Below are 57,671 nucleotides of genomic sequence, written 5' to 3' on the forward strand. Positions count from 1 at the left end.
TTGAGTACCATTAGCGCGAAGCTGATCAATTAAATCTTGACCTTGTTTACCAACAGTATTGCCATTTAAGTCTACTTCATAGAAGTATTGACCTTTTGTTTTCACATTTTCTCCTAATGGAGATAAAGCAGGATTTTTAGCTACACCATTATCAGACCATGGAGCCTTATCAGAAGCTTTTAGTAATAGACGAGTCAACATACCATCACCAGCGAATAGTTCATAAGGAATTACTTGGTTGACACCGGCTGTGAATGGACCTTCACCCTTGGCTTGTTCTAGGTAGGCTGCTGGAACATCAATACTGTCTTTAACGTTGTTCTCAACTGCAGATTTGACATCGCTTTTTGTTACAAGACCGTTCAAAGTAATATTGACATTACGTGTCTTGACAACCTTAGTCAAATCAGGTTTATCTCCGTCTGCTTCATAGACAGTCAGGGTAGCTTCATAGGTATTTGTACCATTCGTACGAAGTGTATCTAATAGATCTTGATCCTTCTTACCTTCAGTGTTACCATTCAAAGATACTTGATAGTAATACTTACCATCAGGTAAATTTTTCACTGGTGGAATTTTCTCGTGTTGAGCGACACCGTTATCTGACCATGGTGCCTTGTCAGATGCCTTGAGCAAGAGACGAGTCAACATACCATCGCCTGCGAAAAGTTCGTATTTAAGCGGTTTATTTACACCAGCCAAGAACGGACCGGAAGCTTTGGCTTGTTCTAGGTAGGCTGCTGGAACATCGATAGTGTCATTAACATCCTCATCGACAGCTTTTTTAATATCTTCTGGACTTGCTTGTGTCCCATCCACATCAGCCGTATCTACAGCTTTTTTTAAGACATCTGTTAGCTCTGGATTTTCTTGAGTTTCTTCACCTTTTTCAAAAAGTGTATCCAGACGGGAAGGGCTTGTTTCCTCGCTCACTTCAGTTCCTTCTGTAGATGTAGAAAGTGAGTTCGTATTTCCAGCCACGACCTCAGGTTTCACTTCAGTCAGAACGGTATCTCCTTGAGTTTCTGGTAAGTCACCCTCTTTCGCTACCGATGTTCCTTCAGGTAAGACTTGACCTGGGGTCGGATTGACCACATCGGCACGTACAGAACTTGGTTGCCCAACTAGGATAAAGAAGCCACTGGCTACAACAACTGAGGCAACACCGACACTAAGACGGCGAATAGACCAACGAGTATATCTTTGATTTGGATTGAATTTCATAGGATTCTCCTTAGAGTTTTTCTTTATTTGATGACTCTAGTATAATCTCCTAAAATTAAAAAGGACTAAGAAAAAGTTAAAATTTTTCTTAAATCCCTCTTATAAAATACTTATATTAATTAAATCCATAAACAGATTTGGTGATTTGATAGACAACATTAGAAAGTTTGCGGGCTGGCAAGACTGAATGTTTGGTCAAACGACTGAGCATGGTCTTGCGAATGGCCTGAAAGACCTCTGGATTTTCCTGCTGAATATAGGTCCACAGCTCCCGTTTTTTGGCAAGATGCTCTGCTGTGCCTGCTCGATTGAGCAAGGCACTGGAAATAACCGTCGTGATTTCAATGTGATTCAGCAGATATTCTCGCATTTTAGGGTGGCTTACTTTAGATAAATCAAGCTGGTCTACTAAAAGACGATTAACCTTGAGTTGCTGGTCAATGCGCTTAATCATCACTTGCTCATTGACAGACTGGTCCTCACGCCCAATCAAATAACGATAGAAATCGACAGGCAAATAGTACATGGTCTTAACCTGCTGAAGGGGGGTAAAAACAAAGAGATTATCGACATAAAAAGTATGCTCAGGCAATTGGAACTGGCTCGCTCGCAACAAATCTGTCCGGTAAATCAGCGAGTGCATCATGATATACTGGCCTTTGGAGAAATTTCCGACCTGGTCCCAGCCAAAAATCTGCTGAACAGGCAAGACTGACTCATAACTCATACTCTTCTTACGAGACTGACCTTCCTTTTCATAGACAAAATTGGTCACAAAGGCATCAACCTCTTGACCCTTGCTCTCAAGTTCCTGCAAGGTTTCAAGAATTTTTAGGTAGGCACGAGGATCCACCCAGTCATCACTGTCAACTACTTTAAAATAGCGCCCAGAAGCCTCTGCCAAGCCACGATTGACCGCACCGCCATGGCCTTTATTTTCCTGATAGATGGCTCTAACGATGTTAGGATACTTGCTAGCTAAACGCTCAGCGATTTCCTGAGTCTGGTCCTGAGACCCGTCATTGATAATCAAAATCTCAACTTGCTCACCACCAATCACTAGCGACTCCACACAGTAATGAAGATAGGCTGCAGCATTATAGCTAGGAATGGCGATAGACAATAACTTCATAATCTGCTCCTTTAGGGGACTGATTTTTTCTTATACTCTTCGAAAATCTCTTCAAACCGCGTCAACGTCGCCTTGCCGTATATATGTTACTGACTTCGTCAGTTCTATCTGCAACCTCAAAACAGTGTTTTGAGCTGACTGCGTCAGTCTTATCTACAACCTCAAAACAGTGTTTTGAGCTGACTGCGGCTAGTTTCCTAGTTTGATCTTTGATTTTCATTGAGTATTACTCTCTCTTGTCACTTCTTTCTATTTTACCATAAAGTCCAGCCTTTGAAGAATTTTTACTAGAATACAAGGCTTCTGTCTCTCTTTGCCATCTTGGGCATCAAAAAAGAGGGAAGTTCCCTCTTTTACGAATTCAATGCTGCTAGGGTATCCAAATACTGGTTGTTGATGACTGCCAAAATATAGGTGTCTGCCTTCAAGAGATCATCTGGTCCAAATTCAACATCCAATGGGGAATTTTCCTGCTCTCGGAAACCCAAAATATTCAGATTGTATTTGCCACGGAGGTCTAATTTACTCAGACTTTGACCTGCCCAAGACTGAGGAATTTTCATCTCCACAATAGAGACATTTTTATCCAACTGAAAGACATCAACATTGTTATGAAAGAGAATGGTCTGCGCTAGAGACTGCCCCATTTCATACTCTGGTGAAATCACCGAGTCAGCTCCAATCTTTTCCAGCACTTTCTTAGCAGTCTGACTTTTGACCTTGGCAATAACAGTCGGTACCCCCAAACTCTTACAGTGCATAACCGCAAGCACACTCGACTCCAGATTTTCACCTGTCGCGACTACAACGGTATCGCAGGTATCAATCCCTGCTGATCTCAATAATTCTTCATCTGTGATGTCACCAATCACTCCACGCGCCAAAACTGGCTCAAACTGATTGATGCGCTCTGCGTGGTCATCAATAGCGATAATATTCATATCCTGCTTGGCTAGGGCAGCTAGGACACTACTCCCAAAAATTCCCAAGCCTAAAATTCCAATCGTACGATCTGACATGCTCTTTCCTTTCTTAACCAATACTAATATCTGCTTTCATATAGTGAATCATATCTTTCTTTTCTGGATGGTAATCTGCTAGACTGACCAGCAGGGTCAAGGGACCAATTCGTCCGATAAACATGAGAACCATAATCACACTTAGAGCTAATTTCCCTAAATCTGGAGTTAAATTTGCCGTCACTCCGACTGTCCCAAGAGCAGAAATGGTTTCAAATATGAGGTGGATAAAGGGAGGATTTCCCTTGGCTGTGATCCCTAGTAAAATCAAGCCCAGCAAGAAGGTCATCAAAAAGATAATAAAGACACTAAAGGATTTTTGAACCGTTCGTGGCGCAATCGTCCGTCGAGCGACATTGGCATGAGGTAAGCCTAGAAGCTCACTTCGCGCAAAGACCAAGAGGACAAAAAATGTGGTAATCTTGAGCCCTCCAGCTGTTCCTCCTGGAGCCCCACCTAGAAACATCTGCAAGATATAAATCAATAAGGTAACAGGACGAGCCATGCTATAATCAATTGTCCCAAAACCAGCCGTTCTCATGCTGACAGTTTGGAAAAAGCTGACCAAGACCTTATCTGCAACAGGGAGATTGCCAATCGTACCTGCATTGTTCCATTCAAGAACGAGACTGCTCACCGTCCCAAAAGCTAGTAGCCCCAACGTCAGTAATAAAACCAGTTTGGTGTGAAAATGTAGGCGCCCTTTTTTCTTTTTCCCTATATGCGTAGCAAGGTCAAACCAGACCATAAATCCAAGACCACCTGTGATAATCAAGCCTGCGATGACCAGATTGACCAAGGGATCAGTCTGAAAAGCAATCAAGCTCGTACTTCCAAAATTATCAAAACCTGCATTACAGAAGGCGGATATAGCTAGAAAAATAGCACTAAAGAGACCGCGCTCCCAGCCAAGTTGAGGAACAAAACGAAAACTGAGGAATAGAGCTCCCAAACCCTCAACCAAAAAAGTCGTGAGAAAAATAGAATAGACAAACTTTCTCAAAGATCGAGTCTCTCCATAACTAAAACTATCCTGAATAGTTGCACGGCTACGAAGACTAAGCTTTTGCTTACTCTGGATATAGAAAACCCCAATAAAGGTCATGAGCCCCAGACCACCAATCTGAATCAAGAACATACAAATGAGCTGACCCCAAATATTGTAGGTGGCAGCGACAGGCTGGGTAAAAAGACCTGTCACACAGACCATGGATACAGTTGTAAAAAGATGGTCAAAATAAGTCGCTCGTGAGCTTTCAACTTGGACAAAAGGCAAGCTCAAAAGAAGAGAGCCTAGTAAAATGACCAAGGCAAAACTCAAAAAAATACGACGGGCTGGCGATAAACGAGATAAGCCTAGCTCTATTTTTTCCTTAGATAATTTAAATAACATACATCCATTGTACCATAAAAAGCTCGAAATGACTTAGATAGGATAAGGCAAAATCCACTAACACCAAGCCTAAAAAATGCCACCTTTTTGTTGATAGCCTAGGCAAGAACAAGCCTCGTTCAAGAGTTCATGATAATATGACTGTAAGTCAAAAAACAAGACAGGAGCTGTTAACGCTAGCTACTCTATATGCTTTTCAGGAGAAAATGAAACACACCATTTTGAATCTGAAATAGTAGGCTACAACTTCTCAAACATTACTAGAAATTGATGTAACTTACCTAATCAATTTGTTGAGATTTTATTTCATATTACCACAATAAAAACGCATAGTATCAAAGTTTTCATCACCTGATATGATGCGTTTTTCTGATTTTAAAGATTTTTCCCAATCTCAACATGCGTCCAAAAAGAGGAAGATGACCTCGTTTAACACTATTTTCGCAAAGTATGAGCTAGACATTTTATGATAAAGCAGACCTTTTGTCAGCACAACTAAAGGAGGTGAACACTTGCTAAACTCAGTTCTAGCGCCTTATCAAAAGCTTCCGAGCCCCAGTCACGACTATCGTACTGGTCCAAGTCAGCTAGGGAATCTGCTGTGAACAACAATTCACCCCAGAGAACCCCACGCAATTGAGCTACTGCCGCAAGCGCAGCACACTCCATCTCCACAACAGCACAGCCTTCTTCCTTACGATAAGCCACCTTTTCAGTCGTTTCTCGGTAAAAACCATCTGTCGTCCAGGTCATGACTTCTTCATAGGGGATCCCTCTGACTTCCAAAACTCGCTCAATAGCAGCAATAGCCTCTGGCTGCATTTCCATATAACGAGAAGGTACCACATAGTGGTAACTGGCTCCTTCATCTCGCAGAGCGCGAACAGGGACTAGAAAGGCATTTTCCTCTATATCGGCTAGCACACCACAGGTACCTGTGGAAATAATCTGCTCCACACCATAGCCAATCAACCAATCCATAAACTGGGCTGCTGGAGCTGAACCAACAGGAGCCTGAGCCAGACAAATCTCCTCGCCTTTGTAGTTCACGACATAGACTGGATAGGTCTTGGTGGCAGAAATGAATTCGCCGACACAGTCCGCCCCTACTTCCCTCGCATAGCGGTCAATCTCTTCACCTAAAAATGCATAGACACATTTCTTGGGCAAGTGCAAGTCCAGCCCTTCGTGATCAGGCATGATGACTGCCTGAGGATTGTCATCAAACTCTAAAATAGGAATCGCATGTTTCTGAATCATAGCCTGCCTCCTCTAATTTTGTACTATTGTATCAAAAATCGACGGAGTGTCAAGGAGGGGCTGATAAACTGAGGAGAGAAACAATACAATAACAATATTTTTGACAGAGACTCTTTTTAATGGTACAATGGACTTGCTTAAAAGTTCGATGAAATAAGCACATAAGAAAACACCACCGGTTGCCGCCAGTGGTGTTTTTTTGCGCTTGCTCAAGGCGCTCAGGCTATTTCTTTTTCTTGTCGCATTTGCTTGCTACAAATCGGATAAGCCACTCCGATAAGACATTCGCTAGTGTACCAGCAAGAATAGGTAGCAAGACAAGTTCGATGAAAACGCACATAAGATCACCTCCTGCCTGCGCAGTCTAGTGTTTGCGACCTTACTATTGTATCATCTTTGACTGAAAATAAATAGAAAAAATCATTGACATCATCTAGTCATCCACAAAAACTCTCTCCTACACTAGTACTTCTTGCATCAAAAAGCATCCCAGTTACAAGATGATTTAAAATTGATCAATGAAGCAGACTTGCTAAGATATAGAGTAGGTAAATGTGGGTTGGGTAAAAAATATAGAAGAAGTTTTTATCTCCACTCCCTTTTTCTCCATTATAGAAGAACAAGGGAATGACAGAAAAGAAACAACACCCGCTGTTCCTTTTTTACTTCTATTCCACAGGTATTTCCTTAATCACGCGCGCAGGGTTGCCAGCTAATACAACATTGTCCCCAAAGGACTTGGTAATCACTGCCCCTGCTCCTGCGACGACATTATTTCCAAGTGTGACTCCAGGCAGGACAATGACGCCACCACCAGCCCAGAAATTGTCTCCGATTGTGATAGGCTTACCGTACTCAATACCTGAATTACGCTCATGTGGATCCAGCGGATGAAGTGGAGTCAAGAACTGACAGTTGGGACCAATCATGGCATTGTCTCCAATACGAATCGGACAAACATCCAGCATGGTCAAGTTCCAATTAGAATAAAAATTTTCCCCTAGATGAATATTGACCCCATAATCGACCACTAGGCGTGGATTGACATATAGATTTTGTCCAGTCGAACCAAACCAAGCCTTAATGATTTCAGCTCCCTTTAAGGGGTCTTCTTCCTTGTTAAAGGCAGCCTGTTTTTGGCGAGAAGCCTGAGCCAAGGCACGCAGTTCTGGATCCGATGGACGGTAAACCTCTCCTGCTATCATTTTCTGGTATTCACTAGTCATTGTATTCTTCTCCTTATTTCCTACTATCATATCAAATTTTCTACATATCTGACTAGGATAAGGAGCACTTTCTACAGTTTATGCTCTGATTTTCATCACATCCTATCTAGCTAAGCGGATACGCGTCACGATTCCATCTGGGTCTGTCACTTCTAACCGAGTTGATGTCAGCCACTTGATAGGCGCCTCAACTTCTTGTCCTCTTCCAGCAATCGTTAACAGTTCTTTTTTGCTTGCGACTTCAATGACATAGTAGGCTAAGCCGGGTAATCCTTGTTCACGTCTGGCTAGCCTTTTTCCTCCCCACTCGTTGACTGCTAAATGATGATGATAATCTCCAGACGCAATCCAACTAGCACTAGGTAGACTAAATTTATCCTCTAGTCCTAAAACCTTTTGATAAAACTGGCTTGCTACTTGACTATCCTTGACAGAAAGATGGATATGCCCCATGCGCGTAGTAGAGGCTATCTCAAAAGGTTCTACTTTACATCCCATCTCATATATTTCTTGAGCAGATAAGGCTTCAGTCACTCCGACAATGCGCCCATCCTCACGAATATCCCAGTCCTCTACAGGCTTATCCCGATAAATTTCAATCCCGTTCCCTTCTAAATCTTCCAGATAGATTGCTTCACTGTAGCCATGATCCGCCCCACCGACTAGCTGAATTTGCAGCTCTGCTATATGCTTAAACAGATTTGCCAAATCCTCACGACTTGGTAAAAGGATAGCTAGGTGATAGAGACCATAGTGATCTTGCACCTCCGCTAGCCTGTCTGTTTTCAGTAAATGAACCAAAGCCTTTCCACCAGCTCCTAAAATACTTTCAGATTCTGTCTGAGAAAGGATTTCCAAGCCTAGAATCTGATGATAGAAGGCAGTCTGACTTGCCAAATCCTTAACATTTAAAACTGCCTCTGCCAAATAAATCTTACTATTGTATGCGTAGGTCATCTATTTCTCCTTTGTTCTTCTTATTGTAACTTTATTTATTACAACATTATGCTCCTTTTTTACTTGGAGTCAAGTAGAACAACTCAAATAGCAGGACAAAACGATGTTGGGCAAAAAGTCGACTTCAGGAGAAAATGAAGTAAATCTCCCCACAATAAAACACATAGTACCAAGGTTTCTCAAGACCTGATACTATGCGTTTTTCTGATTTCAAAGACTTCTTGCCCAGCCTCGTTTTTGTTTATCCTCGTTCGCCAGGGGCTGGACCGCCGCCTTGAGGACCTCTATTCGGACCTCCGCCTCCAGGCATAGAATTGACAATATCTGTTTGTTTTTCGCCGTTGATGTAGATATCCCCACCTGTATAGGTCGCGGTTCCATCAAAGTCAAAACCTGTTTGACCAGTCATTTTAATGGTTCCACCGGTAACCGTGATATTCCCGTTTGAGTCAATTGGGTCTGTATCTCCTTGACCGACTTCTACAGTTAGATTTCCACCTGTCATAGTAAAGTAAATGTCACTTTGCTGGGCATTTTTATTGGCTGCATTGACCCCATCATCTGTCGAGTAGACATTGATATCTCCACCATTGATCGTAATGGCTTTCCCTTCAATTCCTTCTGTGGAATTCTTGACGGTGTAAGTACCACTATCAATCACTAGGTTGCCAGAAGCGTGAATGCCGTCATCGCCTGCTGTGACTGTTATGGTATTGTTCGCCAAATACATATTTCCGACAGTCATATCGTCATCATTGTCAACTTTGACACCATCTTCCTTGGCATCGATCGTCATGGTCGCACCAGTGACATTAAGTTCATCATTGACATTAAAGGCATCGCCAACTGATGTGATGTTAAAGGTTCCACCTGTGATGTGGAGGGTGTCGTTAGCCTTGATAGCATTGCTTTTCTTGCCATCCACATTGAGAGTTCCTGAGCCATTGATGGTCAAATCAACCTTAGAAAAGAGAGCTGCATTTGCCTTTTCATCACTGTTAGAGCTTGAATCAGAGAGACTGTTGGTGGTTCCCTCTGCCAGAGTCAAATAGACATGACCGGCGCTTGTAGCAGAAATAGCCGCATCTGTATTGGTCATGGTCGCGCCTTTGAGGACAAGCTTCACATCATCAGACTTATCAGCTGCAATTTTAATTTGCACTCCGTCAGACTGACCAGAAATGACATAGGTACCTGCTTTTGAGATGGTCACTGTTGAGCCAGAAACTGTCACACCGTCTCCAGAGACACTTGCAGATGAGCCTGACAATTCAATCTTAGAGGCTGTATTTTCATCATAAGATGTATCGTAGTCCTTTTCTGTAAAATAAGAAGATTGACTGTTTTTAGCTGAAGTTGTGATGGCAGTGGTATCTGCCGCCGCAGTTGTACTTGACTTGGTCGTTGACTGCCCACAAGCTGTCATCAAAGTCAAAGCTGTTAAACTGGTTAAGATTAGAGTCCATTTTTTTGATTTCATACTTTTTTCCTCGCCTTCATTTAGCTTGAGCTTAGTTTACAGGGGAAGTCTGAAAAAAATCTAAACTTTTTCTGAAAGTTTTCTTAAGTTCAGTTTCAGTTAAGTTATCTTTAACAAAAGTTTTAGGAAAATTCCATAGACTAATTACAAGCAAGTTCAACTTGCCCAGACACACCTACCTGCTAATAAGATAGAGTGTTGAAATAGTTTGATAAAGGAGACAGGATTTATGAAACCAATTGAAACAAGCTTTAAACGAATTGAAACCAAATATGTCGTTGCCAAAGCTGACTTGGCTAATTTAATAGAGGACTTAAAAATATACCTCGTCGAGGATGATTATCCAACTTCGACCATTTCCAACATCTACTTTGATACAGAGCAATTTGATATGATTCAGGAGGATGGTCAAGGTACTAAGCGTAAAGAAAAGATTCGGATGCGAACCTATCTCAGTCAAGTCCAGCCTGATAGTCAGGTATTTTTAGAAATCAAATCTAAGGACAGAGCTGGTGTCGGACGAAAATATCGTCTCTTATCGACTCCCCAGTCTATCACCCAGTTTATGACCAAGGGACAGCTGGATAGCAGTATCAAGGACCGAATGATGATTGAAAAAATTCAGCAACTCCAAGAGGAATATCAGCAAGCCATTATCCCTCGTATGTATATTTACTACGACCGTTTTTCTCTCAAGGAAAAGAAAGAAATTAGCGGATTTCCCTACAATAAAATTCGTATCACCATTGACCAAAATCTAACCTATCGTGATGATAATGTCAGTTTATTTTCAGGAAAGGACGGTTTCCCTCTACTAAACGAGGACATTGTCATCATGGAAATTAAAGCACCTGGTAGAAAACCCCAATGGCTACAAGATATTCTCGACCAATATAGACTGGTAGAGCAGAAATTTTCAAAATACAGCTGCGCCTACCACAAGTCTCAAGGGCTGGACTATAGCCCACGACCAAGCACAGAAAGTGTAGGTACTACTTATGTCTAATCTTTTCAATTCTATTTTCAACGACACAACTGCTACTGCCAATCCTATCCAGCTCTTTCTGGCTCTCTTGGTCAGCCTGATTTTAGGTTTGGCGCTGACCTGGGCTTACAAACACCGTACCCTCTATACACGGGAATTTGCTGTTAGTTTGACCCTACTCCCCTGCTTGATGACTTTGGTCATCTTTCTAGTAAATGGCAGCCTAGGAACCTCCATCGCCGTTGCAGGAACCTTTAGCCTTATTCGTTTCCGTTCAGCCACCAGTGGCTCACGGGAACTAATTGCTATCTTTCTTGCCATGATTATCGGGCTGGCGGCAGGGACAGGCTACCTAACCTTAGCTGTTCTCTTCACTATCTTTATCTTAACGGTATGGCTTCTTTTAGAGAAACAACAAAGCAAGAGCAACCACCAACGTCGCAGACTATTAACCATCACAATTGCGAACCAAGAAGAGAAACTTCAAACTATCCAATCTGGACTGGCACAATTCTGTACTGAGTTAGACCTCATCTCGATTGATACCAGCAATGATGGAGAACAAGTCACCACTGTCTACGAAGTGGATTTCAAGGCTCAAACCGATGATTTTCAAGTCATCAATTACCTCACTAAAGAACAGAATACTTACCAGGTTTCCCTGACCAAAAATGCCAAGAAGAGAAAGAATTTGTAATTTTCAAATCAAATAGCAAACTAAGAGTCTCTTGAGTGCCGCCATTCTTTACCAATCAAAAAACTCCGTAGTCTCTAGCGCCATAAATCCGGCTAGAGATTACAGAGTTATTTTTTAATCTAAACTTCCTACAAGAGTATATTATCTACTGAAAGGATATGGTATTTGTAGGGAATACTTTAAAGGATACTCATAGGAAGTCAGTATTAACTAGTTATATTAGGTTTAGTTTACCCATTCACCATTGGCATTTACACGGTAACCATCTGGTGTTGTTGTGCTAACAGCCAAAGCACCTGAGCCATTGACATAGTACCATTTATCTGATACTTTGAACCATTGGCTTGCTTTCATAGCACCTGATGCTTCAAGATAGTACCAAGTACCTCCATCTTTAAGCCAACCTGTTGCCATTGAACCGTTAGCATTTAGGTAGTACCATGAACCATTGACTTTAGCCCAACCTGTTGCCATAGCGCCGCTAGCGTTTAGGTAGTACCATGAACCATTGTATTGGAGCCATCCTGTAGCCATAGCGCCATTGCTGTTGAGGTAGTACCATGAGCCATTGTTTTGTAGCCAACCTGTTACCATAGCACCATTAGCGTTTAGGTAGTACCATGAACCGTTGTCTTGGAGCCATCCTGTAGCCATTGAACCATCAGTATTGTAGAAGTACCACATACCATTTTCTTGTTTCCAACCTGTTTTTGGAGTGGCTGGTTTAGCTGGTTCTACTACAGAATATGAGCTGTATGATGGAACATATGAAGGGTATGAAGGCACATATGTCGGATTAGATGGTCTTGCAGGAACAGAAGGTTGTGCTGGAGTTTCAGTTTTTGGCGGTTGCTGCTGAGTCAAGCGGTTATATGCTTCTTCCGATTTACGAGCATAGTCTTCCTCAGCTTGTTGATCATCTGTTTTCTCTGGTTGAGGAGCTGGAGCTGGTTGAGGTTGTTCAGCTGGTTTTTCTTTAGCTTTATCTTCTTCTGCAGCTTTTTTATTAGCTTCATCTATTGCTTCTTCAGCATCTTCAGCAGTTAATCCATTTTTGAAACCTTCTACAATTTTAGCTCTCGTTTCAGCTGCTTCTTTCTTTAATGCTTCAATCGTTTTTTGTTTTTGTGCTTCTAGTTCTGGATCATTTTTCGTATCAGCTTTTTCTAGCTCTTTAATTGTAGCTTCTAAAGCTTTATCGTAATTGGCTAAAAATTCTTTTTGGGCAGCTGCTTCTTCCTTAGCTTCTTTTTCTTCTGCAACTTCCTCTTCTTTAGCTTTTTCTTCTATTTCTTTTTCAGCGGCTTCTGCAGTTAGACCTTCTTTGAAGCGTTTTTCATAATCAGCCTTCTTATCTGCAGCTCGTTTTTTTAATTCATCAATAAACCCTTGAATTTGTTTTTCTAATTCTGGATCATTTTTTGCATTTTTTAAATCTTCTTCTAATTCTTTAACTGTAGTTTCTAAAGCTTTATCAAAATTAGATAAGAATTCTTTTTGAGCAGCTGCTTCGGCTTCTTTCTCAGCCTTTTCAGCCGCCTCAAGTTGTCGCTTGGCAACTTCGAGGTTGCCTTTTTCGGTGTTTAATTCTTTCAACAGAGGGGTGACTTCAGGAATAGACTCATACATTTTTTTTGTATATTCTTCATCCTTAGCTTTCTGTTTTGTTGTTGTTTCATCTACTTTTTTATTCGCTTCATTAAATTTTTTAGTGTATTCCGGTTGGTTTGGATATTTATTTTTTTCTTCTTGTGCTTGTCTTAGTTCAAGATAAGCTTTCTGCAGCTCTCCATTAATTATTTGCCGCTCTTCATCTATTTTTCTAACGGCATTTGCCTTTTCTTCGGCTTTTTTCTGAGCTTCATCGTAATTTTTCTGAGCTTCGGCCACCTTTTTTTCTGCCTCAGCAACCTTGCTCTTTGCCTGTTCTACGGTAGATGAAGCAGATGCTGTAGATGCCACCTCCGCTTTCACAGTTACTGGCGGAGACGCAACAAAACCAGCCCCTAAGATAGCGACACTGGCTAGACTTGTTAAAATCATTTTTTTCTTATTCATCTAAATTTACCTCTTTTCTGATAATCATTTTTAGACTATACTTATATTAAGTATACCCCCCCCCACAAATCTTTGTCAAGTGTTTTATATTAAATTTTTGTTACATTTTTGTTCGGAATTTTATTTGTTTTATCAAAGTTTTTATGAAAATCGTTTTGAAAACTTTTGTATTTCTTTACATTCTCTCCCTTAGAGTTTCTCTTTTATACTCACTTGACTTCAAAGACAAGGTGTGTATTTGCTTTTCGATTGCAGATAAAACTCACATTACCATATATCAAAAGGTTGATTTCTGAATTAGGAATAGTCTTGCATATTTGCGATGGATGATGACTCGTTCTTATTTTCAGTAAGTAGCAACTGACTCGAGACACTCCAAAAAAGAGGTCAATGTTCGCCATCAACCTCTTTCTTATCGTTCATTCTTGTTGCTAGTGAGACGGATAACTTACCTCTCAGTCGGCATGTTCATCCTAGCTTACCCATTCACCATTAGCATTGACACGGTAACCATCTGGTGTTGTTGTGTTAACAGCCAAAGCGCCTGAACCATTTGCATAGTACCAGTGTTGACCTACTTTAAACCAACCCGTTTTCATGATCCCTTCTTCATCAAGGTAATACCAAGTACCATTTTCCTTGTACCAGCCTGTTTTCATAGCTCCTGAGCCATCAAAGTAGAACCATCTGCTACCATCTGTTCCCCAGCCTGTAAACATAGCACCTGAGTTACTTAGATAATACACCGATCCATCAACTTCTACAAATCCAGTCTGCATAACACCTAGATCATTCAAGTAGTACCATTGACCACCTGTTTTCAACCAGCCTGTCTTCACATCACCAGACTCATAAAAATACCACTTGCCATTAGACTGCACCCAGCCAGACTGATCAGACGTAGATTTTCTGAAATCTTTCAGCGGTGTTTCTACAACTATAGCTTTACTTTTAACTGTTGAAAGGTTTGAAGCAGTCACTTCTGTGTACTGAACAGCAGAACCATATCCACCAGCCAATTCCTCTGAAGAAGTCGTAGTTCCTAGAGCCAAAGCAACGGTTGCTGCTTTCTGAGGATTAGCTGCATTTTTAAAAGCAGCAAGACCCACATGGGTAAATTTAGGGTTAATCAAGTTCTCATAATAAGATGAAAATTCTTTTGATGTTTTATCTTTCTTTTTCGCCACATAGTTCGCCTTTTCAGCATGCCAATTTTCAATGGCTTTTAGAAATCCCTCAGGATTCAAATCTAAAGCTTCTCCACTTAGGCTATTACCAGATGGAAAGGCAGTCCAGTTGTTTTTACTTGAAAGACGTTCAGCCTTCAGCGCAACAGATACCTCAGCAGCGCGTACAAAAGCCGTTTTCTCATGGTCAACTGACCATTTGACAGGAACATACTTATCTACCAAACCTTCATCCGCTGCTTCTTTACGAATTTTATTGATAGCATCTAAAATAGATTGTTGATGAGGAGGCAAAAATTCTCCCTTGATTCCAACCAAAACATTGCCACTAGAAGGTTTTAGCACCTCTGAGGTCAATACATTGCCATCAGCAGATTGTGTTGCAACCAGTCTGTCGTTCGCAAAAACATCATTTGTCAAAACTGCTCCTGCCAAGGTCAAGGCCAAGGCACTAGCAAATACAATTTTCTTCATTTCTTTCTTACTCCTTATTGTAGTTTGAATATTATCTTAACAGATACCTTTCAACGTTTAATTATATCATATTTTCCTACTATTTGTCTTTGCTTACCTATTCCTAAATCCCAAAAGTAGGCGCAATGATTCTTTATTTCACAACAAGTTCATAACGTGTCTTACTTGTGAAGGTTTGACCAGCTTTAAGGATGACTTGGTCTTTGAGGTTACTGTGAATGGCATCTGGTAAAGCTTGCGCTTCAAGGGCAATCCCATTGTGCTGTACCATTGGCTGACCTCCTATGATGACACTCTCATCCACAAAATTTGCTGTGTAGACTACAAAGCAAGGAGCCTCTGTCTTGAAGAGCAGGAAGCGACCTGAGTTTTGGTCATAAAGAAAACCAGCATTGTCATGGCCTGCAGGAAGGGCAAATGGATGATCCAAACCAGATACCAGTTGGATTTGCTCATCTTCTTCTGCAAAGATGTCTTTCAACAAGGCACCATTGTAGATGTGTTTGACCACATCACGAGTAGCATCTGGAGTTTTTGCAGGAACACCGTCGGGAGCAATTGGGTAAATGCCCTCTGTGTTTAGTTGGAAGACATGACAGTCAATCGTCTGCGTGAAATCACCAGACAAGTTGAAATAGCTGTGGTTGGTTGGATTAACCAGCGTATCCTGATCTGTCGTTACCTTGTAGCTGATTTCGTAGGCACCAGTTTCTTCCAAGTGATAACTGATCCAAATCTTGAGGTTACCAGGAAACCCTCCTGTCCCATCTGTACGCTCTGTGTAGAGGATCAAGCCATGGTCGCTCACCTCGACCAATTCAAACAAGCTGGAATCCCAACCTGTTGATCCACTGTGGTTGCAGTTGCTAGCATTGTTGACCTCAAGATCATAGGTCTTGCCATTAAGCTCAAAGGTCGCACCTGCAATACGTCCTGCTACAGGACCTACGCTAGCTCCATGTTTGGGACTATTGCCTACATAGCTATCAAAGTCATCAAATCCCAAGATAACATTGGCAAAATTTCCAGCCTTATCAGGCGTTACATAGCGCAAGATGGTCGCACCATAAGTCATAACTTCAAGCTGGTAGCCACCGTCAGTTTCAAATCGATAGGCCAATACATGCTTGCCCTCAACATTTCCAAATACACGCTCTGTGTATGCTTTCATTCTGTTCTCCTTTTACTATTTCTCTCAAGCAAACAAACCATAGAAAGCGCCTTGACAATCTATGGTTTACTTGTATGATTTACAAATCCTCTTGTCAAGAATTCATAAACACTGTCTTACTTTTGATATTCGTGGATGATAACACCTTGTACCACACGGTTTACGGTACCTGTAGGAGACGGTGTATCTGGTTTATTCTCTACCTTGAGTGAAGTCAATAGGGCAAAGAGTTGGGCATAAACGATGTAAGGGAAGACACGGTAAATATCATTCAAGACACCGCCACAACCAAGTGCCACTTCATTGACATTTTCAAGACCAAAGGCTTGATCACTCAAAAGCACAACACGGCGAGCAATCTGATCACCAGCAACTTCACGAATCAAGTCCAAGTCGTACTTGCGAGTGTAGTCTGTCGTTGTACCAAAGACCAAAACAACTGTATCTTCATTGATAAGAGATTTTGGACCGTGACGGAAGCCAACTGGACTTTCATACATGGTCGCCACTTGGCCAGCTGTCAATTCCAAAATCTTTAGCTGAGCTTCATGAGCAAGTCCAAAGAATGGACCAGCACCAAGGTAGATGACACGGTTAAAGTCTGAATCAACAAGCTCTTTGACATCTTCTACCTTGTCTAAAACTTTACGGGCAAGACTAGTCACAACTTCAAAACGTTCAGCTTTCACAGCAAATTCTGTAGGATCAAAGACCAAGAGAGCTGTCAACATCATAGACGTAAAGCTAGAAGTCATGGCAAATCCAGCGTCATTTGAAGCAGCTGGTTGCAAGAGCAATAGATTACGGTCATCGCCGTGGGCTTGAAGAGCCAATTTACCATCTGCTGCACAAGTAATCGTCACTTGGTAAAGCTCATCCACCAAGGCTTTTGCTAAATCAACAGTCGCCACACTTTCAGGCGAGTTCCCACTACGAGCAAAAGACACAAGGACAGTTGCCACATCTTTTTTCAAATAAGTTTCTGGATTGGCAACGATATCAGTTGTCGCAATAGCATTGAAATTCCATTTGCGTTCGTCATAGACTTCCTTAAAGTAAGGCACCAAGGTATCTCCCACATAAGCAGAAGTCCCAGCACCTGTCAAGATAACCTTGATATAGTCATGTTTATCCGCAATTCCTTGTAGGAAGGCTGCAATTTCTTCACCTTGTGCTTGATAAGATTCAAAAGCTTCTTTCCATACATCAGGCTGTTGGTAGATTTCACGTGTAGTGATTTCTGCACCCAATTCAATCAAGTCTTTTTTTGTATAATGTAGCATTGAGTTCCTCTTTTTCTATCAAATATGGGAATGGGAGTAAGCCCCATTCCCATGTATATTCTATATAAAATGCTCTAACGATTTTCACGTTGTCACATGAATTGAATCGAGTTCCAACTAAAATCTTTGGGAAAAAGACCGATTATCGTCGGAGCATCGCTCCATCCTTCTATCGCCTATTTTCCCTGTGATTTTCACGTTGTCACATCTTATTCATCTTCGTCATCATCGAAGCCAGCTAACAGATCATTGACTTTCACAATGCTTTCTGCAGCACGGCTCTTATAGTCCACATCTGCACCTGTAAGGCTCGCATTGATAAATTCAATCACCATTGGAAGATTCATCCCTGCATAAAGTTCGATGTCACGACCTTCCATGATCAAACGACTGACCACGTTACAAGGTGTTCCACCGAGAAGATCTGCAAAGACTAGGAAATCATCCAATCCTTCAATAGCAGCTTCAAATTTTGCAGTAAAGTCTTCTGGGCCATCTTCTGGAAGAAGAGCTACTGTGTAAATGTTGTCTTGTGGGCCCATAATCATTTCTGTGCTACCTTTAAGCTCCTCACAGAAGCGACCATGGCTCACCAAAATCAATGATTTGGTCATAAGGAATTACATTCCAAATGCAAAGTGACCAAGGGCAGAAAGAGCCAAAGCAAGTACGATAATAATACCGATAGCTTTAGTAGAGTTCATACCTTTCTTACCAAGCAACCAGAAGATAAAGGCAGTAAAGATTGCTGGAAGCAAACGTGGGAAGATTTGGTTCAAGATGTCTTGGAAATCAATCATCTTTTCACCGATTGGCAACTTGTAAGAAATTTCAAAGTTAATCACTGTTGCTACAAGAGCACCCATCATGAAGACACCAAGTACAGATGCAGCGTCAATCAAAGCTGTCAAGGTACTTTGCATGTTGTTGATAAGGTTAACCCCTTCTTTGTAGGCAAATTCCAACTGTTTCCAACGGAAGATGTCATAGGCTACTGCAACTGCGATCCAAAGGAAGATACCCCAAGGTTGACCAGCGATAGCCATAGTTGCTGCGACTGACCCCATGATAGCAGGTACAAGTGAACCAAAGATTGTATCCCCAAGAGGAGCGAATGGTCCCATCAAACCTGTCTTGATACCGTTAACGGCGTCTTTTGAACCTACACCATCTTTTTCTTCCATGGCAAGGTCAAAACCAGCGATAATGGTATGGAAGAATGGTGAAGTATTGAAGAATTGAGTATGAACTTTCATCATTTCTTTCAATTCAGGAGTTCCATCCCCATACATTTTACGCAATTGAGGCAAGATCATGTAAAGGTAACCAGAAGCTTGCATACGTTCGTAGTTCCAACCTAATTGGAAAGTAAACAAGCTACGTTTGTTGATTTGATTAAAATCTTCTTTTGTTAGTTTGTAATTAGAATTCGTCATCTTCGATTTCCCCACTTTCTGATGGTGTAGAAGGTGCTGCTACAGCTACTTTTTGGCTATTTTTGAAGTGAAGCACTGCAAGGAAGATACCTACGATAGAGATACCAATCATAGACAAACCTTTGAAGTTGTTCACGAAACCAATTTTTTCAGCAACTTCAGCAGGAAGAGTACCTACGATACCAGCAACAGCGCCACCAAGACCTGTTACATATGAGTAAAGAACAGTCAACATAGCTGTCAAACCGAATCCCATAGCAAGATAGTGAAGGTTACGTTTAACTGGAAGGTAACGAAGCAAGATTGCAAATCCAAGACCTGGAAGCATACGTCCTGCGAGTGTCAAACCATCTGCAATCCATTGGTATTCTGTCACTAAGTCTACTACATGTTGTACAAAGGCACCACCAAAAGCAAGCGCAAAGAAGACTGGAAGGGCACGAGATAGAGCCCAAGGAATCGCACCAAGCAAGTAGTTGCGTTCAATACCTTTATAGTCAAAGCGTTCGATGGCAGCATCCACACGGTGAGCGAAGAAGGTAGTAGTCATACGTCCAAGAACGTCGAAGTAAGTCAAGAGAGCTGCTACTGGTACAGCGATTGTAGTAATTGCAAGCGGTGCATCAATTCCTTGTGAAACAGAGAAGGCTGTCGCAAGAACCGCACCAGAAGTTGCGTCGATACGAGAAGCACCACCGAAGGTACCAACCCCAAGAACGAACAGTTGCAAGTTACCACCGATAAGCAGACCCGTAGTCACATCTCCCATGATTAAACCAGTAATGAAACCAGCAAATACAGGGGAACCTGCAGATGAAACGATCGTCAACTCATCACAGATTTGATAAGCTGAGTACAAAGTGAGAAGTAAAATTTGCCACCATTGTATCATAACAATGACCTCCTAAAAAATTTTTTCCTATTTTAATAAGCTCAAAAAGTCTGAAATTGGATCATTTGGAACCATTTGAGCAGTAAGTTTAACACCTTTTTCTGCCAGTTTGTGGAAATCTTCCACATCCTTGTCTACTACGTTGATAGAACGTGTAATAGAACGAGTTTCTGGTGTTTGAGACATATTCCCAACATTGAGGGTTTCAAGTGGTACACCTGCTTCGACCAAGCCAAGGAAGCGGTCTGGTTTACGAGCCACGATAAAGAGACGTTGGCTATCGTACTTACCAGCAAGAATATTGGCTGCCGCTTTTTCAATTGGCAAAATACTCAATTTCACACCTGGTGGTGTCGCAAGTTTCAAACCACTCTTTTCAATATCGTTGTTGACAACTTCGTCGTCTACAACCATAATGCGTGAAACATTTAGTTTTCCAGCCCAAAGATTGGCTACTTGTCCGTGGATCAAACGTCCATCGATACGGCATCCTACAATTGTCATAAGTTTTCCCCCTTTATGTGTTTTAGTGTAGGTTTACGAGTTAAATGAATCTCTTCTTTATATTGACCTTCTGTTTCAAAGATAATGATGCGGTTGGCACCTTCCTTGAGATAGCTATGAGGGATATAAAGCGAGAGGGTTGGGCCGACGTTCCAAAAACGTCCTAGATTCTGCCCGTTTACAAAGGCAACTCCCTTACCAAACTCAGATAAGTCTAGGTAAGTATCTTTTGGCTCTTGGACTGTAAAGTCATAAGCATAAAAGGCTGGTTGTCCTTGAGTCCATCCTTTTGAAAAATCAATTTTCTCAGGATTGTCTAGTGGGAGTGGATAGTGTTTCCAGTTTAGTAAGAAGTGCAAATCCTTACAAACCCCTGTCCGAATTCCCTTACGTTGCGTATCCGCTAAGAACTTGTGTCCATAGTTGACACGCCCCATATTTTCTATCAAGACATCAATCCTAGACAGCGCTTTCTTTTTACCTTTATAAAAAATATCTTCCCCAATCTCTGTCTGATATTGGGTTTTAACCCACTGACCATCGACATACAGCTGGGCCCTATCTCGACCATCAATGATACGAAGTCTTTCTTCTTCTGCATCCCAGTTTGTTTCTGTTCGATAGAGTAGGTAGCCATAGCTTTGTCCCAACTCCTCCATCTTTTTAGGATAGAGGCTTTCTACTGGACTTGACAAGCTATCCAGAGTTTCAAACAAGGAAACTTTTTCAACTAGTGGAATAGCATCCAACTCCATACTCTCTTTGTAGAGGGGTTCCAACTGCGGATACTCTGGAAAATGTGTTGCCATCATCTTCTTGACTGCCAGATATTTGGCAGTTGGATTTCCTTCTTCATCCAGAAGAGCATCGTAATCATAAGATGTAACTTGTGGCAGATCCAAAGTCCCTCGAGCCGAACAACCATTCATGAAGCCAAAGTTTGTACCACCATGAAACATGTAAAGATTGATAGAGCCTTGTTCCAAAACCTCTCGAACTGCATCTGCCAATTCCTTAGGATCCCGTGTGATAATCGGTTCTTTCCAACGATTGAACCAGCCATCCCAGAACTCCATACACATGAGCGGCCATTTCTTACCATGCTCATCAAAGAATTCCTGCATCTGTGAAAAGTTGTAAGGTGCCTTAGAACCAAAATTCCCTGTTACAAAGAGGTCATCTTCGATTAAGGTTCCCGCTTTCAAAGTAGCTCTCCAAGGACCATCTGATGTAAAGAGTGGACAGGTTACGCCACGCTCTTCCATCAACTGTCGAATCGCTCTCAGGTAAGCCTTATCTTCTCCGTAAGAACCATACTCATTTTCAACCTGCATCATGAGGATATTGCCACCATTGTCCAACAGATGTGGAACCAATCGTGGTAGGAGCTGATCATAATAGCGACCGACAGCCTCAATATAGGCTGGATCTGATGAACGAATCCTCATATCCTTGGTTAAGAGCCAGGCTGGTAAACCACCGAATTCCCATTCCGCACAGATGAAGGGTGACGGACGAACGATAGCGTAGAGACCCAAGTCTTGCGCTGTCTGTAGAAATCGCTCCAAATCCAGAGCTCCTTCAAAATGAAACTCACCCTCACGAGGCTCGTGTAAATTCCAAGCCACATAAGTCTCTACCGTATTAAAACCAAGAGCCTTCAAGTTATAGAGCGAATGATACCAATCCTCTGGAGGAACCCTAAAATAATGAATGGCGCCAGATAAAATCTTAAATGATTTTCCATCGAGATAAAAATCATCTCGTATCTCAAATCGTGTCATAAAACTACCTTCTGACTGCGAAAGTTTACGCTTTCATTTGTTGTTATAGTAATTATAAACCAATCTGTTTGAATTGTCAATAGAAATTGTCGGAATATTTACTGTAATTTTACTATTATACACACGTTCAATTAGTTTCAAACATTTTTAGACCCATTTCAAACGCTCTTTAAATTCAGAATATAGAACCTAAAATAATTTTGTATAAAATACATTTATAAAATATGAGCAATGCTTATGTAGCTTAATTTTTCAAACTATTATTCTAATTTTTTATTCAAAAGACTACTATTTTTTTCGCTTTTATGGTAAAATTTTCTATGGAGAAGGAAAATAGAGGTAAAAATATGGCAATTCCCAAATATCAATACATAAAAGACGAATTAAAAAATAAAATCATCTCTGGGCAGTTTAGCAGTGGAGATAAATTTTACACTGAAGCAGAGCTCATTTCAATGTACGATGTCAGTTCTATCACAGTTGTCCGCGCCTTAAACGACCTTGCTAAAGATGGCTATATTGTCCGCCAACAAGGAAAAGGAACCTTCGTTTCACGTGCACGCAAACACAAGCTTGTAGAGTTTTCGGATATTGAACTCTTTAATGCTAAAGATGATAAGGTAACTGTTCTTTCAATTGAACGCGGAAACAAGCTCGTTTACTTGGAAAAATTGGGTCTACGCGGCGATCAATTTTACTACAAGATTGAACGTATCCGCGAATCAAACGGTGTCGTTTATATCTACCATACATCCTACATCCCAGAACAATACATCAACGCAAATTATCCAAACCTTGAATACTATAGTTCTATCTATAACCGTTTCAAGTTAGACTACCACATTCACATGAATGATGAACACTTTGAAGAAATCAATGAAATAGTCTTTCCAACTCCAGAACATGCGGCTTCAGTCCTCGGAGTCGATGAACAATTCCCTACTGTTCTACAAACTAAAATCACCAAACTCGAATCAACTGGTCAAGTTTTAGGATACAGTGAAACTTACAAACGATCTGATTATTACAAGATTAAATTCATCTCATGTGACCGTGATCACTAAGAAGAAAGCCTGAGCCTAATCGCTTGGGCTTTTTCTATGATTATTATATGACATTAAAAGTATATTTTCTATATGTAAATTAAGATAGATTAAATTTGTTTAAATTTTACTAAAATATTAGGGATCTTTTTATCAAAAAACACTTTAAGACAAAATAAAAATCGAAGTTCTGCTACTCCTATAAATGGAGTAATAGAAATTCGATTTTTATTCTAATTATCCTAATCCAAGACGTTCAAAGATGTCATCCACTCGTTTAGTGTAATAAACTGGGTTGAAAATTTCGTCAATTTCTTCTTGAGTGAGGCGTGAGGTCACTTCTGAATCTGCTTCAAGAAGTGGTTTGAAGTCCACTTGATTATCCCAAGAGTAGGCTGTTTTTGGTTGTACCAAGTCATAGGCTTGCTCACGGGTCATCCCTTTTTCAATCAAGGTCAACATAGCGCGTTGGCTGAAAATCAAACCAAATGTCGAGTTCATGTTGCGGATCATATTTTCTGGGAAGACTGTCAAGTTTTTGACAATATTTCCAAAACGGTTAAGCATGTAATCAATCAAAATGGTCGTATCTGGTGTGATGATACGCTCAGCTGATGAGTGTGAAATGTCACGTTCATGCCAGAGAGCGACGTTTTCATAGGCTGTAATCATGTGACCACGGATAACACGCGCAAGACCTGTCATGTTTTCAGAACCGATAGGGTTGCGTTTGTGAGGCATTGCTGAAGAACCTTTTTGCCCTTTGGCAAAGAATTCTTCCACTTCGCGTTGCTCAGACTTTTGCAAACCACGAATCTCAGTCGCCATGCGTTCGATTGAAGTCGCGATACTAGCAAGGACTGCAAAATACTCAGCGTGAAGGTCGCGAGGAAGCACCTGTGTAGAGATTTCTTGAGCACGGATACCAAGTTTATCGCAGACGTATTGTTCAACGAATGGCGGGATGTTGGCAAAGTTACCAACCGCACCAGAAATCTTACCAGCTTCCACACCAGCAGCCGCATGCTCGAAACGCTCGATATTGCGCTTCATTTCGCTGTACCAAGTCGCCAATTTAAGACCAAAAGTTGTCGGCTCAGCATGCACACCGTGGGTACGACCCATCATGATGGTGAACTTGTGCTCCTTAGCCTTATCAGCGATGATGTTGGTGAAATTTTCAAGGTCACGACGGATGATGTCATTGGCCTGCTTGTAAAGGTAACCGTAGGCAGTATCCACCACGTCAGTAGAAGTCAAGCCGTAGTGGACCCACTTGCGCTCTTCGCCAAGAGTCTCAGAAACTGCACGTGTAAAGGCAACCACATCATGGCGAGTCTCCTGCTCAATCTCCAAAATACGGTCGATGTCAAAGTCCGCCTTCTCGCGAATCAAAGCCACATCTTCCTTAGGGATTTCCCCCAACTCAGCCCATGCCTCGTCAGCCAAGATTTCCACCTCAAGCCAAGCACGGTATTTATTTTCTTCACTCCAAATGTTCGCCATCTCAGGGCGAGAGTAACGGTTGATCATGTTGTTTCTCCATATCTATTAAATTAAAAATACTATAAAAATTTAAACAAAATTCTTAAATAATTTACTTTCAATATATACTTCTATATTTGTTTAAGAGATAAGTATAAAATGATTTTATTTTTCCAACTCGTGCAATAAAGTAAGTCGACTAATTATTATTTCCTATAACGAATAGCATATCGTTTCATATTTAATTCTTCAAGATACTCATCAAATTTAACTTGATTAATCTTGAAAAATGGTTTTTCTTTTATTATATCTTTCCGATCAGTACTCTTAATATCTTTAAGTTGTTTTAAACGATTAACTAACCACGGATTAATAATAAAGTTCTTACGACCATCACAAATACTAAACAAGCCAAAAATACTATCTGGGTAAATTATTTCTCTAAGTAAAACTTCCCCCTCACTATCTGATAACTCTAAGAGTTCCTTAGGGAAACTATACAGTTGAGAGGGATCAAGCATATTATTAATTTCCTCAAATCCAAAAATAATTAAACCCTCACCTTTCGGGTTATTACAACCCTTAGAATATTCTTGTGCAATTTCAAGACTAGAATCTCCGACAGATACCGAAATAAACTTAGATTTATATTTTTTGAATTCTGAATCGCTCTCCCCATCAATATGTTTAACTATTTGGCTCATCTCATCATCTAAACAAACTTCATTTTCTCTGTAAAAATTTACCCCTTTTTGACCAACAATGAAAAATTTATTTAATTTCTTCTCTAAAAACACCTGAGTATCTTCTTCCATCAAATTCAGAATATCTCCGCGATAATAAGTAAAATACTCTAGACTTTCATTAATTACACTGATATATTGTTTAAACAAATCAATTATATACGTTTCGAGAGTAATAAACTCATAGTTATCCTGATTAGTAATTGTTTTGAAACTAATTCCCTCAAAATCATCGAAAAGTCTATTATTTTTAAACTTATCTGTTTTTTTCATTTAAAATTCCTTATCTTTTATCTGTAATAACTTGTCTTCTTTTGCTAGTATCAACGATTACTGTAAACATATTCCTTCAACAAAAATCCCTGAAAATAAATTTAATTGTTACATATTATGCTTGATATTATTGATTAATTTTATTTCTTCAGAAGTATAAGCAGAATAGTTTAATTGTTTTTTCATCATCAAGTCAAATATTATTTTTTGGTTTTTTCCGATATGTAATAAAATAATCCAAACAATAAAACCAAAAACAAACAAGATAACTGAAAATAAAAATTTATTCATAATATCTATGTTATCAGAAAAAAGAGATTTAAGAGAGATCGAAAATAAAGCTAAATTTAGTAATAACTGAATTCTATTTTTTGATAAATTCCAGTACAAATCAAAATAATCTGAATTAAAATCATCTCTGAATTTCATGCTACTAGTAATTTTGTGCGACGCTACAAATATTTCATAAAAATAATCAAGTATTACATTTGAAACAATCAATATAAAGAAACTCTGAAATATTTCTGATACCACTACGCCAAGAAGAATAGAGTAAAAAGCAATACCAACTATTATTAATACTATTATTTTTTTCACCTAAAAATCTATCCCTTTCCCAAACTCATCCACACTATCTGGCACATCACTAAACAAAGTCACATGTCCCATCTTGCGGTTGTACTTCGCTTCTATTTTACCATACATGTGGAGGTGGGCGCTTGGATTTTCTGCGACATATTTTTCAGCAGCCTCGACGTGCTGACCGAGGACATTGAGCATAACAGCTGGGGCATGCAGTTTGATGGCTGGTAATGGTGCTCCGAGAACACCTAAAATATGGGTGTCAAACTGCGAGAAATCACAGGCTTCAATAGAATAGTGCCCAGAGTTATGTGGCCGTGGGGCGATTTCATTGACAATAATGTCATGAGCAGTCGCAAACATTTCCACACAGAGAGTTCCAGACAAGTTCAGCTGTTCTGCGATTCGCACTGCCATGGCTTTGGCCTTGTCTACTAAACTCTCAGAAATGCGAGCAGGCACAATGGTTTTTGAAAGAATGTTGTTTCGGTGAATATTTTCCTGAACTGGGAAAACCGTAACATCCTTGCCATTTCCTGATACGATAACCGAAATCTCCAGGTCAAAGTTGACGAATTCCTCTAAAACGCAGTCTGCTGACTCGGCTAACGCATAGGCTTCTTCTAAATCTTCTGCTGAACGAATGACCTTTTGTCCATGCCCATCGTAGCCACCAGTCGCAGTCTTGAGGACATAGTTTTTGGCCAGGTCAATCTCCGCCAAGTCTTGGCTAGAAGTCACAACCTTATAAGGCGCCACAGTGACTTGTGCCTTATTTGAGAGAAAATCCTTTTCAAAGATGCGATTCTGTGAAATGCGGAGCAGGTCTGTCCCTTGAGGGAGTTGTCCATCCTTGATGACAGCATCCAAACCGTCAGCATCGACATTTTCAAACTCATAGGTGAGGACATCGCAACGCTCAGCCAACTGACGGAGGGCGTCTACATCGTTATAAGGAGCCACGATGATTTCCGCCACGCGAGAGGCCGGGCAATCAGTCACAGGATCCAACGCGATAACCTTGTGGCCCATGTAGATAGCAGAAATAGCCATCATTTGACCCAGCTGGCCGCCACCGATAATTCCGATTGTTTTAGATGAGCTCATTCGTCGACTCCTCTGCAATTTTTCCTTGTTCTTCTGCGAAATCTGCTAAAGCTGTCGCGATATCCTGATCCTCTACCGAAAGAAGACGGAGGGCGAAGAGAGCCGCATTGGTCGCACCTGCTTCACCGATAGCCATTGTCGCAACAGGCACACCGCCCGGCATTTGTACGATAGAGTAGAGTGAGTCCACACCGCTAAGAGCACGAGATTTAACGGGCACACCAATAACTGGAAGTGTTGTTTTGGCAGCTACCATACCTGGCAAATGGGCTGCGCCTCCGGCGCCTGCGATGATAACCTTGATGCCACGGCTACGTGCCTCTTCTGCATGCTTGAACATGAGGTCTGGTGTACGGTGGGCAGAAACAACTTTCTTTTCGTAGGCTACACCAAAGCGGTCTAGGACTTCTGCTGTTTTTTGCATGGTTGCCCAGTCGGATTTTGAGCCCATGATAATGGAAATTACGAGTTTCATTTCTTCTCCTTTTTCCTCTTTTTCAACAATCACCTTAGGTTGTAAGGAACGGAAGCAAATCTTCGGTTTCATTCCTAAACTTTGAGCCTAAGGTCTCAAAGTTTCCCCCTGACCAGAACATTCACTGTTCTGGTCTTTTCACCACGACGACCATTATCGTATTTGGCGACTGCGTCGCGTTATTCTTATATCTTTACTTAATTGCCTTGCTTCCGATATCTGTTCGGTAGAAGAGTCCTTCTATTTTTTGTTGGGATAGTTCTTGGTAGATGCTGGCTTGGGCTTCTTTGACGGTATCTGCTATGGTAACGAGCATATAAACTCGTCCACCGTTTGACAGCAGTGCTCTGCTATTTTCAGCAAACTTAGCCCCTGCATAGTAGGTGATAATGTCACCATCGGTTTTGGCTGGCAACTTGACACCTTTTTCATAGTCTAGCGGATAACCGTTGGATGCGACAACCACACCCAGAGTCACACCCTTGTCCAGCCACGTGATCTTCGGCTCCTTGCCATCCAAAATGTCAGTAATGTTTTGTGCAAAGTCCGATGTCAAACGAGGTAAGATAATCTGAGTTTCGGGATCTCCAAAACGAGCATTGAACTCGATGACCTTCGGCCCGTCAACTGTCAAGATAAGACCTGCGTAAAGAACTCCCAGATAAGGACGACCTTCTTTAATCATCCCTTCAAGGACTGGCTTGACAATAGTCTCCACTGCCGTGTCAACTACATTCTGTGTCAAGTGTGGAACTGGTGCATAGGCCCCCATCCCACCAGTGTTAGGGCCCTTGTCCCCGTCGTAGGCACGTTTGTGGTCCTGAGCCGTTGGCATGATGTAGAACTTATCACCATTGACAAAGGCAAAGAGAGAGAACTCCTCACCGTCAAGGAATTCCTCGATGACCACACGCGCACCTGAGTCACCGAATTTATTGTCCAAAAGCATCTCGTGAGCGGCTTCGACTGCTTGCTCAACCGTCTCAGCAACAACGACACCTTTTCCAAGCGCTAAGCCATCCGCCTTGACTACGATAGGCGCACCCTGCTTTTCGATATAGGCCTTGGCTTCCTCAAAGTCGGAAAATGTGCCATAGGATGCTGTCGGAACGCCGTATTTGACCATGATTTTCTTGGCAAAATCTTTGGACCACTCCAGTTCCGCTGCCAGTCTTGTCGGACCAAAGGCTTTGAGCCCAGCTTGGTTGAAGTCATCTACGATTCCAGCAGCAAGGGCATCATCTGGACCAATGAAGGTCCAAGCAATATCGTTGGCCTTTGCGAAGTCAATCAATTTAGAATGTTCGGAAATAGAGATATTTACCAATTCCAAACCATCCAGAGTCATCCCATCATTCCCAGGAGCAACAAAAACCTTTTCTACCTCTTTTGACTCAAGCAACTTCTTAGCAATCGCATGTTCACGACCACCTGAACCTACAATAAGCAGTTTCATTTTTCAACCTCTTTTGCGAATTATTTAATAACATTATATCACAAACGTTCGTTTTAATCTTGTTTCACTCCGCATTTTTACGCAAAAAAAGAAAGAAACTGTTTTCTTCCCTTTAACGTTCTTAATGTCTAAAATGTCTCACTCCTGTGAAGACCATGGTCAAGCCATATTTATCCGCCGCTTCGATGGATTCCTGATCACGGACCGATCCACCTGGCTGGATGATGGCCTTGATTCCTGCTTTGGCGATTTCTTCCACATTATCCGCAAATGGGAAGAAGGCATCCGAAGCAAGAACAGCACCGTCCAGACGGTCTTTAGCTTGGTCAATGGCAATACGAACAGAAGCCACACGGTTGGTTTGACCTGGGCCAACACCCAGTGTCATGTGGTCATTGGTGATGATGATACCATTTGATTTGACGTACTTGATAGCTTTCCAAGCGAACTCAAGAGCAGTCGCTTCTGTCTCAGTTGGCTGGCGTTTGGTCACCACTTGCCAGTCAGCTGGGCTTTCTTTGACCACGTCTTGGTTTTGTACCAGAAGTCCACCGACAACACCTGTGTATTCTGCTTCCACTTCGCTAGCTTCTTGAGCATCAAATGGCAAGGCAAGGATACGCAAGTTTTTCTTTTTATTAGTCAAAATAGCTAGCGCTTCATCCGTATAGCTTGGTGCGATGATGATTTCAAGGAAAACACCATGCATCTTCTCGGCTGTCGCAGCATCTACCTCACGGTTGAGAACGACAATTCCACCAAAGATAGACACTGGGTCAGACTCATAAGCGTAGTCCCAAGCAGTCTCGATGTCATCAGCCTGACCGATTCCACATGGGTTCATGTGTTTGAGAGCCACAACGGTTGGACGGTCTTTGAAATCACGAATAATACGAATGGCAGCATCCGTATCACGGATATTATTGAAGGACAATTCTTTACCATTGAGCTGTTTAGCCGAAGCAATCGAGTAGTCTGTTGGCAAGGCTTTTTGGTAAAAGTCTGCATCTTGTTGAGGATTTTCACCGTAACGCATAGCCTGTTTGAGGTCATAGGTCAAAGTCAACTTTTCAGGTTTGCTTTCCCCCACTTGAGCTGTAAAATACTCTGCAATCAAGGCATCATAAGCCGCCGTGTGTCGGAAAACTTTTGCTGCTAAACGTTGACGCGTTTCGTAACTTGTTTCTCCATTTGCTACCAATTCGTCAAGAACCACAGCGTAGTCAGCTGGATCTACCACAACCGTTACGCTAGCGTGGTTCTTCGCTGCAGAACGAAGCATAGATGGACCACCGATATCGATATTCTCCACCGCATCAGCATAAGTCACATCTGGTTTGAGAATCGTTTCCTTGAATGGGTAAAGGTTAACTACCACAAGGTCGATAAGCTCGATTTGATTGTCTTTGGCCGCTTCCAGGTGACTATCCAAGTCACGACGAGCGAGGAGTCCACCGTGGATATTTGGATGAAGGGTCTTGACACGACCGTCCATCATCTCTGGGAAGCCCGTCACATCATCGATCGCAATGGTCTCCACCCCAGCATTGTCAAGGGCAACCTTTGTCCCACCTGTCGAGATAATATCCCAACCAAGTTTTTTAAGTTCTTGGGCAAATTCAACAATGCCCGCTTTGTCTGAGACGCTGATTAAGGCGCGTTTAGTCATTATATTCTCCTTTTTAATCATTAGTTAAACACCAATTAAATCCAGTAACAGTAAAATAAGATAAGCAAAACCAAGGCTAAGCATACCTAAGATATTGACCCATTTTCTAGTCTGTGATTTGAACACTCTTATAAAAATTTGATAAATCAGCAAGCCTACACAGACGCCTAGCGTATTTAAAGCCAAATCCGTTATATCTGTTATACCTATTGCTAAAATATACTGTAAGCACTCAAACAATAAACTAATCAAGAAACCTGTCCCGACTATTTTTAAACTAGATAAATTAGTTTTTATCAGAGGGAAACAAACACCTAATGGAATAAAGGAAATCAGATTAAATAACATTTCAGCAAAAACAATTTTTCCATCTACTATTAGTGGTTCTGAAAATGGAATCCAATTGATATACCTTGGAGCTAAGAAAAATGCTATAAATTCAGGATTTGTTTCAAACTTAAATAAGATTCCCCAAGTTAATAACATCATATAGACATAAAATACATATCGAGTTGTTTTTTTAGATTCTAACATTACAAATACCTCAGTTTGAAGCCGTATTCAACAAGCACTGACTCCAATTTTGAATCAAAGATATCATATGAATCAACAAAAAGTCAATCTGTAAATAGAGCCTTCACTACTTCTGGATACAACTTGTACTCTGCCTCATGAATACGAGCTTCAAAACTGTCAATCGTATCATCAGCCAGCCGTGGCACACGCACTTGTTTGATAATCTTTCCTGTATCCACACCTGAGTCCACCCAGTGAATGGTCACACCAGACTGATCCACGCCAGCATTCCAAGCGTCCTCAATCCCATGAGCTCCTGGAAATTCTGGCAAGTAGGCTGGATGAATGTTGATAATTCGACCTTCATAGGCTGCCAGTAAAGTAGGCCCAACAATTTTCATGTAGCCTGCTAGACAAACCAAGTCAATATGGTGCTCTTCCAAGAGTTCGACAAGGGCTGCTTCGTAGTCTGCCTTACTCTCAAACTCCTTGAGTTCAAAAGCATAGGACAGAACGCCAAGCTTGTCTGCACGTTCGAGCACATAGGCGTCACGATGGTCTGAAAAGACAAACTCTACTGGAAATTGTTCCGCTATCACCTGAAAATTTGAGCCATTACCAGAGGCAAAAACCGCTATTTTTTTCATTTGATGATGACACTTTCGTTTTCTTTCTTGACGATGCGACCAATTTCATAGACTGGTTCATCCAACAATTCCTTGATGCGATCTACATTCTCAGTGCTAACTGCAAACATAAGCCCCACACCCATATTGAAGATTTCAAACATTTCTTCGTGTTTGATCTGACCGTATTTTTCAAGGGCTTTGAAAATCGGTAAAACTGGAACCTTGTCTTCCTCAATCTCAGCAGCCAAGTCAGCTGCAAACATACGAGGGACATTTTCGATAAAGCCACCACCAGTGATGTGGGCAATGCCGTTGATCAACTCTTCCTTGATGAGTGGCAAAACAGCCTTGACATAGATACGAGTCGGCTCAAGAAGAACTTCCTTGAGTTGCTTGCCTTCCAATTCTGGCAAGATTTCCTCACCTGTGTAATCCGCAAAGACACGACGGACGAGAGAGTAACCATTGGAATGAATCCCACTTGAAGCAAGTCCGAGAAGAACATCTCCTTCTGCCACCTTTGAACCGTCAATGATTTGAGATTTTTCAGCCACACCGACCGCAAAACCAGCCAAGTCATAGTCATCTTCGCCGTACATGCCAGGCATTTCAGCCGTTTCCCCACCAATGAGGGCAGCGCCTGCCTGCACACAACCTTCTGCCACACCAGCGACAACTTGTTCTAGCTTAGCTGGTTCATTCTTCCCTGTCGCTACGTAGTCAAGGAAATAGAGGGGTTCCGCACCCGCAGCGATGATATCATTGACACACATGGCCACACAGTCCTGACCGATAGTATCGTGCTTGTCGTATTTGATAGCCAACATGAGTTTGGTTCCGACACCATCAGTTCCTGAAATCAAGACAGGTTCTTTGACACCTGTTTTTGAAAGGTCAAACATACCACCAAAACCACCAAGAGCTCCCATAACACCTGCACGCTCCGTACGAGCCACGTGCTTTTTGATTCGTTCAACAACTTCATAACCCGCTTCAACATCCACGCCAGACTGGGCATAAGCATTTTTATTTGCCATTTTATTTTTCCTTTTCTTTGAGAAGATTGCGACGTATTTTTAGATAAACAATTATTTTATCTAATACTCAATGAAAATCAAAGAGCAAACTAGGAAGCTAGCCGCAGGCTGTACTTGAGTACGGCAAGGTGAAGCTGACGTGGTTTGAATTTGATTTTCGAAGAGTATAAAAATACTAGTCAGGGCTCTAGCTTTGCCCCATAGGAGAAAGCGTCTACTGACAAATGCTTTAGCTTTTAGTCAGTAGTGAGACGTGGAGCATAAGCATTTTTTGTCATTTTTATATTCCTTTTCTTTAATGGAGAATCTGTCATCTATTTGTAAAAACTGATCTTTTCTTCCAAACTTCTACGATAGTCTTCTTCATAGTCGTAGAGAGGTGTTGGGTAGTCACCGTCAAAGTAAGCGACACAGAGACCACCATTTGGCGCATCTGTTTCAATCCCAATCGACTCAATCAAGCCCTCAACAGAAAGATAGGTCAGACTGTCCGCACCAATGATTTGGCGAGTTTCTTCAACCGTATGATTGGCTGCAATCAGCTCCTGACGGGTCTGGATATCAATCCCGTAGAAGCATGGATAAGCTAGCGCTGGACTGCCAATAGCAACGTGAACCTCAGTTGCACCCGCTTCTTTCAAGAGCTGAACGATACGACGAGAGGTTGTTCCACGTACAATAGAGTCATCAATCATAACCACACGCTTGCCTTTTACAACACCAGAAACAGCAGATAGTTTCATCCGCACACCTTGCTCCCGCAATTCTTGAGTCGGTTGGATAAAGGTGCGTTGGGTGTATTGGTTCTTGATGAGGCCCATTTCATTTGGTAGCCCGGACTCTTCCGCAAAGCCCATGGCTGCGCTGAGGGAAGAATTGGGTACACCGACCACGATATCCGCCTCATGCTTGAATTCACGCGCCAATTGGGCACCCATACGTTTACGTGCCGTATGGACATTGACACCATGAATGTTAGAATCAGGGCGAGCAAAATAGATATACTCCATAGAACAGATTGCTAACTGAGTATCATCTGTATAGCTATCATACTGGATTCCCTTGTCATCAATGATCACAATCTCACCTGGCTTCAAATCACGAATCCACTCTGCACCAATGACTTCAAAAGCACAAGTTTCAGAGGAAACCACCACCGCTCCATTAGCCATTTTACCGATCGAAAGGGGACGGAAGCCATTAGGGTCAAGAGCCGCAATCAACTTGTCCTCAAACAGCAAGATATAGGCAAAACCACCTTTGACAAGGCTGAGCGCTTCCTTGATTTTGCCCATCAGGCTAGGATTGTGACTGCGACGAATGAGATGAGCCAAGATTTCCGAGTCCGAAGTCGCACTGAAAATCGCTCCTCTTTGTTCCAGTTCTTTCTTGAGAGAGGCTGCATTGGTCAGATTCCCATTATGAGCCAAGCCAAACTGCATATCGTGAAAACGGAAGAGGAAGGGCTGGATATTATCTACAGAAGCTTCGCCAGCAGTCGCGTAACGAACATGCCCAATCGCACTAGTTCCTGTCAATTTATCCAAATTAGCTGGATTTCTGAACACTTCTGATAAAAGCCCCATGTCACGATGGCGCTTCAATTGCCCCTGATCATTGGAGAGGATTCCCGCCCCCTCCTGACCACGGTGTTGAAGACTGTGGAGACCAAAATAGGTCAACTTAGCAGCATCTGGATGTCCCCAGATACCGAAAACACCACATTCTTCATTAAGAGATTTTACTTCGTATGTCATTTTTTATACCTAATTTTCATTTGTAATCACCAAGAGCTAAATCTACATGACTTTTACATTACTGATACTATCTATTAGAAAATCTGCAAGTCTTATTTTCCAGTGAAATATTTAACCGCTGACGCGAAGAGGTGCTGGTCTTTATTTCCTGGGATATTTTGGAAAAGACCTTCCTCATAACGTTCTGAGTGCCCCATCTTACCGATGATTTGACCATTCTTGCTGGTAATTCCTTCAATGGCATGGACAGAACCATTCGGATTGTACTTAGAGTCCATACTTGGTTTTCCATCAAAGTCAACGTATTGGCTAAAGATTTGTCCATTGTCACGGAGCTCTGCAAATTCCTCAGCCGTCACGACAAATTTCCCTTCACCGTGCGAAACAGGAATGGCATGAATCTCACCAACTTCCACTCCAGCAAGCCATGGTGAGTTAGTATTGGCAATGCGAGTTTCCACCATCTTGGCCACGTGTTGGTTGGCATCATTGTAGAAGAGGGTTGGGCTCGTACTGCTGGCATCTTCAAAGTTTCCGTATGGAAGAAGACCTGATTTTACGAGAGCCTGGAATCCATTACAGATACCGATAATCAAGCCACCACGGGCGATAAAGCTATCAATAGCTGCACGCACTTTTTCATTGAGCAGGATGTTGACAATAAACTTAGCTGAACCATCTGGCTCGTCTGCAGCTGAGAAACCACCTGCAAAGAAGAGAATGTTAGCCTTGCCGATGTTGTCAACCATAGTTTCAACTGACTTGACAATGGCTTCTTCGTTCAAGGTCACGAATGGTACCAAGTTAACCTCTGCGCCTTCTTTTTCGAAGGCCTTAGCTGAGTCATATTCCGAGTTGGTTCCTGGAAAGACTGGGATGTAAACCACAGGTTTTTCAACCTTTTCTTGGGCTTTAATCACAACATCTGATGCCACAGCTGGTACTTCAGCAAGTTCTTTCGCTTGAGTAAATTCTGTTGGGTAAACTTCTTCCAATGTCCCTTGGAAGGCACTGTCAAGTTTCTGTCCATCTAGCTTCACACCGTTTACAGTCAGTGTAAAGTCTGCTTTCGTTTGACCAATCTTCTCTACTCCAGCGATTTCTTCAGGCGATGTGAAGATAAATCCACCTAATTGAGCTGTCAAAGCCGTTTCAAGTTCAGGCAAGATTACCTCTGCACCGATATGATTTCCAAAGGTAGCAAGAGCCAAACTTTCAAGCACACCACCGTATTTAACAGCTGACGCAGATGTCACTGTGTGGTTAGCTTGGATGGCTTCAAACTGAGCAAAATTAGACTTAATCAAGTCAAAATCAATCTCTGTAGCAAGGGCTTGACCTGGGATGCAGTAGATGTTTTCCCCAGCAGTTTTGAACTCAGGAGAAAGCACCTTACGGCTATCTACCGTTGTCACCCCAAAAGCGACCAAGGTTGGCGGTACTGTCAATTCTTCAAAAGTACCAGACATGGAGTCCTTACCACCGATAGATGGCAAACCAAGCTGAATTTGTGCCTCGATAGAACCTAGGAGAGCTGCTACTGGCTGACCAAAACGCTCGGCTTGTTTATCCATGCGCTCGAAGTACTCTTGGTAAGAAAAACGAGCCTGAGACCAGTTGGCACCAGCAACAACCAAACGAGCAGTTGCTTCGATCACCGCATAGGCAGCACCGTGGTATGGAGACCATTCAGCTACATATGGGTTGAAACCTTGAGCCATGACTGACGCAGTATGAGTCACACCGTGTTGAACTGGTAATTTCTGTACAGAAGCCTCAGTTGGAGTGAGTTGGTAGCGACCACCAAGCGGATGATTGACTGTAGAACGACCGACTGAGCAGTCAAAGATAGTCTGCAAGCCTTTTTGACTGGCATGGTTGAGGTCAGATAGAACCGTAAAGGTATCTGCTTCAAGTGTGTCAGCAGATGTTTGACGTGCTTCCGGAAGCTTGACATCCTTGTCCACAACCTTGGCATCAACAACGACACGCACACCGTTGGTATCTAGGAAACGACGTTCCAAGTCGACAATCGTTTCACCATTCCAGTGCATGACTAGATTTGGTTTTTCCGTCACTGTCGCAACTACAACAGCATCAATATTTTCTTTGTTACATTCCGCAACGAAGGCATCTACATCCTCAGGACGAACCACAACTGCCATCCGTTCTTGAGATTCAGAGATGGCAATTTCTGTACCATTCAAGCCTTGGTATTTAAGAGGCACTTTGTTAAGGTCGATTTCAAGACCGTCTGCTAATTCACCGATAGCCACACAAACACCACCAGCGCCAAAATCATTTGATTTTTTGATAAGACGAGTCACATCGCCATTACGGAACAGACGTTGAATCTTGCGTTCTTCGATAGCATTCCCTTTTTGAACTTCAGCTCCAGCAGTTTCCACGGACTCAACTGTTTGAACCTTAGAAGAACCTGTCGCACCACCGACACCGTCACGTCCAGTCTTACCACCGAGGAGGATAATCACGTCTCCCGCTTCCGGTTTTTCACGGACAACATTGCCCTTAGGAGCCGCTCCGACAACAGCACCAAGCTCCATGCGTTTAGCTACAAAGCCTGGGTGGAAATACTCACGAACGTAGGTCGTCGCAAGCCCAATCTGGTTACCATATGAAGAATAACCATGAGCAGCTGTTTTAGAAATGACTTGTTGTGGCAGCTTACCAGCACGAGTTTCCGAAATCGGTGCTGTAATATCACCCGCACCTGAAATACGCATGGCTTGATAAACGTAGGAACGACCTGACAATGGGTCACGAATGGCTCCACCGATACAGGTAGCCGCGCCACCAAATGGCTCAATTTCCGTTGGGTGGTTGTGAGTTTCATTCTTGAACATTAGGAGCCATGGTTCTTTCACACCATCAACGTCCACTTCGATTTCAACTGAGCAAGCATTGATTTCGTCAGACACTTCCATATCGTCCAAACGTCCATTAGCACGCTCATAACGACCGAAAATAGTCGCCATATCCATCAAGGTTTGCGGTTTTTCAGAACACCCCAACTCATCGCGCATGGCAATATACTTATCATAGGTTGCCTGTAATTGTTTTTGGAATTTAGAAGCTGAGAAATCAATCTGCTTCAACTCAGTCTCAAACGTCGTGTGACGGCAGTGGTCAGACCAGTAAGTATCCAAAACCTTGAGTTCAGTCTCAGTTGGCACGCGCCCGATTGACTTAAAGTAGTCTTGGATAAAGAGCAAATCATCCACTTCCATAGCCATCCCTTGCTCGGCCTTGTAGCGAGCAAAGTCTTCTGCTGTATAGTTTTCAAAGAAAGCCAATTTAGGAATGGTCTTGTCTGACTCAGAAAATTCCTGCTTGGCAATCCCTGCCGTAATATCCTTGAAACGAGAATCAACTGGGTTGAGCAGATAGTTCTTGACCGCTTCCAACTCAGTCGCATCAATATCTTTATTGACCAAGTAAAGTTGAGCTGTATTGACCGTCACATCACTCGAACTTCCCAACAAAAGCAAGGCTTCTTGCGAAGAAGCTGCACGCTGGTCAAACTGCCCTGGCAGGCTTTCAATAGCAAAGAAAGCATAGTTGGCAAGATCCGCCTGCACAGCCGCTTCGTCCAAAACATGGTCTGTCACCTGCTCAGAGAAGATGTGTTTCTCTGCAGGTGCAAACAGGTCCTCTGCCAAGTCAAATACATCATACACTTGCACGATGCGAATACTTTTCAAGCTTGAAAGTCCCAAGTTGTGCTGGAGTTCTCTCACCAAACTCTCTGACTTGACCTGAAAATCAGCCTTTTTTTCAACAAAAATACGTTTATCCATCAATTCTTATTCCTTTATTTCAGCTCTTACAATGTTCCAACGACCTTGAGGTTGCTATTTCAACCCCTGCAACTTTTCCCAAACAATTTCGTAAACGTCGGTTAGTTCTCCCAATCCTCTACGGAGTGAAAAGGTCTGGGGGACCTTTTCAGCCTGAGTCCTTTTATTTGAGAGACGAAGGTTTTCCGTTGCAAACAGATTATTTCAAACCTTGCAACTTCTCCCAGACGATCTCGTAAACATCTGTTAGTTCTCCCAATCCTCTACGGAAAACATCCTTATCCATGTGGTTGCCATCCGCATCCCACAAGCGGCAGTTATCTGGTGAAAATTCGTCTGCTAAGATAATCTTGCCATCCTTATCAAAACCGAACTCTAGCTTAAAGTCAATCAACTTAAGTCCAATCTCAGCAAACCAGACCTTCAAAAGTTCATTGATTCGACGAGTTTCTTCCTTCAAGTAGGCGATTTGCTGGTCATCCGCAATCTGTAGGAATTTCACATGCTCGTCATTGATAAATGGATCATCCAAATCATCATTTTTATAGTAAAATTCGACAATCGGAGTCTCCAAGGCGATTCCCTCATCCACACCAAAACGTTTTGAAAAGGAACCAGCCGTGTAGTTGCGAAGTACGACTTCCAAAGGAATGATTTCCACCTTTTTATTGAGTTGTTCTGTATCTGAAAGTTTCTCCACAAAGTGAGTCGCCACACCAGCCGCATTTAATTTCTCAAAAATAAAAGATGAGATCTGATTATTCAACACTCCCTTACCTGCAATCTGCTCCTTCTTGACACCATTGAAAGCAGTCGCCTGGTCCTTGTAAGTTGAAATAATAAGATTTTCATCCTCAGTTGTATAGATATCTTTAGCTTTTCCCGAATAGATTAATTGTTTTGACATTTTAAAGTTCGCCTTTCGTATTACTTGAGCACATTCTACCATAAAAAACCTAAAATTACAAGAATTTAACCGAATAAATAACGTAGTGACATCAAAAATCATAAAGAAAAAACTGCAAGAAGAATCTTTCTCACAGTTTTAAAATCATTTAACTCTAAAAACACGAACATTACTCTTGGTTCAAAAATTGATCCAAATAATAACGTAGATAACTTTTCTTGCCTGTAATCATCTGCAGGCGACCTTCCACCCCGTAACGAAGTTTTTCAGCCTGCTCCGAAGTTAGATTAGTCTCCGCCTCAATTTTAAAGAAATTCCCTTTTTCAGTCTTGGTAGCTGTCGCATCAATACTTGTAATAGTAGAATCTAGGAAAAGTTGATTCTTGGTATCATGAGTCGTCGTATAACGAACAGAATCACCGATCTTGACTCTTGCTACATCTTTTGAACTGAGATAGGCTGTAAGTTTGGCTTTCCCTTCTTTTTCCAAGGACGGATAGAGTTGGGCTAGCAGTGTTCCTTCTGCGACCATGGTAGAATCACTAGTCTCAGGATTAAGATGAAGCACCCCATCCTCACTCGCCGTAATTTTCCCCTTGTCTAAAAGATTTCCCTGTACCTTCTTACCTGACTCCACCTCCAAGATTTTCTGGTCTAGAAGGGTCAATTCCTGACCAACCTTTGCCAAGTGTTGGGATTTGAGAGACTCCAATTGACTGCTTAAGCCTGACGCATAGGCTTGCTGGGTACCTGAACCTGCATACTGAACACGGTAAGAAGCAAGACTAGATTCTAACTGAGAAAGCTGCGCTTCAACCTGCTCCACTGCCTGAGCCTTAGCTTGCGAATTTTCCTCGCCCTGAGACTTATAGGACTGGTAGAGAGAGTAGGCTAGATTCTGACTGGCCAAGGAAGCACCTGTTTCAATAGCTGACTTAGCTGTCTGGTAATCGCGAATTTTAGCCTCTGTTTGGCTGATGAGATTGCCGATTTCGGCTTGGGTTTGACTAGTTGCTGCATTCTGGGACGCAATGGTCTCATTTTGTTGCGATGTACTAGCCCTAAGACTGCCTGCTTGACTAATATAGTCGCGAAAGGTGGCTTGGTAGCCAAATTTATCCTCCTCTGGAAAGTGGTTCTCCCCTTCTTGCAGGCTCTTTTGCAAATACTCCAATTGCTTTTTTTGATCCTTGAGCATGTCCAACTGACTAGCATAGGCCTCCGCTTGGACACCCTCTGCCCCTTCTTGATATTGAACCAACAGTTCTCCCTTTTTAACCAGCTTATTTTCTTCCAAATGATTGACAAGAATGCGATTGTTACTAGTTGACTGGATATTTGCAAGGATTCGACTAGGCTCAACAGTAGCTCTAGTAGACAAACTTATCTCCTTCTCTGCAAATATTGCAAAGCCAAGCAAAAACACGAGCAGAAGGGACATGGGCACAATCACCCGACTGGAAAAATTATGATAACGACGGTTATAAAACTCCGCACTTTCTAAAAATTCTGGTTTCATCCTCTCCTCTTTCTAGCTATTTACCAAATGGGCGTAGAAGCCACCCTGTGCAAGCAAATCAGCATGCTTTCCTTCTTCGACAATCTTTCCCTGATCCAAGACTACAACCTTCTCTGTCCGCTCAGCAATGGTCAAGCGGTGAGCAATGAAAATCAATGTCTTGTCTAAAGCCATAAGATTATCGACAATTCGCTTCTCTGTCAAAATATCCAAACTGCTAGTCGCCTCATCCAAAATCAAGACAGGGGCATCCGTCAAGAGAGCACGCGCCAAAGCGATTCTCTGCCGTTGGCCACCTGAGATCCCTGCCCCATCCGAAGTCAATTCTGTCTGGTAATTCAGTGGCATGCGCTCAATATCCTCCCGAATCTCTGCCAATTCGACCGCCCGTAAGATATCCTCCTGAGTCGTCCCCTCCTTGGCTCCCAAAAGAAGATTGTCCAAAATCGTTCCGTTAAAGACATAGGGCTGTTGAGGCAGATAGTTGATATACTGACGCAGAGTCTTTTTATCAATCTGATTGAGATTGACACCACCCAGACTAATCTCTCCCTGACTTGGATCGTAAAAATTAACCATCATCTTAGCCAAGGTCGTCTTACCTGACCCTGAAATTCCCACAAAAGCCACCTTAGAGCCTTGGGGAATAGTCAAATTGATAGCCGACAAGACGTCTCGACCATAGCCATACTTGTAATGAACCTGCTTGAAGGTCATCTCTCCCTTCATCAAGCTCAAATCCTCAACCGTTTTCTTCTCCTCAAACTCAGAAGCTACCAGATAAACCTCATTCAGACGGTTATTGGCAACCTGCGCTGTCTGAAGCTTAGTTTGCAGGTTGATGATATTTTCCAAAGGATTGGTAAAGTAAACAAGCAAGGTATTATAGGTAATCAACTGCCCCAAACTCATCTTGCCATCCATGACCAGAACAGCTCCCATCCAGAGAATGCCGACATTGAGCAAGAGATGGGCAACTTTTTTCAGAGCCTTTTGCTGACTCTCTGCTCGACTATAGGTAAAGGACTTCTTCAGATAATCTACAAATTCCTTGTCAATCTTTTGGTAACGTTGACTTTCACTGGTCAAAGACTTAATAGTCTCAATACCGTTGATGTCCTCAATGATAGAAGAAGACAGAACCGCATTGGCTTCCATGGTATCCCGATTCATCTTTTCAAAAGGCTTCATAAAGGCAAAGATAATCACTGTATAGATAGGAAGCGCCAATAAAGTCATGAAAAAGAGATTGGTATTTTGTGAAAATAAAACAAGGGAAATAATGACAACCGTTGACACATCTAGGAAAATCGAAAGAATGGTCGAAGCCAGCGCATCGATAATACTGTTAGCATCCGTGAAACGAGACACGATTTCCCCTGTCCTGCGTGTCGCAAAAAAGGACATAGGCAGGTGAAAAACATGTTTGATATAGGACAAAATCACATCAATCGACAAGCGTTGCCCCAAAACAAGTAAGAGATACTCCTGAGCGTAAGACAAGATCTGCTGGAGGATATAGACGATGACCAGCCCAATAGAAATAATCCCCAGCGTCGAACGCATCTGATCTGGCACATAGGTATCAATGATAGACTGCAGATAATAAGAACCCACAATGTTAATCACGGTTACCAAGAGTGTTGCCAAAACGATGTTGGCAATCAAGCCACGCTGCTTCACTAATATAGGGATAAAAGAGAGCAGACCATTCTTTTGATCCTTATGAGGCTTGTAGTCTGGACTAGGTGCCATAAAAAGAGTCACTCCTGTCCATTCTTCCGCAAAACGCTCACGTGGCAGTTTGGTCAATTTCACCCCAGGATCTGGATCGGCAATATGAATGCTATCCTTATCCTGCCCAGTCACCACATAGTAGTGGAGTAATTTTCCTTCCTTAAGCACATGAGCAACAAAAGGAAAGGTCAAATCTGGCAAGTCAAAGAGCGTCATATCCGCCTTAATTGCTCGCGTCTCAAAACCAATCTCCTCTGCCACCTTGACCAAGCCCAAGGCCGTCGTCCCATCCATGGTCGTCTTGGCCAATTCTCGCAAGTGAGCCAAAGAATAATAACTACCATAATAGCCAAAAACCATGGCTAATGAAGCTACACCGCAGTCCATCTGATCCACCTGCGGACGATAGTGACGTTTCCCAAATTTCATATTCATCTCCTTTTTCTAAACTCATCTGATAACAACTATCTTACCCCAATTCCCAAATAAAAACTGGACTTCCTTCCCAAATGCTCCTATCTCCCTCCCAACTGCACTTTTAGGATAAAGAAAATAGGCAGAACAAACGTCCTACCTACTAAAAATATGCTATTGAAAGGAAAATGATTTTTTTCTGACACCCTAGGCAAGCTTGGAACAAATAAATCATTGATAGTAACCTGTACGACATCCTATTTAAAGTTACTTCAATTTTTAATGTCCCTGCTATTTCTAAGCCGCCTCTGGTATGATCTATTCATGGTCAGAATAGATAACACCGTTCTAAATTACGATTCATAGTTACTCCTTTTTTTGATTCGTTACTATAAGACTCCTATTTACCCATAGATTGTCTACTACCTCAAATTTATCCATTCTTTTTTTCTTTACTTCTATATAAAAGAATGAAGACCATCATAAATAATGCAATCATTGGTATATTGAAACTATCAAGCCAAGTAGGTAAAGATACTTTATTTATATCAGCTACTAATCTGATGATGATATAAGACATTGAACTAAGTAATACCATAATTTCAGGCCAAACTTTCAGTATTGATTTAACGAATTTTTTTTAAAACATAGAAATGCCTCTCTAACTACAATCAGATTATGGTCTATTCGCATAATACCCTAAAGCTGCTCCACCAGCAGGAAGTAAATCCTTCTATAACAATCAATAAACCTACTTCAACTTATTCACTTTGCTCTACGATTTCAAATTGATTCAAATTTTGCATATTATACCCCTCTTTAAATAATACTAGCTAAGCCAATAGTGAGTCCCACTAATAAACCTACCATCCCTGAAGCTGATATAATAATAGCCGCAAATTCATTTGAAAAATTCATTGATTTCTTCACAGTGTTTTATCTTATCTGAAGTAACCCCATGCAGCTAGCCCTACAGCGGATAAACCACCGACAACATACCCTGCAATCTTGATTCCTACTGGAACTGCTACTACCGCTGCAGGAAGTACTCCTCCATCAACTGTTGCTAGTTCTTTTTCTGTCATTGCTGTAAACTGATGATCATTTACTAAAATATTCATTTTAAGTTCTCCTTGTTCTTATTCACTTGTGATTTAAATATTTCTTTTTTATTAAGATAGTATGTCAATGCTACTAACAAAATACAGCTCTCCAACGATACCTTTTCTAAATTAAGTAGAGAATAAATTAATAATATGCTGTAAGCTGTTAAAGCAGACCCTACATATATTTTTTTTAATATTCTATTCATAAAACTTACCCAAAGTTTTATTTTAGATTTTTTCCAACTTGATAAAGACCTGCTCCTAGTATAATAGCCCCTCCTGTTACAGAAAAACCTTTAAACGCAGCTACTCCAAACGCAACTACTAGTGGTGCAATCCCCCCATCCACATTCATCAACTCTTCTTCTGTAAGAGCTACAAAGTTCTGTTCCATTTTGTCAAAATTTGTCATCTTTTTTCTCCTTTATTTCTATTTTTTAGTTTACGATTTCTGGATCTTAAACCATTTTAAAAACCAGAATAGATAAATTACTGAATTCCTTTTCTTCTCACTTATCTATTTGAGAAGTGATTTAAAATGAACAGGTAAATTTCATTTATTTTAAATACCATTTGATAAACCATGGCAATAAGATTGGTAAATACATCGCGTAGTCTCCTTCCTTTTCGTCTCACTTATATATTCGAAAAACAATTCGAAAATACACAACTAAATTGAATTTTATTTCAAAAATAATTTAATGTACCATGAATAGAAAATTGGTAGATACATAAACCAGGCTCCTTTCTTTTCCCTCTTACTTATTTATTCGAAAAAAATTTCGAAAATGTACAACTAAATTAAATTTTATTTGAAAAATAATTTAGTAAACCACGGATAAAAAATTGGTAGATACATGAAGCAAGCTCCTTTCTTTTTCCTCTTACCTATTTATTCGAAAAAAATTTCGAAAATAAACAACTAAATTAAATTTTATTTCAAAAATAATTTAATGTACCATGAATAGAAAATCGGTAGATACATAAACTAGGCTCCTTTCCTTTTCCTCTTACTTATTTATTCGAAAAACAATTCGAAAATGAACAACTAAATTAAATTTATTTAAAAAATAACTCAGTGAACCATGGGTAGAACATTGATATAAACATAAACCAAACTCCTTCCTTTTTCCTCTTACTTATCTATTCGAAAAAGAATTCGAAAATAAACAACTAAATTAAATTTTATTTGAAAAATAATTTAGTAAACCACGGATAAAAAATTGGTAGATACATGAAGCAAGCTCCTTTCTTTTTCCTCTTACCTATTTATTCGAAAAACAATTCAAAAATGAACAACTAAATTAAATTTATTTAAAAAATAATTTAGCAAACCACGGATAAAAAATTGGTAGATACATGAACTAGGCTCCTTTCCTCTTCTTCTCACTTATCTATTCGAAAAAGAAGTCAAAAAAATAAGAATATCAGAAAATTTTCCGATATTCTTATTGATAAACTCATTCAAATCTAACAGATATTAGACATTAAGATATTTTTTAAGTGTTCTTCTGGCTGTTCGTGATACGGGGAAGTGCAAGCCTTCTAACAAGGTCACTTCTGTCGCAGTCATCTCTTCAATGGCCTGTAAACTGACTAAAGTATTGCGATTGGCATAGACAAAGTAATCTTTTTCAGCCTTGGCAGCGATATCCTTGAGACTGCCATAAATGGTCTTGATAGAATGATTAGCATAATAGACCTTGATACGATGGGATTCAACTGAGGTTTCAAAGGCTAAAATTTCATGGTAGGGCAGAGTAAAGCCCCGTCTTCCCTCAAAACTATAGGTGAAGAGACGCATATTTTCCCTCTTGTCCACTGCCAGTACATAGTCCAGACAGCGCTCCAACTGATGACAGTAGTCCGCCTCTGACTGATCCTTGGAAATAAAATCCAAGGCAGACAAGTGATAGCGAAAAGCTAGAGGCAAGGCCTCCGAGTGTGTGGACACAAAGACAATACTTGTAAAAGGATCCCGCTCCCGAACCTGTTGAGCAACCTGAAAGCCCCGTTCACGCTCTCCATCAATCTCTAAATCCAATAAATAGAGCTGGTAATGGTCAAAATACTGAGAATACTTTTCAACATCTCCATAGTTTTTAGCAATATCAATTTCCAATCTCAAATTGCGAGTGCGACCAATATCTAGTAAAGTCTGCTCTATCCGTCCTTGCTGGACTCTATCGTCTTCCAAAACTAAAATTCTCATTCCTCTCCCCCTCGTTTCTCATCCTTAAATGGCAATTCTAAATCTTGTCTAAAAGTCGTCTCTCCTAGCTGGGTATCTAAGTTTAAATCATAATGAAAAACCATATCTTCCAAGGTCGCTAAGCCCAGTCCACTGTGGTTACCCTTGGTAGAGTAACCCTTTTGACTGAGAATGATGGGATTCAGTTCTTCTTTCTTACGAGTGTTTTCAATGATAAAACGGACACTCCTATCACCTGCCAACAAAGCAACCCGAATCTGCGGATTTTCAGCCTCACTGGCTGCCTCTAAGGCATTTGTCGTAAGGATAGAGAGAATACGGATAGCCTCCAACATAGGCAATGCCAGCTCTTCGACAACCCCCACCGTCTCCAAACTAAAATGAATTCCTTGCTTATCAGCCACAATCATGGCTTTTGCCAAGGTATTGCGAATGGCTATGGCATGGATATTGTGAAGATTAAAGGCCGTGTAGTCCGCCTTCCTCAGCTTTTCATTGGCCTTTAAAAAAACATCTTGATAAATGGTAGACACTTCAGCCATATCTTGATTCGCTATGGCAGGCTCCATGCTAGCGACAATCCCTGCAAAATCATGACGGAAACCTCGAACCTCATCATAGAGATGACCCAACTTATCCACCATCCCTTGCAAGGAACGATTTTCTTCTTCCTGTCTCTGAATGGTCTGCTCATCACGATAAACCTGCTCTAAGTGTCTGATATAAAAGAGCCAGGAGAAAAAGAGAATGAAAATCAGGAGAGAAATGGTCGTGTCAAAGCGAACGTAAAAAGAACTATTTCTATTGGTCATGAACGAAGAGAATATCCTAAATCCAGTCAGAGGTAGGATAATGAAAAAGCTCTTACGATAGTGGGTTTTAAAAGTATCTGAAAAGAATAAATCCAAATCCAAAGACCAACGCTTCATCATAACTACTGTCAGTACAAGAGCTAGTAGAGAAAAAGAAGAATTAACAATACCATTTCCTACTTCTGATAGCATATCTATATCTAACATCCGAATATAGAACAATACCAATAAATAGCGAATACTCTGATAAAAACTAAAAAGATAGAATGAAAGAAATAACGATTCCCCCTTTTTCTTCCTATTCATATAGAAAATAAGGTAAAAAAAGATTAAAACTTCCAAATATATAATTTCAAAAAAAGTTTTACCAGCTATTACTTGCATCATTAATAAATAGACTATGTATCTCTTTTTACGAAATTCCGGTATAATTTGGTAACCTAGATAAATTGGAGGAACTATAATGGAAACCATCAGCAATAAAGCAAATAGAATCTCCTTAATAAAAGTCAAAACCATACTATCCAATCACAGTTTTAGTTGGTGCTGGACTGCAATACCGAGGTTGGCAAAGCCCAAACAAAGAACAAAAGAAATTCCCTCCACCATTCACTTCTTCCAAAACCTCTGGAGTTAACTCTTCAAATTGTTCCAATTCTACAAATGTATTTTTCATTTCCATGACAGACTCCTTTTCATTATTTTATAGATAACTCTATCCCCTACTCCATCTACAAAAGGCTTTAGTTTCCTTTTAAAATACAAGAAATCTAAAGCCTCCTGAAAATGGTATATTGGTTAGAGTGTTAACAATTAGTTGTGAAGATGTTATTTTTATTTAACCACAACCACTTTATAATATTCGTTTGAGTGTGGAGATTCAATTTTAATTTTTTCACCATATAAACCATCGATTTCTTTATCCAGATAATCTGAAACTCCTGATGGCAAGCGTTTCATCTTAAGAATTTCACCAGATTGATCCGCATAGGCTAGGATGTGATAGTGGGTTGTAGCCATACCATCATCAATCAATACAAAATAACCTGTTTTAAGCTTACCTTGCTCATTTTCTAAATAGTATAGTTTATTATTATTGATTGTAAAGTGAGTAAATCCAAGACGAAGTCGTGCACCTGGATTTTCTAAATAGACATCATTGCCAACTTTTTTAATCTCTGAATAGGTGGTCATTGCTGGGATATTAACCACACGATGTCCATTTTCATCAAAGTAGTAGCGATTTGGTAAGTTTTGGAAGTTCTGTACAACTGCCTTAGGATCAATTTCTTGTCCTTCTTCTTTATTATCCACTAAAGCTAAGGTAGTATTTGCAACCTCATCCCCATATTTGTTAGAGAACTTCTTGAACTCTGGTCTGATATACCAAGCATTTTTTTCAATAATAACATCGTCACCTTTAGCATTTAGCAAATATTCTTGCCCATCTCCAAGTTTGACAATATCATGAATACTGTATCCAGCATCTTTTCTATTTGCTAGATAGCCATCCTTACCAATGACATAACTTTCCCCATCACTGGCTGGAACAGCTCTATCTGCGACCATAGCACCTGATTTTTCAAAGTAAGACCATTTACCATTTGGAGTCGCCCATCCTGTTGCCATAGCGCCACTGTCTTTGAGATAGTACCAAGTAGATCCTTCTTTGTACCAGCCAGTACGCATAGCGCCACTACTTGCGAGCGAATACCATGTGTTACCTTCCTTGTACCAGCCAGTGCGCATAGCACCACTATCTGCTAGAGAATACCAAGTATTGCCGTCTTTGAGCCAGCCTGTCTGCATTTTACCAGCGCTATCGAAGTGATACCATGACCCAGCATTTTGTACCCATTTATCCTTAGCTAGGCTGCCATCTTGAGAAAGATTCCAGTCAGCACCATTTTTAACCCAAGTATCTACAGCCTGTGCTTGGTTGATAGACAAAAGCAGACCAGCACCTGCAAGCAAACCAAGAGTAAGTAATTTAGATTTTTTCATAGCCATTTCCTCCTTTATTGAATAGCTATAAGAGGGTTTCCCCTCTTTATTTAGCTATATTCTAATACTTTTCATTGTCAAAGTCAATAATATTGTGAAAAATTAGACAATATTACCAATATCTACGAATTGTATTTTGAGTAATACCGTATTGATTCATATAAGAAACATATTGACCTGGATATGGAGCATGAACTACCTTTCCACCACCAACATAAATACCTACATGGTCATTTGTCTCTTCACTATTATACAAAATCAAATCTCCAGCTTGTTGAGAACCATTACTTACATAGCTTCCTCCTGTTGCTTGACCATAGGTTACTCTAGGAATACTAATATCAAACTTAGCATGAATAGCCATCGTAAATCCTGAGCAATCTACGCCACTATTCAAATCTGCCCCACCCCAAACATATGGAATTCTTCCTACAAATGTCTCTGCGTATTCACCAAGAGCTTGCCCACGATTTTCTACCCATACACCACTTTCTCTAAAGAAATATGGTGTACCATTCACACGTTGATAACCAGTGACCATAGCACCACTAGCAGATAAGTAGTAATAATTACCATCAGGTTGAATCCAAGTATTTTCTTTCATCCATCCTTGGTCATCAAAATAGTACCACTTGCCATCTAATTGTTCCCAATTTTTAGCATACCCACCTGAACCGTATTTAAACCACCATTTACCATTGGTTTGCATCCATGTTCCTTTCGGATCACGATATTGATTGAAAGCTTTCTTCTCTTGATTGCCCTCTGCTTGAGTTTCTTTATCTTCAAAACCAATCAATTTTACTTGATCAGCTTCTTCAGCTTTTATCTTGCCTTGATTAACTAATTGAGCAATCGCTTCTTTCTCACTTGCTGATGGGGAATCAGCATAGGCTACCGTAGTATTTGCTAGGAGAACGCCTCCTGCAAGAACTAACAAACTAGAATAAAGATATTTTTTCATCATAAAAATCCTTTCTTTTTCTCCTTTTTGGAGATTGATTTTTCTAATTTCATTATATCCCTTATTTGTCCTCAGATTTCTCCTGTCCCTAGAAAGACTAAATCTGTTCCTAAACGGTCACTTGAACCAAAGAAAAATTCCAAAGCAAATGCCTTGGAACTTCTTATCTTTATTTTGCTTGAATGATTTTAACCACATCGCCTACACTTTGCAGTTGGTCAATTTCTTCGTCGCTGATTTCGATATTAAATTCATCTTCCAGTGTCAAGATAAACTCCATCAAGTCAACTGAGTCAGCATCCAAATCATCTTTTAGACTCAAGGATTCTGTCACGACAAAGTCTTCTCCCTGTCGCTCTTGGATAATGGTCACAATACGGTCAAAAATTTCTTTTTCTGTCATCTCTTTTATTCTCCTGAAAATTCACGCGCAGTCTGGGCAACTACGTCTGTTTCTAGCATAGTACGAATCTGGCGAATCGTACTATAAACAGCCTTGGCATCGCTTGAGCCATGAGTCTTGACAACAGGTGCCTTAACACCAAACAAGACCGCTCCACCAACATCTGAATAATTGAGCTGTTTTTTCAAACCTCTGAGGCTGTCCTTGAGAAGGAGGGCACCTAGTTTCGCTCGAAGACCACCACCTGTAATAGCTGTCTTGAGCAAGCCCATGATTCCCATAGCTGTCCCTTCGATGGATTTGAGCACAGCGTTTCCCGTGAAACCATCTGCCACAACAACATCTGCAACGCCATTCATCAAATCACGCGCTTCCACGTTTCCGATAAAGTTCAAACTTTCATCAGCCGCCAGTAATTCATAAGTTTCCTTACGAAGCGGGTCGCCCTTGCTACTCTCTGTTCCGTTGTTGAGCAAACCAACACGTGGTTGCGCAATGCCACGGACATTTTTAGCATAGAAAGAACCTAGAACCGCATATTGATGGAGGTGCTGGGCTGTATTTTCTGCATTAGCACCGAGGTCCAGCATGTCAAAACCCTTCCCATCTACAGTCGGCAAGGTCGACATAAGCCCAGGGCGATCGATGTTCTTGATACGACCCACGATGAAGAATCCTGCAGCCAACAAAGCACCTGTATTCCCAGCTGAGAGAACAGCGTCTGCTTCGCCCTCTTTAACAGCCTTGGCTGCCAAGACCATACTGGCATTTTTCTTCTTCCGAATAGCTCTCGTAGGTTCATCGTCCGAATCAATCTTCTCATCCGTATGGATAATGCTGACGCGCTCTGTCGCTGTTAGATATTGCTTGATTTTAGCTTCATCTCCGTAGAGTTGAACCTCGATATCTGAAAAGTCAGCTAGGGCTTGATTGACACCCTCAACGATGGCTTGGGGTGCGTAATCGCCCCCCATGGCATCTACTGCGATTTTTTTCATTTCTTTTCCTCTTTTAGTAATTGTCCCCAGTCTGATAGGGAATCAATAAATTTCTTTGATTTTAGGTGAATCCCAACGTACTCTTCGTAGAGTTGATCCATAAATTGGCGTAGCTCTTGCTTGATTTCAGGCTTGAGCGAAATGGTCTCCAAGGTCTCAAAATCAATAGCTTGAAATTGATTAAGCAGATAGGGGATATTGGGGTTTAGATGGCAACGTCTCTCATCTTCATGATAATGGTCTGGACAGAGGCAGGCGCCATATTTAAAAGAAAAGTCAAAAGCCTGACCGACCCGATGGCAAAAGACACACTCATTAAAATTGAGGCTGATCCCAAATCGAGTCAAGATTTGAATTTCAAAAATATTGGTCAAAACCTGATAATCCAAACCCTCTTCCATCAACTCCAAGGTCTTTTGCAAAAAAGCAAACAAGGGAGCATCTTGCTGATTGTCCTGCAAACTAGCATCTGCAAGAGCTGCCACGTAGGTCGCATAAGCCATGACAAAAAGATCGCTATTGATCTTGGGAAATGTCATCACCTCATGATAGTCCTCAATGTAACTGAGCCCGTCATCATTGATTCGCAAGAGAAATCGTGCCAGCACCAAGGGCTGAATAACTGGAGCCAGTTTGGACTGGCCAGCGTGTTTGACGAAAAACATGCGCTTGCCAACCTGCTCTGTAAAAATCTTGACGAGCTTGTCATCCTCCCGAAAATTGCGATTGTAGAGCACCAAGCCTTGACTAGTGATAGACTGAATCATGCTTCTCTCATATACTCCTCAAGACGTTTCATGGCTTCTTTGATCGTCTCCATGCTGGCTGCATAAGACAGGCGAACATAACCTTCTCCAAAACGCCCAAAGGCAGCACCAGGGATAAAGGCAACAGCCTTCTTCTGAGCAAAATCCTTCAGAAAAGCAAAGGAATCTTGATTGTAATCCGCTGGAATCTTAGCAAAGATATAGAAGGCCCCGTCTGGTTTAATAATCTCAAAACCAAGAGCAGTCATTTTCTCGATAATATAGTCCCGACGCTGGATGTATTCCTTCTTCATAGGCTCCGCATCGTTTTTACCAGCCGTCAAGGCTTCTACCGCAGCATGTTGCGCCATGGTATTTGCGGCAGTCACCAAGTACTGGTGACTCTTGATCAACTGGGCTGTAAAGACCGCAGGAGCGAAAATCAGACCCAAACGCCAACCTGTCATGGCATGTGATTTAGATAGACCATTGATAATAATAGCCTGATCTCTCAACATAGTTCCTAGAGACACATGGGCTTCCCCTGTATAGGTCAATTCTGAGTAGACCTCATCACAGACAACGAAAATCTCGTACTTGCGTAAAACATCTGCCAAGGCCTCCAACTGCTCCCGACTGTAGGTAATTCCTGTCGGATTTGCTGGATAGTTGAGAATAACCGCCTTGAGCTTGTCTCCCTGCTCCAAAATGGCCTTCTCCAACATTTCAGGAGTCAAGACAAACCCATTTTCAGTTGTGTCAATCTCGACAATCTCTGCCCCAACTAGATTGACAATCGGTTCATAACCCGGATAAGCAGGAGCTGGCAAGAGCACCTTGTCTCCCTCTTCCAAAATAGCCGTCAAAGTAGCAGATAAAGCCTCTGTCGCCCCAATTGTAACCAAGATTTCATTTTCAGGAGCATAGTCCAGTTGGTACTTTTCCTTAACAAAGTCACTGGCCGCCTGACGTAGAGTCAGCAGACCACTCATCCCTGTATAGTAGGATTGGTTCTGATCAATCGCTCGCTTGGCCGCCTCCTTGATATGATCTGGCGTTGTAAAATCAGGTTCCCCCAAGGTCAAACGCAAGACCCCAGGAATCTCAGAAATAGCCTGATCAAACTGACGAATCAACGAAACTTGAATCTTATCTAACTGTTTATTAAAGCGCTTAGTTAAGTCCATAGATACCTCCTACTGTAAAAACGTATCTCTATTATACTACAAAAGCCCCCCGACCGCAAAAATACATGATAGAATAACGCTAGCATAACAAATTGAAGTGTGTTAATTTAAATTGATTACAACACTATGTTTTTAGAATACTCTATGAAAATCTCATGAGACTAGGAATCGAGGTGAAAGCATAACTAAAGTTAGGTAAGCCGAAGATGACAACGTATCATGAGATTTTCGACGAGTATTGAGGTTTTGATAATCTTCGTTACAACTATTCTAGCACCATTACTGATTACTATTACCGGTAATGTCATTTCTGAGTGGATAGTCAGAAAGTGGTTAGATAAGCGCGACAAAAAAATATAACCTGAGTTTAGTTTTAATGTAACTGGACAAAAACAAAAATACCAGAGGTGGAGCTCTGGTATTTTTGTTTTTGCCAAGACTTCGTTACAGTTCTTGTAAGATTATTATTACATAATTAGCACTACTTGTCAAATAATTGTTGGCTCAACTTTCTATTTTACTTTTCCTATTTTTATGTTTATAATAGTAAAAGATTTTATTTGGAGGTTTTTATGTCATTTCTATCAAAAAATGGAGCAGGTATCTTGGCCTGCCTTCTCATTTCTATCGTATCTTGGTACTTAGGAGGATTCTTCCCTGTTATTGGCGCGCCTGTTTTTGCAATTTTCATAGGCATGCTCCTACATCCCTTTCTCTCGTCCTATAAACAACTGGATGCTGGGTTGACCTTTAGTTCTAAAAAATTGCTCCAGTATGCTGTTGTCTTGCTTGGTTTTGGTCTCAATATCTCGCAGGTCTTCGCAGTTGGCCAATCTTCACTCCCTGTCATCCTGTCCACTATCTCAATAGCTCTGATTATTGCCTACTTCTTCCAGCGCTTCTTTGCCCTGGATACAAAACTGGCTACCTTGGTTGGAGTAGGTTCTTCAATCTGTGGTGGTTCTGCCATTGCTGCGACAGCGCCCGTTATTGATGCTAAGGAAAAGGAAGTAGCCCAATCCATTTCCGTTATCTTTTTCTTCAATGTCTTGGCTGCGCTCATCTTTCCAACCCTCGGCACCTGGCTTCATCTATCCAATGAAGGCTTCGCCCTCTTTGCAGGGACTGCGGTCAACGACACTTCCTCTGTAACGGCTGCCGCCAGCGCTTGGGACAGTCTTTACCAAAGCAATACCCTCGAGTCTGCAACCATTGTTAAACTCACACGTACTTTGGCCATTATCCCTATCACGCTCTTTCTATCCTACTGGCAAAGTCGCCAACAAGAAAACAAGCAAAGCCTACAACTGAAAAAAGTCTTCCCACTTTTTATCCTTTACTTTATCCTTGCCTCTCTCCTCACTACACTACTCACCTCTCTAGGTGTATCCAGTAGTTTCTTTACCCCTCTCAAAGAACTCTCTAAATTCCTTATTGTCATGGCCATGAGTGCTATCGGGCTCAAAACCAATCTGGTAGCTATGGTCAAATCCAGCGGAAAATCCATTGTTCTCGGAGCCATCTGCTGGATTGCCATCATCCTCACTAGTCTTGGTATGCAGACCCTTATCGGCATTTTCTAATACTCTTCGAAAATCTCTTCAAACCACGTCAACGTCGCCTTACTGTAGGTATGGTTACTGACTTCGTCAGTTCTATCCACAACCTCAAAACTGTGTTTTGAGCAACCTGCGGCTAGTTTGCTCTTTGATTTTCATTGAGTATAACACAAAAGGTAGCCCATCAGCTACCTTTTTATTATAATTCCTCAATCAAGCGTGTATGTTCTCTCTTGATGCAACGATTCATCACGATGTCATCGCATCCACCAGCACGCAAAATTTCTTCCGCCTCTAGACTTTCAAGTCCTAGCTGTGCCCAAAAAATCTTGGCATCAGCCTTGAGAAAATCACGCGCGACATCAGGCAGAAACTCGCTGCGACGGTAAACATTGACAATATCTACAGGAAAAGGAATCTCAGCTAGACTAGCATAGGCCCTTTCACCCAAGATTTCCCCACCTTCCGCCTTGGGATTGACTGGGATAATTTTATAACCCCGAGCCTGCATTTCCTTGGTCACTCGATTGCTGGTTGTTTCTTCACGGTCAGACAAGCCCACCACAGCAAGGGTTTTACTAGTTGCTAGATACTGACGAATCACGCCATCACTTGGATTGATAAATTCTTGACTCATAGAAATCCTCCTTTTTCATCAGTATAGCACATTTTGAAAAGGCTTGCATAATTCTACTACAAAAAAGGAGGACTAGCCCCCTTTTTATTTAGCCTCGTACCAGGTTGCCCCTTCATTCTCATCTGCTATAAGGGGAACACTGAGTTGAATGGCTTCTTCCATGGTTTGTTTGACCAATTTTTTCATCTCTGCCAATTCAGATTTAGGAACTTCAAGGACGATTTCATCGTGCACTTGCAGAAGCATCTTAGTTTGATAAGCACCTGCAACCAAGGCTTTATCCAGCTGAATCATGGCAATCTTGAGAATATCTGCCGCCGAACCCTGGATAGGAGAGTTGATAGCTGTCCGCTCTGCAAAACCACGAATATTGAAGTTGCGCGAATTGATATCTGGCAACTCACGACGACGCTTGAAGAGGGTCTCCACATAGCCCTTATCACGCGCCTCACGCACCACTTCATCCATGTAGTTTTTGATGCCTGGGAAGCGTTCAAAGTAGGTATCAATGTAGGCTTTGGCCTCCTTACGGCTAATGCCCAGGTTATTAGACAAACCAAAGTCTGAAATCCCGTAAACCACTCCAAAGTTGACAGCCTTGGCATTGCGACGGTCGTTTGCAGTCACATCCTCGGGACGCTCAATGCCAAAGACCCGCATGGCTGTCGAAGTATGGATGTCCGCTCCCTCTTGGAAGGCCTTAATCAAGTGCTCATCCTTAGAAATATGCGCTAAAACACGCAATTCAATCTGTGAATAGTCCGAGCTGAGAAGGACACTATCCTCCCACTCAGGCACAAAAGCCTTACGAATGAGACGGCCCTGCTCCAAACGCACAGGAATATTTTGCAAGTTTGGATCCACACTAGACAAACGCCCAGTCTGGGTCAAATCCTGCACATAGCGAGTATGAATCTTGCCATCAGCCAAAATCCAGTCTTGCAAGCCAATCACATAAGTCGATTGAATCTTGGCAATCTGACGGTAATCCAAGATTTTCTTAACGATTGGTGCAATCGGAGCCAGACGCTCCAATACATCCACCGCTGTCGAATAACCTGTCTTGGTTTTCTTAGTGTATTCTAGAGGTAGCCCCAATTTTTCAAAGAGAAGCACGCCCAACTGCTTAGGCGAGTTGATATTAAACTCCTCACCAGCCAGTTCGTAAATCTCCTGAGTGAGTTTTTCAATGACAAGCTCATTTTCAGCCTGCATCTCAAGCAAGGTTTCTTTTTTGACCGTAATCCCAGCAATTTCCATCTTAGCAAGGACAAAAGCCAGAGGTTGCTCTATATCATAAAGAAGCTCTAACTGCCCATTTTCGCTGAGTTTTTCAAGCAAAATAGGCTCAGTCTCAACCAAAACTGCAATCTTACGAGCTAAGTGTTCCAAGAATTTCTCGCGTTCAGGAATGGCCTTCTTGACTCCCTTACCATAGAAAGTCTCATCATCAACCAAATAAGTTTGACCATAAAGACTAGCGATGGTCGCAATTTCATTGTCCTCCACAGTCGAAAGGAGGTATTTAGCCAAACGGCTATCAAAAGCAGGTGCCTGCAAATCCACACCAAAACGATGCAAAATAACTTTAGCCTTCTTAAAGTCATACACTCTCAGAGATGTTTTTTCTAAGAAATCCTTGAAAATCGGCTCTTGCAAAAGCTCAAGCTTGTCTGTGGCATAGAGCTTATCTCCACAAGACCAAGCAAAACCA

51 protein-coding genes (1 of these 51 running past the window's edge) are annotated in these 57,671 nt (G+C 41.5%); 4 read left to right on the forward strand and 47 right to left on the reverse strand.

What is annotated here, in order from left to right:
* From HW098_RS09230 to HW098_RS09275, 9 genes are all read right to left on the reverse strand, one after another.
* The coding region (locus HW098_RS09230; RefSeq protein ID WP_176139911.1) for a PavB family fibronectin-binding SSURE repeat adhesin at positions 1–1,224 on the reverse strand (1,224 nt) is incomplete at its 3' end.
* 115 nt (positions 1,225–1,339) lie between these two features.
* Positions 1,340–2,356, reverse strand: coding sequence for a glycosyltransferase family 2 protein (locus HW098_RS09235; RefSeq protein ID WP_176139912.1), 1,017 nt, complete (start codon positions 2,354–2,356; stop codon positions 1,340–1,342).
* Between the two features lie 61 nt (positions 2,357–2,417).
* The gene (locus tag HW098_RS09240; RefSeq protein WP_176139913.1) at positions 2,418–2,576 is read right to left on the reverse strand and encodes a hypothetical protein; all 159 of its coding nucleotides are present in this window, start codon (positions 2,574–2,576) and stop codon (positions 2,418–2,420) included.
* Positions 2,577–2,709: 133 nt separating this feature from the next.
* Positions 2,710–3,375, reverse strand: coding sequence for a TrkA family potassium uptake protein (locus tag HW098_RS09245; RefSeq protein WP_173219964.1), 666 nt, complete (start codon positions 3,373–3,375; stop codon positions 2,710–2,712).
* 13 nt (positions 3,376–3,388) lie between these two features.
* Positions 3,389–4,768, reverse strand: coding sequence for a potassium transporter TrkG (locus tag HW098_RS09250; protein ID WP_176139914.1), 1,380 nt, complete (start codon positions 4,766–4,768; stop codon positions 3,389–3,391).
* Between the two features lie 495 nt (positions 4,769–5,263).
* Entirely contained in the window at positions 5,264–6,028 is a 765-nt protein-coding gene (locus HW098_RS09255; RefSeq protein ID WP_176139915.1) for a nucleoside phosphorylase, read from the reverse strand.
* Between the two features lie 668 nt (positions 6,029–6,696).
* Complete coding sequence (locus HW098_RS09265; protein WP_176139916.1) at positions 6,697–7,254, reverse strand: sugar O-acetyltransferase; 558 nt, start codon at positions 7,252–7,254, stop codon at positions 6,697–6,699.
* Between the two features lie 102 nt (positions 7,255–7,356).
* Complete coding sequence (locus tag HW098_RS09270) at positions 7,357–8,211, reverse strand: VOC family protein (protein ID WP_176139917.1); 855 nt, start codon at positions 8,209–8,211, stop codon at positions 7,357–7,359.
* Positions 8,212–8,452: 241 nt separating this feature from the next.
* Positions 8,453–9,691 (reverse strand): carbohydrate-binding domain-containing protein, encoded by a 1,239-nt coding sequence (locus HW098_RS09275; RefSeq protein ID WP_176139918.1) that lies wholly within the window; start codon positions 9,689–9,691, stop codon positions 8,453–8,455.
* A gap of 229 nt (positions 9,692–9,920) precedes the next feature.
* Between HW098_RS09275 and HW098_RS09280 the strand changes: the two genes are divergently transcribed.
* Positions 9,921–10,697, forward strand: a complete 777-nt coding sequence (locus tag HW098_RS09280; protein WP_176139919.1) for a polyphosphate polymerase domain-containing protein — start codon at positions 9,921–9,923, stop codon at positions 10,695–10,697.
* Positions 10,690–11,373 carry a DUF4956 domain-containing protein gene (locus tag HW098_RS09285; RefSeq protein ID WP_176139920.1) on the forward strand — a complete coding sequence of 228 codons (684 nt, stop codon included), beginning with the start codon at positions 10,690–10,692 and terminating at the stop codon, positions 11,371–11,373. Before HW098_RS09280 ends, HW098_RS09285 begins: the two co-directional genes overlap by 8 nt.
* A 225-nt stretch (positions 11,374–11,598) precedes the next feature.
* Here HW098_RS09285 and HW098_RS09290 read toward each other — a convergent pair whose 3' ends face one another.
* The 9 genes from HW098_RS09290 to HW098_RS09330 all read right to left on the reverse strand — a co-directional run bounded on the left by HW098_RS09290 (position 11,599) and on the right by HW098_RS09330 (position 22,162).
* Positions 11,599–13,431 (reverse strand): hypothetical protein, encoded by a 1,833-nt coding sequence (locus tag HW098_RS09290; protein WP_176139921.1) that lies wholly within the window; start codon positions 13,429–13,431, stop codon positions 11,599–11,601.
* A 473-nt stretch (positions 13,432–13,904) separates the two neighbouring features.
* Positions 13,905–15,092 (reverse strand): CAP domain-containing protein, encoded by a 1,188-nt coding sequence (locus tag HW098_RS09295; protein ID WP_175880703.1) that lies wholly within the window; start codon positions 15,090–15,092, stop codon positions 13,905–13,907.
* A gap of 133 nt (positions 15,093–15,225) precedes the next feature.
* A complete protein-coding gene (locus tag HW098_RS09300; protein ID WP_176139922.1) occupies positions 15,226–16,263 on the reverse strand; it encodes an aldose epimerase family protein in 1,038 nt (345 codons plus the stop codon).
* A 116-nt stretch (positions 16,264–16,379) separates the two neighbouring features.
* A complete protein-coding gene (locus HW098_RS09305; protein WP_176139923.1) occupies positions 16,380–17,546 on the reverse strand; it encodes an SIS domain-containing protein in 1,167 nt (388 codons plus the stop codon).
* Between the two features lie 209 nt (positions 17,547–17,755).
* Entirely contained in the window at positions 17,756–18,160 is a 405-nt protein-coding gene (locus HW098_RS09310) for a PTS sugar transporter subunit IIA (protein WP_176139924.1), read from the reverse strand.
* Between the two features lie 6 nt (positions 18,161–18,166).
* Positions 18,167–18,982: a PTS system mannose/fructose/sorbose family transporter subunit IID gene (locus HW098_RS09315; RefSeq protein WP_000185297.1), complete on the reverse strand. Its 816-nt coding sequence runs from the start codon at positions 18,980–18,982 to the stop codon at positions 18,167–18,169.
* Positions 18,969–19,874 carry a PTS mannose/fructose/sorbose/N-acetylgalactosamine transporter subunit IIC gene (locus tag HW098_RS09320; protein WP_050235418.1) on the reverse strand — a complete coding sequence of 302 codons (906 nt, stop codon included), beginning with the start codon at positions 19,872–19,874 and terminating at the stop codon, positions 18,969–18,971. The genes HW098_RS09315 and HW098_RS09320 overlap by 14 nt, the downstream gene beginning before the upstream one ends.
* A 27-nt stretch (positions 19,875–19,901) precedes the next feature.
* The gene (locus HW098_RS09325) at positions 19,902–20,378 is read right to left on the reverse strand and encodes a PTS system mannose/fructose/N-acetylgalactosamine-transporter subunit IIB (protein ID WP_000156958.1); all 477 of its coding nucleotides are present in this window, start codon (positions 20,376–20,378) and stop codon (positions 19,902–19,904) included.
* A complete protein-coding gene (locus HW098_RS09330; RefSeq protein WP_176139925.1) occupies positions 20,375–22,162 on the reverse strand; it encodes a beta-galactosidase in 1,788 nt (595 codons plus the stop codon). Before HW098_RS09330 ends, HW098_RS09325 begins: the two co-directional genes overlap by 4 nt.
* Positions 22,163–22,509: 347 nt before the next feature.
* Between HW098_RS09330 and HW098_RS09335 the strand changes: the two genes are divergently transcribed.
* Entirely contained in the window at positions 22,510–23,226 is a 717-nt protein-coding gene (locus HW098_RS09335) for a GntR family transcriptional regulator (RefSeq protein ID WP_049512623.1), read from the forward strand.
* Positions 23,227–23,442: 216 nt separating this feature from the next.
* On the opposite strand, the gene purB is transcribed toward HW098_RS09335, so the two are convergent.
* From purB to HW098_RS09465, 27 genes are all read right to left on the reverse strand, one after another.
* Positions 23,443–24,738, reverse strand: coding sequence for an adenylosuccinate lyase (gene purB / locus HW098_RS09340; protein WP_176139926.1), 1,296 nt, complete (start codon positions 24,736–24,738; stop codon positions 23,443–23,445).
* Between the two features lie 158 nt (positions 24,739–24,896).
* Entirely contained in the window at positions 24,897–25,706 is an 810-nt protein-coding gene (locus HW098_RS09345; protein ID WP_176139927.1) for a hypothetical protein, read from the reverse strand.
* Positions 25,707–25,814: 108 nt separating this feature from the next.
* On the reverse strand, positions 25,815–26,303 hold the full coding sequence (locus HW098_RS09350) for a hypothetical protein (RefSeq protein ID WP_176139928.1): 489 nt from the start codon (positions 26,301–26,303) through the stop codon (positions 25,815–25,817).
* Positions 26,304–27,395, reverse strand: coding sequence for a 5-(carboxyamino)imidazole ribonucleotide synthase (gene purK, locus HW098_RS09355; RefSeq protein ID WP_176139929.1), 1,092 nt, complete (start codon positions 27,393–27,395; stop codon positions 26,304–26,306).
* Complete coding sequence (gene purE, locus HW098_RS09360) at positions 27,382–27,870, reverse strand: 5-(carboxyamino)imidazole ribonucleotide mutase (protein WP_176139930.1); 489 nt, start codon at positions 27,868–27,870, stop codon at positions 27,382–27,384. Before purE ends, purK begins: the two co-directional genes overlap by 14 nt.
* Before the next feature lie 193 nt (positions 27,871–28,063).
* A complete protein-coding gene (gene purD, locus HW098_RS09365) occupies positions 28,064–29,326 on the reverse strand; it encodes a phosphoribosylamine--glycine ligase (RefSeq protein WP_176139931.1) in 1,263 nt (420 codons plus the stop codon).
* A gap of 121 nt (positions 29,327–29,447) precedes the next feature.
* Positions 29,448–30,995 carry a bifunctional phosphoribosylaminoimidazolecarboxamide formyltransferase/IMP cyclohydrolase gene (purH, locus tag HW098_RS09370; protein ID WP_176139932.1) on the reverse strand — a complete coding sequence of 516 codons (1,548 nt, stop codon included), beginning with the start codon at positions 30,993–30,995 and terminating at the stop codon, positions 29,448–29,450.
* 24 nt (positions 30,996–31,019) lie between these two features.
* On the reverse strand, positions 31,020–31,529 hold the full coding sequence (locus HW098_RS09375) for a VanZ family protein (protein WP_176139933.1): 510 nt from the start codon (positions 31,527–31,529) through the stop codon (positions 31,020–31,022).
* An 83-nt stretch (positions 31,530–31,612) separates the two neighbouring features.
* Positions 31,613–32,158 (reverse strand): phosphoribosylglycinamide formyltransferase, encoded by a 546-nt coding sequence (purN, locus tag HW098_RS09380; protein WP_176139934.1) that lies wholly within the window; start codon positions 32,156–32,158, stop codon positions 31,613–31,615.
* Positions 32,155–33,177: a phosphoribosylformylglycinamidine cyclo-ligase gene (gene purM / locus HW098_RS09385; RefSeq protein WP_176139935.1), complete on the reverse strand. Its 1,023-nt coding sequence runs from the start codon at positions 33,175–33,177 to the stop codon at positions 32,155–32,157. The genes purN and purM overlap by 4 nt, the downstream gene beginning before the upstream one ends.
* Positions 33,178–33,491: 314 nt before the next feature.
* Positions 33,492–34,934, reverse strand: coding sequence for an amidophosphoribosyltransferase (gene purF / locus HW098_RS09390; RefSeq protein ID WP_176139936.1), 1,443 nt, complete (start codon positions 34,932–34,934; stop codon positions 33,492–33,494).
* Positions 34,935–35,026: 92 nt separating this feature from the next.
* Complete coding sequence (locus HW098_RS09395) at positions 35,027–38,752, reverse strand: phosphoribosylformylglycinamidine synthase (RefSeq protein WP_176139937.1); 3,726 nt, start codon at positions 38,750–38,752, stop codon at positions 35,027–35,029.
* A 54-nt stretch (positions 38,753–38,806) separates the two neighbouring features.
* Positions 38,807–38,950: a phosphoribosylaminoimidazolesuccinocarboxamide synthase gene (locus HW098_RS10830; RefSeq protein ID WP_134990285.1), complete on the reverse strand. Its 144-nt coding sequence runs from the start codon at positions 38,948–38,950 to the stop codon at positions 38,807–38,809.
* Between the two features lies 1 nt (position 38,951).
* Positions 38,952–39,659, reverse strand: a complete 708-nt coding sequence (gene purC, locus HW098_RS09400) for a phosphoribosylaminoimidazolesuccinocarboxamide synthase (RefSeq protein ID WP_153210003.1) — start codon at positions 39,657–39,659, stop codon at positions 38,952–38,954.
* Positions 39,660–39,828: 169 nt separating this feature from the next.
* Complete coding sequence (gene comB, locus HW098_RS09405) at positions 39,829–41,178, reverse strand: competence pheromone export protein ComB (protein WP_176139938.1); 1,350 nt, start codon at positions 41,176–41,178, stop codon at positions 39,829–39,831.
* A gap of 12 nt (positions 41,179–41,190) precedes the next feature.
* Positions 41,191–43,344: a peptide cleavage/export ABC transporter ComA gene (gene comA, locus HW098_RS09410; protein WP_176139939.1), complete on the reverse strand. Its 2,154-nt coding sequence runs from the start codon at positions 43,342–43,344 to the stop codon at positions 41,191–41,193.
* A gap of 926 nt (positions 43,345–44,270) precedes the next feature.
* Entirely contained in the window at positions 44,271–44,450 is a 180-nt protein-coding gene (locus HW098_RS09415) for a Blp family class II bacteriocin (RefSeq protein WP_176139940.1), read from the reverse strand.
* Positions 44,451–44,658: 208 nt separating this feature from the next.
* A complete protein-coding gene (locus HW098_RS09420; protein WP_000180826.1) occupies positions 44,659–44,847 on the reverse strand; it encodes a class IIb bacteriocin, lactobin A/cerein 7B family in 189 nt (62 codons plus the stop codon).
* 1,068 nt (positions 44,848–45,915) lie between these two features.
* A complete protein-coding gene (locus HW098_RS09425; protein ID WP_176139941.1) occupies positions 45,916–46,647 on the reverse strand; it encodes a response regulator transcription factor in 732 nt (243 codons plus the stop codon).
* Positions 46,644–47,666 carry a GHKL domain-containing protein gene (locus HW098_RS09430; RefSeq protein ID WP_240149484.1) on the reverse strand — a complete coding sequence of 341 codons (1,023 nt, stop codon included), beginning with the start codon at positions 47,664–47,666 and terminating at the stop codon, positions 46,644–46,646. The genes HW098_RS09425 and HW098_RS09430 overlap by 4 nt, the downstream gene beginning before the upstream one ends.
* Before the next feature lie 313 nt (positions 47,667–47,979).
* A complete protein-coding gene (locus tag HW098_RS09435) occupies positions 47,980–48,141 on the reverse strand; it encodes a ComC/BlpC family leader-containing pheromone/bacteriocin (RefSeq protein WP_078836781.1) in 162 nt (53 codons plus the stop codon).
* 152 nt (positions 48,142–48,293) lie between these two features.
* Positions 48,294–49,463, reverse strand: coding sequence for an N-acetylmuramoyl-L-alanine amidase family protein (locus HW098_RS09440; protein WP_176139942.1), 1,170 nt, complete (start codon positions 49,461–49,463; stop codon positions 48,294–48,296).
* A 112-nt stretch (positions 49,464–49,575) separates the two neighbouring features.
* On the reverse strand, positions 49,576–50,427 hold the full coding sequence (locus tag HW098_RS09445; RefSeq protein WP_240149485.1) for a C40 family peptidase: 852 nt from the start codon (positions 50,425–50,427) through the stop codon (positions 49,576–49,578).
* A gap of 169 nt (positions 50,428–50,596) precedes the next feature.
* A complete protein-coding gene (locus tag HW098_RS09450) occupies positions 50,597–50,830 on the reverse strand; it encodes an acyl carrier protein (RefSeq protein ID WP_000136445.1) in 234 nt (77 codons plus the stop codon).
* 5 nt (positions 50,831–50,835) lie between these two features.
* On the reverse strand, positions 50,836–51,828 hold the full coding sequence (gene plsX / locus HW098_RS09455; RefSeq protein WP_023932889.1) for a phosphate acyltransferase PlsX: 993 nt from the start codon (positions 51,826–51,828) through the stop codon (positions 50,836–50,838).
* Positions 51,825–52,595 (reverse strand): DNA repair protein RecO, encoded by a 771-nt coding sequence (gene recO / locus HW098_RS09460; RefSeq protein ID WP_176139943.1) that lies wholly within the window; start codon positions 52,593–52,595, stop codon positions 51,825–51,827. The genes plsX and recO overlap by 4 nt, the downstream gene beginning before the upstream one ends.
* Positions 52,592–53,761, reverse strand: a complete 1,170-nt coding sequence (locus HW098_RS09465; protein ID WP_176139944.1) for a pyridoxal phosphate-dependent aminotransferase — start codon at positions 53,759–53,761, stop codon at positions 52,592–52,594. The genes recO and HW098_RS09465 overlap by 4 nt, the downstream gene beginning before the upstream one ends.
* 572 nt (positions 53,762–54,333) lie before the next feature.
* Here HW098_RS09465 and HW098_RS09470 point away from each other — a divergent pair.
* Positions 54,334–55,344: a YeiH family protein gene (locus HW098_RS09470; RefSeq protein ID WP_119947635.1), complete on the forward strand. Its 1,011-nt coding sequence runs from the start codon at positions 54,334–54,336 to the stop codon at positions 55,342–55,344.
* A 175-nt stretch (positions 55,345–55,519) separates the two neighbouring features.
* Here the strand turns inward: HW098_RS09470 and HW098_RS09475 are convergent, their stop codons facing one another.
* Positions 55,520–55,957, reverse strand: coding sequence for a CoA-binding protein (locus HW098_RS09475; protein ID WP_176139945.1), 438 nt, complete (start codon positions 55,955–55,957; stop codon positions 55,520–55,522).
* 84 nt (positions 55,958–56,041) lie between these two features.
* Positions 56,042–57,671, reverse strand: partial view of a DNA polymerase I gene (gene polA, locus HW098_RS09480; protein ID WP_176139946.1) — the 3' portion only. It continues 1,004 nt past the right edge of the window; the window shows 1,630 of its 2,634 coding nt (coding positions 1,005–2,634); its start codon lies beyond the right edge, outside the window; the stop codon is at positions 56,042–56,044.

It is taken from the genome of Streptococcus sp. 1453, from assembly GCF_013276955.1.
GTDB lineage: Bacteria > Bacillota > Bacilli > Lactobacillales > Streptococcaceae > Streptococcus.

Coding starts and splice junctions, on each gene's coding strand:
- HW098_RS09300 (WP_176139922.1), bottom strand. CDS start 16,263: ATGAAAGCATACACAGAGCGTGTATTTGGAAATGTTGAGGGCAAGCAT.
- HW098_RS09425 (WP_176139941.1), bottom strand. CDS start 46,647: ATGAGAATTTTAGTTTTGGAAGACGATAGAGTCCAGCAAGGACGGATA.
- HW098_RS09345 (WP_176139927.1), bottom strand. CDS start 25,706: ATGAAAAAAACAGATAAGTTTAAAAATAATAGACTTTTCGATGATTTT.
- HW098_RS09435 (WP_078836781.1), bottom strand. CDS start 48,141: ATGGAAATGAAAAATACATTTGTAGAATTGGAACAATTTGAAGAGTTA.
- HW098_RS09470 (WP_119947635.1), top strand. CDS start 54,334: ATGTCATTTCTATCAAAAAATGGAGCAGGTATCTTGGCCTGCCTTCTC.
- HW098_RS09450 (WP_000136445.1), bottom strand. CDS start 50,830: ATGACAGAAAAAGAAATTTTTGACCGTATTGTGACCATTATCCAAGAG.
- HW098_RS09265 (WP_176139916.1), bottom strand. CDS start 7,254: ATGACTAGTGAATACCAGAAAATGATAGCAGGAGAGGTTTACCGTCCA.
- HW098_RS09280 (WP_176139919.1), top strand. CDS start 9,921: ATGAAACCAATTGAAACAAGCTTTAAACGAATTGAAACCAAATATGTC.
- purM (WP_176139935.1), bottom strand. CDS start 33,177: ATGGCAAATAAAAATGCTTATGCCCAGTCTGGCGTGGATGTTGAAGCG.
- HW098_RS09240 (WP_176139913.1), bottom strand. CDS start 2,576: ATGAAAATCAAAGATCAAACTAGGAAACTAGCCGCAGTCAGCTCAAAA.
- HW098_RS09295 (WP_175880703.1), bottom strand. CDS start 15,092: ATGAAGAAAATTGTATTTGCTAGTGCCTTGGCCTTGACCTTGGCAGGA.
- purN (WP_176139934.1), bottom strand. CDS start 32,158: ATGAAAAAAATAGCGGTTTTTGCCTCTGGTAATGGCTCAAATTTTCAG.
- HW098_RS09330 (WP_176139925.1), bottom strand. CDS start 22,162: ATGACACGATTTGAGATACGAGATGATTTTTATCTCGATGGAAAATCA.
- HW098_RS09250 (WP_176139914.1), bottom strand. CDS start 4,768: ATGTTATTTAAATTATCTAAGGAAAAAATAGAGCTAGGCTTATCTCGT.
- purK (WP_176139929.1), bottom strand. CDS start 27,395: ATGAGCTCATCTAAAACAATCGGAATTATCGGTGGCGGCCAGCTGGGT.
- HW098_RS09245 (WP_173219964.1), bottom strand. CDS start 3,375: ATGTCAGATCGTACGATTGGAATTTTAGGCTTGGGAATTTTTGGGAGT.
- HW098_RS09395 (WP_176139937.1), bottom strand. CDS start 38,752: ATGGATAAACGTATTTTTGTTGAAAAAAAGGCTGATTTTCAGGTCAAG.
- purB (WP_176139926.1), bottom strand. CDS start 24,738: ATGATCAACCGTTACTCTCGCCCTGAGATGGCGAACATTTGGAGTGAA.
- HW098_RS09475 (WP_176139945.1), bottom strand. CDS start 55,957: ATGAGTCAAGAATTTATCAATCCAAGTGATGGCGTGATTCGTCAGTAT.
- HW098_RS09315 (WP_000185297.1), bottom strand. CDS start 18,982: ATGACGAATTCTAATTACAAACTAACAAAAGAAGATTTTAATCAAATC.
- purH (WP_176139932.1), bottom strand. CDS start 30,995: ATGACTAAACGCGCCTTAATCAGCGTCTCAGACAAAGCGGGCATTGTT.
- recO (WP_176139943.1), bottom strand. CDS start 52,595: ATGATTCAGTCTATCACTAGTCAAGGCTTGGTGCTCTACAATCGCAAT.
- purC (WP_153210003.1), bottom strand. CDS start 39,659: ATGTCAAAACAATTAATCTATTCGGGAAAAGCTAAAGATATCTATACA.
- HW098_RS09320 (WP_050235418.1), bottom strand. CDS start 19,874: ATGATACAATGGTGGCAAATTTTACTTCTCACTTTGTACTCAGCTTAT.
- HW098_RS09235 (WP_176139912.1), bottom strand. CDS start 2,356: ATGAAGTTATTGTCTATCGCCATTCCTAGCTATAATGCTGCAGCCTAT.
- HW098_RS09440 (WP_176139942.1), bottom strand. CDS start 49,463: ATGAAAAAATCTAAATTACTTACTCTTGGTTTGCTTGCAGGTGCTGGT.
- purF (WP_176139936.1), bottom strand. CDS start 34,934: ATGACATACGAAGTAAAATCTCTTAATGAAGAATGTGGTGTTTTCGGT.
- purD (WP_176139931.1), bottom strand. CDS start 29,326: ATGAAACTGCTTATTGTAGGTTCAGGTGGTCGTGAACATGCGATTGCT.
- HW098_RS09310 (WP_176139924.1), bottom strand. CDS start 18,160: ATGACCAAATCATTGATTTTGGTGAGCCATGGTCGCTTCTGTGAGGAG.
- comB (WP_176139938.1), bottom strand. CDS start 41,178: ATGAAACCAGAATTTTTAGAAAGTGCGGAGTTTTATAACCGTCGTTAT.
- plsX (WP_023932889.1), bottom strand. CDS start 51,828: ATGAAAAAAATCGCAGTAGATGCCATGGGGGGCGATTACGCACCCCAA.
- HW098_RS09420 (WP_000180826.1), bottom strand. CDS start 44,847: ATGACAAATTTTGACAAAATGGAACAGAACTTTGTAGCTCTTACAGAA.
- purE (WP_176139930.1), bottom strand. CDS start 27,870: ATGAAACTCGTAATTTCCATTATCATGGGCTCAAAATCCGACTGGGCA.
- HW098_RS09415 (WP_176139940.1), bottom strand. CDS start 44,450: ATGAATATTTTAGTAAATGATCATCAGTTTACAGCAATGACAGAAAAA.
- HW098_RS09270 (WP_176139917.1), bottom strand. CDS start 8,211: ATGACCTACGCATACAATAGTAAGATTTATTTGGCAGAGGCAGTTTTA.
- HW098_RS09305 (WP_176139923.1), bottom strand. CDS start 17,546: ATGCTACATTATACAAAAAAAGACTTGATTGAATTGGGTGCAGAAATC.
- HW098_RS09290 (WP_176139921.1), bottom strand. CDS start 13,431: ATGAATAAGAAAAAAATGATTTTAACAAGTCTAGCCAGTGTCGCTATC.
- HW098_RS09285 (WP_176139920.1), top strand. CDS start 10,690: ATGTCTAATCTTTTCAATTCTATTTTCAACGACACAACTGCTACTGCC.
- HW098_RS09375 (WP_176139933.1), bottom strand. CDS start 31,529: ATGTTAGAATCTAAAAAAACAACTCGATATGTATTTTATGTCTATATG.
- comA (WP_176139939.1), bottom strand. CDS start 43,344: ATGAAATTTGGGAAACGTCACTATCGTCCGCAGGTGGATCAGATGGAC.
- HW098_RS09335 (WP_049512623.1), top strand. CDS start 22,510: ATGGCAATTCCCAAATATCAATACATAAAAGACGAATTAAAAAATAAA.
- HW098_RS09465 (WP_176139944.1), bottom strand. CDS start 53,761: ATGGACTTAACTAAGCGCTTTAATAAACAGTTAGATAAGATTCAAGTT.
- HW098_RS09445 (WP_240149485.1), bottom strand. CDS start 50,427: ATGAAAAAATATCTTTATTCTAGTTTGTTAGTTCTTGCAGGAGGCGTT.
- HW098_RS09275 (WP_176139918.1), bottom strand. CDS start 9,691: ATGAAATCAAAAAAATGGACTCTAATCTTAACCAGTTTAACAGCTTTG.
- HW098_RS09430 (WP_240149484.1), bottom strand. CDS start 47,666: ATGTTAGATATAGATATGCTATCAGAAGTAGGAAATGGTATTGTTAAT.
- HW098_RS09255 (WP_176139915.1), bottom strand. CDS start 6,028: ATGATTCAGAAACATGCGATTCCTATTTTAGAGTTTGATGACAATCCT.
- HW098_RS09325 (WP_000156958.1), bottom strand. CDS start 20,378: ATGACAATTGTAGGATGCCGTATCGATGGACGTTTGATCCACGGACAA.